General features: G+C 72.1%; 50 protein-coding genes, 1 tRNA gene and 1 pseudogene (1 of these 52 running past the window's edge). 14 read left to right on the top strand and 38 right to left on the bottom strand.

Annotated features, from left to right (window positions below):
* The 9 genes from ACI79P_RS05895 to ACI79P_RS05855 all read right to left on the bottom strand — a co-directional run.
* On the bottom strand, positions 1-1,268 hold the 5' portion of the coding sequence (locus ACI79P_RS05895; protein WP_456580097.1) for a nucleotide sugar dehydrogenase. 64 nt of this gene lie to the left of the window's left edge; 1,268 of the gene's 1,332 nt are visible here — the first part of the coding sequence; the start codon lies at positions 1,266-1,268; the stop codon falls past the left edge of the window.
* 283 nt (positions 1,269-1,551) lie between these two features.
* Positions 1,552-2,238 carry a hypothetical protein gene (locus ACI79P_RS05890; RefSeq protein ID WP_456580096.1) on the bottom strand — a complete coding sequence of 229 codons (687 nt, stop codon included), beginning with the start codon at positions 2,236-2,238 and terminating at the stop codon, positions 1,552-1,554.
* 1,925 nt (positions 2,239-4,163) lie between these two features.
* A complete protein-coding gene (locus tag ACI79P_RS05885; RefSeq protein WP_456580095.1) occupies positions 4,164-5,414 on the bottom strand; it encodes a glycosyltransferase family 4 protein in 1,251 nt (416 codons plus the stop codon).
* Between the two features lie 59 nt (positions 5,415-5,473).
* The gene (locus ACI79P_RS05880; protein ID WP_456580094.1) at positions 5,474-6,283 is read right to left on the bottom strand and encodes a glycosyltransferase family 2 protein; all 810 of its coding nucleotides are present in this window, start codon (positions 6,281-6,283) and stop codon (positions 5,474-5,476) included.
* Positions 6,284-6,406: 123 nt separating this feature from the next.
* Positions 6,407-7,060, bottom strand: coding sequence for an acetyltransferase (locus ACI79P_RS05875; RefSeq protein ID WP_456580093.1), 654 nt, complete (start codon positions 7,058-7,060; stop codon positions 6,407-6,409).
* Positions 7,057-7,686: a sugar transferase gene (locus ACI79P_RS05870; RefSeq protein WP_456580092.1), complete on the bottom strand. Its 630-nt coding sequence runs from the start codon at positions 7,684-7,686 to the stop codon at positions 7,057-7,059. Before ACI79P_RS05870 ends, ACI79P_RS05875 begins: the two co-directional genes overlap by 4 nt.
* On the bottom strand, positions 7,683-8,834 hold the full coding sequence (locus ACI79P_RS05865; RefSeq protein ID WP_456580091.1) for a DegT/DnrJ/EryC1/StrS family aminotransferase: 1,152 nt from the start codon (positions 8,832-8,834) through the stop codon (positions 7,683-7,685). Before ACI79P_RS05865 ends, ACI79P_RS05870 begins: the two co-directional genes overlap by 4 nt.
* The gene (locus ACI79P_RS05860) at positions 8,831-10,651 is read right to left on the bottom strand and encodes a polysaccharide biosynthesis protein (protein WP_456580090.1); all 1,821 of its coding nucleotides are present in this window, start codon (positions 10,649-10,651) and stop codon (positions 8,831-8,833) included. Before ACI79P_RS05860 ends, ACI79P_RS05865 begins: the two co-directional genes overlap by 4 nt.
* A 106-nt stretch (positions 10,652-10,757) precedes the next feature.
* Positions 10,758-12,233, bottom strand: a complete 1,476-nt coding sequence (locus ACI79P_RS05855; protein ID WP_456580089.1) for a polysaccharide biosynthesis tyrosine autokinase — start codon at positions 12,231-12,233, stop codon at positions 10,758-10,760.
* Positions 12,234-12,466: 233 nt separating this feature from the next.
* Here ACI79P_RS05855 and ACI79P_RS05850 point away from each other — a divergent pair, with 233 nt between their 5' ends.
* Positions 12,467-13,216 (top strand): arsenate reductase/protein-tyrosine-phosphatase family protein, encoded by a 750-nt coding sequence (locus ACI79P_RS05850; protein WP_456580088.1) that lies wholly within the window; start codon positions 12,467-12,469, stop codon positions 13,214-13,216.
* A gap of 29 nt (positions 13,217-13,245) precedes the next feature.
* Here the strand turns inward: ACI79P_RS05850 and ACI79P_RS05845 are convergent, their stop codons facing one another.
* Positions 13,246-13,818: an SGNH/GDSL hydrolase family protein gene (locus ACI79P_RS05845; protein WP_456580087.1), complete on the bottom strand. Its 573-nt coding sequence runs from the start codon at positions 13,816-13,818 to the stop codon at positions 13,246-13,248.
* Positions 13,819-14,275: 457 nt separating this feature from the next.
* Here ACI79P_RS05845 and ACI79P_RS05840 point away from each other — a divergent pair, with 457 nt between their 5' ends.
* From ACI79P_RS05840 to ACI79P_RS05830, 3 genes are all read left to right on the top strand, one after another.
* The gene (locus ACI79P_RS05840) at positions 14,276-14,491 is read left to right on the top strand and encodes a hypothetical protein (RefSeq protein ID WP_456580086.1); all 216 of its coding nucleotides are present in this window, start codon (positions 14,276-14,278) and stop codon (positions 14,489-14,491) included.
* Between the two features lie 188 nt (positions 14,492-14,679).
* The gene (locus ACI79P_RS05835; RefSeq protein WP_456580085.1) at positions 14,680-15,477 is read left to right on the top strand and encodes a hypothetical protein; all 798 of its coding nucleotides are present in this window, start codon (positions 14,680-14,682) and stop codon (positions 15,475-15,477) included.
* A gap of 46 nt (positions 15,478-15,523) precedes the next feature.
* The gene (locus ACI79P_RS05830; RefSeq protein WP_456580084.1) at positions 15,524-16,486 is read left to right on the top strand and encodes a glycosyl hydrolase family 18 protein; all 963 of its coding nucleotides are present in this window, start codon (positions 15,524-15,526) and stop codon (positions 16,484-16,486) included.
* Here the strand turns inward: ACI79P_RS05830 and ACI79P_RS05825 are convergent.
* The 5 genes from ACI79P_RS05825 to ACI79P_RS05805 form a co-directional block, all read right to left on the bottom strand.
* On the bottom strand, positions 16,444-17,310 hold the full coding sequence (locus tag ACI79P_RS05825; protein WP_456580083.1) for a polysaccharide deacetylase family protein: 867 nt from the start codon (positions 17,308-17,310) through the stop codon (positions 16,444-16,446). The genes ACI79P_RS05830 and ACI79P_RS05825 overlap by 43 nt on opposite strands.
* Complete coding sequence (locus ACI79P_RS05820) at positions 17,307-18,821, bottom strand: hypothetical protein (protein ID WP_456580082.1); 1,515 nt, start codon at positions 18,819-18,821, stop codon at positions 17,307-17,309. The genes ACI79P_RS05825 and ACI79P_RS05820 overlap by 4 nt, the downstream gene beginning before the upstream one ends.
* A complete protein-coding gene (locus tag ACI79P_RS05815) occupies positions 18,818-18,991 on the bottom strand; it encodes a hypothetical protein (protein ID WP_456580081.1) in 174 nt (57 codons plus the stop codon). Before ACI79P_RS05815 ends, ACI79P_RS05820 begins: the two co-directional genes overlap by 4 nt.
* A complete protein-coding gene (locus ACI79P_RS05810) occupies positions 18,991-20,235 on the bottom strand; it encodes a glycosyltransferase (protein WP_456580080.1) in 1,245 nt (414 codons plus the stop codon). The genes ACI79P_RS05815 and ACI79P_RS05810 overlap by 1 nt, the downstream gene beginning before the upstream one ends.
* Before the next feature lie 797 nt (positions 20,236-21,032).
* Positions 21,033-21,374 carry a hypothetical protein gene (locus ACI79P_RS05805; RefSeq protein ID WP_456580079.1) on the bottom strand — a complete coding sequence of 114 codons (342 nt, stop codon included), beginning with the start codon at positions 21,372-21,374 and terminating at the stop codon, positions 21,033-21,035.
* Between the two features lie 167 nt (positions 21,375-21,541).
* Between ACI79P_RS05805 and ACI79P_RS05800 the strand changes: the two genes are divergently transcribed.
* From ACI79P_RS05800 to ACI79P_RS05790, 3 genes are all read left to right on the top strand, one after another.
* A complete protein-coding gene (locus tag ACI79P_RS05800; protein WP_456580078.1) occupies positions 21,542-23,833 on the top strand; it encodes a putative bifunctional diguanylate cyclase/phosphodiesterase in 2,292 nt (763 codons plus the stop codon).
* Positions 23,834-24,019: 186 nt separating this feature from the next.
* Positions 24,020-24,322 (top strand): S-adenosylmethionine decarboxylase, encoded by a 303-nt coding sequence (locus ACI79P_RS05795; RefSeq protein ID WP_456580077.1) that lies wholly within the window; start codon positions 24,020-24,022, stop codon positions 24,320-24,322.
* A gap of 1 nt (position 24,323) precedes the next feature.
* The gene (locus tag ACI79P_RS05790) at positions 24,324-25,103 is read left to right on the top strand and encodes a hypothetical protein (protein ID WP_456580076.1); all 780 of its coding nucleotides are present in this window, start codon (positions 24,324-24,326) and stop codon (positions 25,101-25,103) included.
* Between the two features lie 345 nt (positions 25,104-25,448).
* Here ACI79P_RS05790 and ACI79P_RS05785 read toward each other — a convergent pair whose 3' ends face one another.
* The 7 genes and pseudogenes from ACI79P_RS05785 to ACI79P_RS05755 all read right to left on the bottom strand — a co-directional run bounded on the left by ACI79P_RS05785 (position 25,449) and on the right by ACI79P_RS05755 (position 34,680).
* Positions 25,449-27,587, bottom strand: a complete 2,139-nt coding sequence (locus ACI79P_RS05785) for an acyltransferase family protein (protein WP_456580075.1) — start codon at positions 27,585-27,587, stop codon at positions 25,449-25,451.
* A 134-nt stretch (positions 27,588-27,721) separates the two neighbouring features.
* A complete protein-coding gene (gene nrfD, locus ACI79P_RS05780; RefSeq protein ID WP_456580074.1) occupies positions 27,722-28,771 on the bottom strand; it encodes an NrfD/PsrC family molybdoenzyme membrane anchor subunit in 1,050 nt (349 codons plus the stop codon).
* Between the two features lies 1 nt (position 28,772).
* Entirely contained in the window at positions 28,773-29,834 is a 1,062-nt protein-coding gene (locus ACI79P_RS05775) for a 4Fe-4S dicluster domain-containing protein (protein WP_456580073.1), read from the bottom strand.
* A 130-nt stretch (positions 29,835-29,964) separates the two neighbouring features.
* Positions 29,965-33,255: pseudogene (gene fdh / locus ACI79P_RS05770) on the bottom strand (formate dehydrogenase).
* Positions 33,256-33,340: 85 nt separating this feature from the next.
* Positions 33,341-33,580, bottom strand: coding sequence for a hypothetical protein (locus tag ACI79P_RS05765; protein ID WP_456580072.1), 240 nt, complete (start codon positions 33,578-33,580; stop codon positions 33,341-33,343).
* 64 nt (positions 33,581-33,644) lie between these two features.
* Positions 33,645-34,382 carry a hypothetical protein gene (locus tag ACI79P_RS05760; protein WP_456580071.1) on the bottom strand — a complete coding sequence of 246 codons (738 nt, stop codon included), beginning with the start codon at positions 34,380-34,382 and terminating at the stop codon, positions 33,645-33,647.
* 37 nt (positions 34,383-34,419) lie between these two features.
* Positions 34,420-34,680 carry a hypothetical protein gene (locus ACI79P_RS05755; RefSeq protein ID WP_456580070.1) on the bottom strand — a complete coding sequence of 87 codons (261 nt, stop codon included), beginning with the start codon at positions 34,678-34,680 and terminating at the stop codon, positions 34,420-34,422.
* A 184-nt stretch (positions 34,681-34,864) separates the two neighbouring features.
* Between ACI79P_RS05755 and ACI79P_RS05750 the strand changes: the two genes are divergently transcribed.
* Both ACI79P_RS05750 and ACI79P_RS05745 read left to right on the top strand, forming a co-directional pair.
* Positions 34,865-35,830, top strand: a complete 966-nt coding sequence (locus ACI79P_RS05750; protein ID WP_456580069.1) for a glucosyl-3-phosphoglycerate synthase — start codon at positions 34,865-34,867, stop codon at positions 35,828-35,830.
* A gap of 50 nt (positions 35,831-35,880) precedes the next feature.
* Positions 35,881-36,747, top strand: a complete 867-nt coding sequence (locus ACI79P_RS05745) for a glycerophosphodiester phosphodiesterase (RefSeq protein WP_456580068.1) — start codon at positions 35,881-35,883, stop codon at positions 36,745-36,747.
* Between the two features lie 140 nt (positions 36,748-36,887).
* Here the strand turns inward: ACI79P_RS05745 and ACI79P_RS05740 are convergent, their stop codons facing one another.
* The 6 genes from ACI79P_RS05740 to ACI79P_RS05715 all read right to left on the bottom strand — a co-directional run bounded on the left by ACI79P_RS05740 (position 36,888) and on the right by ACI79P_RS05715 (position 41,429).
* On the bottom strand, positions 36,888-37,565 hold the full coding sequence (locus tag ACI79P_RS05740; RefSeq protein WP_456580067.1) for an HAD family hydrolase: 678 nt from the start codon (positions 37,563-37,565) through the stop codon (positions 36,888-36,890).
* A gap of 45 nt (positions 37,566-37,610) precedes the next feature.
* Complete coding sequence (locus ACI79P_RS05735) at positions 37,611-38,726, bottom strand: NDMA-dependent alcohol dehydrogenase (protein ID WP_456580066.1); 1,116 nt, start codon at positions 38,724-38,726, stop codon at positions 37,611-37,613.
* 205 nt (positions 38,727-38,931) lie between these two features.
* Positions 38,932-39,525 carry a TetR-like C-terminal domain-containing protein gene (locus ACI79P_RS05730; protein ID WP_456580065.1) on the bottom strand — a complete coding sequence of 198 codons (594 nt, stop codon included), beginning with the start codon at positions 39,523-39,525 and terminating at the stop codon, positions 38,932-38,934.
* A 133-nt stretch (positions 39,526-39,658) separates the two neighbouring features.
* Positions 39,659-39,991 (bottom strand): hypothetical protein, encoded by a 333-nt coding sequence (locus ACI79P_RS05725; protein WP_456580064.1) that lies wholly within the window; start codon positions 39,989-39,991, stop codon positions 39,659-39,661.
* 14 nt (positions 39,992-40,005) lie between these two features.
* On the bottom strand, positions 40,006-40,896 hold the full coding sequence (locus ACI79P_RS05720) for a 1,4-dihydroxy-2-naphthoyl-CoA synthase (protein ID WP_456580063.1): 891 nt from the start codon (positions 40,894-40,896) through the stop codon (positions 40,006-40,008).
* A gap of 56 nt (positions 40,897-40,952) precedes the next feature.
* Complete coding sequence (locus ACI79P_RS05715) at positions 40,953-41,429, bottom strand: NUDIX domain-containing protein (protein ID WP_456580062.1); 477 nt, start codon at positions 41,427-41,429, stop codon at positions 40,953-40,955.
* 160 nt (positions 41,430-41,589) lie between these two features.
* On the opposite strand from ACI79P_RS05715, the gene ACI79P_RS05710 reads away from it, so the two are divergent.
* The 4 genes from ACI79P_RS05710 to ACI79P_RS05695 are packed head-to-tail and all read left to right on the top strand — an operon-like array spanning position 41,590 to position 44,763.
* Positions 41,590-42,048, top strand: a complete 459-nt coding sequence (locus ACI79P_RS05710; protein ID WP_456580061.1) for a MaoC family dehydratase — start codon at positions 41,590-41,592, stop codon at positions 42,046-42,048.
* A 6-nt stretch (positions 42,049-42,054) separates the two neighbouring features.
* The gene (locus tag ACI79P_RS05705) at positions 42,055-42,627 is read left to right on the top strand and encodes an LOG family protein (protein WP_456580060.1); all 573 of its coding nucleotides are present in this window, start codon (positions 42,055-42,057) and stop codon (positions 42,625-42,627) included.
* A 50-nt stretch (positions 42,628-42,677) separates the two neighbouring features.
* Positions 42,678-43,613, top strand: coding sequence for an alpha/beta fold hydrolase (locus ACI79P_RS05700; protein WP_456580059.1), 936 nt, complete (start codon positions 42,678-42,680; stop codon positions 43,611-43,613).
* Positions 43,614-43,641: 28 nt separating this feature from the next.
* Positions 43,642-44,763, top strand: a complete 1,122-nt coding sequence (locus ACI79P_RS05695) for an NAD(P)/FAD-dependent oxidoreductase (protein WP_456580058.1) — start codon at positions 43,642-43,644, stop codon at positions 44,761-44,763.
* An 8-nt stretch (positions 44,764-44,771) separates the two neighbouring features.
* Here ACI79P_RS05695 and ACI79P_RS05690 read toward each other — a convergent pair whose 3' ends face one another.
* From ACI79P_RS05690 to ACI79P_RS05660, 7 genes are all read right to left on the bottom strand, one after another.
* Positions 44,772-45,623, bottom strand: coding sequence for a hypothetical protein (locus tag ACI79P_RS05690; RefSeq protein ID WP_456580221.1), 852 nt, complete (start codon positions 45,621-45,623; stop codon positions 44,772-44,774).
* A gap of 351 nt (positions 45,624-45,974) precedes the next feature.
* On the bottom strand, positions 45,975-48,239 hold the full coding sequence (locus ACI79P_RS05685) for an immune inhibitor A domain-containing protein (protein WP_456580057.1): 2,265 nt from the start codon (positions 48,237-48,239) through the stop codon (positions 45,975-45,977).
* Positions 48,240-48,609: 370 nt separating this feature from the next.
* Positions 48,610-48,697: transfer RNA gene (locus ACI79P_RS05680), tRNA-Ser, on the bottom strand.
* Positions 48,698-48,896: 199 nt separating this feature from the next.
* Positions 48,897-49,763, bottom strand: coding sequence for a F510_1955 family glycosylhydrolase (locus tag ACI79P_RS05675; protein WP_456580056.1), 867 nt, complete (start codon positions 49,761-49,763; stop codon positions 48,897-48,899).
* A gap of 148 nt (positions 49,764-49,911) precedes the next feature.
* The gene (locus tag ACI79P_RS05670; protein ID WP_456580055.1) at positions 49,912-50,562 is read right to left on the bottom strand and encodes a DUF305 domain-containing protein; all 651 of its coding nucleotides are present in this window, start codon (positions 50,560-50,562) and stop codon (positions 49,912-49,914) included.
* A gap of 103 nt (positions 50,563-50,665) precedes the next feature.
* On the bottom strand, positions 50,666-51,157 hold the full coding sequence (locus ACI79P_RS05665; protein ID WP_456580054.1) for a hypothetical protein: 492 nt from the start codon (positions 51,155-51,157) through the stop codon (positions 50,666-50,668).
* Positions 51,158-51,234: 77 nt separating this feature from the next.
* Positions 51,235-53,550: a heavy metal translocating P-type ATPase gene (locus ACI79P_RS05660; protein WP_456580053.1), complete on the bottom strand. Its 2,316-nt coding sequence runs from the start codon at positions 53,548-53,550 to the stop codon at positions 51,235-51,237.
* Between the two features lie 355 nt (positions 53,551-53,905).
* Between ACI79P_RS05660 and ACI79P_RS05655 the strand changes: the two genes are divergently transcribed.
* Positions 53,906-54,970, top strand: coding sequence for an alpha/beta hydrolase fold domain-containing protein (locus ACI79P_RS05655; RefSeq protein WP_456580052.1), 1,065 nt, complete (start codon positions 53,906-53,908; stop codon positions 54,968-54,970).
* Positions 54,971-55,136: 166 nt separating this feature from the next.
* Here the strand turns inward: ACI79P_RS05655 and ACI79P_RS05650 are convergent, their stop codons facing one another.
* Genes ACI79P_RS05650 through ACI79P_RS05640 form a run of 3 tightly spaced genes read right to left on the bottom strand, consistent with a single transcriptional unit; the run spans position 55,137 to position 57,337 of the window.
* Complete coding sequence (locus tag ACI79P_RS05650; RefSeq protein WP_456580051.1) at positions 55,137-55,988, bottom strand: ABC transporter ATP-binding protein; 852 nt, start codon at positions 55,986-55,988, stop codon at positions 55,137-55,139.
* 30 nt (positions 55,989-56,018) lie between these two features.
* Positions 56,019-56,792, bottom strand: a complete 774-nt coding sequence (locus ACI79P_RS05645) for an ABC transporter permease (protein ID WP_456580050.1) — start codon at positions 56,790-56,792, stop codon at positions 56,019-56,021.
* Entirely contained in the window at positions 56,789-57,337 is a 549-nt protein-coding gene (locus tag ACI79P_RS05640) for an ABC transporter permease (RefSeq protein WP_456580049.1), read from the bottom strand. The genes ACI79P_RS05645 and ACI79P_RS05640 overlap by 4 nt, the downstream gene beginning before the upstream one ends.
* Positions 57,338-57,671: the final 334 nt, after the last annotated feature.

Here is a 57,671-nt window from a genome sequence, read left to right as displayed (position 1 = left end):
AGGGCTCCGCCGAGGTATTCACGGTGAGCCTGCACCAAGACGACGGCGTCCGCCTCAGCGATCGCCTGGGAAAGCTCAGGCTCCCGCTTCATGGGCTCCGCCGCTTCGCCGTGCTCCGCGGCGTTCCAATTCTCCACATAAGGATCGTGAAACCGCAGGTCAGCTCCCATGGACCTGAGCTTGGCGGCGAGCGGAACTGCCGGCGACTCACGCTCGTCGGCGATGTCCGCCTTGTAGGTCACGCCGAGCAGAAGGACCCGGGAACCCCGCACCGCCTTGCCGTCGTCGTTGAGACGATCTTGGATGCGGCGTGCTACATAGGTCGGCATAGAGGCATTCACCTCTTCGGCCAGCTCCACGAAGCGGAACGGGTAACCCAGACGAGCCTGGACCGTGTGCGACAAATAGTTCGGGTCGATGGGGATGCAGTGTCCGCCTACACCAGGACCGGGGTAGAAGGCGTGAAATCCGAACGGCTTGGTCTTCGCACACTCGATGACGTTCCACAGGTCGATGCCGAGCTCGTGGGAGAACCGAGCCATCTCGTTCACCAACGCGATGTTGATGTGCCGATAAGTGTTCTCGAGCAGCTTGGCCATTTCTGCCTCGCGAGTTCCCTTGGCGGGAACGACGGTATCGATGAAGGTGGCGTAGAAGTCGACCGCACGCTGGGTGCACATCGAAGTGACACCGCCTACGACCTTGGGCGTGTTTTTGATGCCGTAGACCTTGTTGCCAGGGTCGACGCGTTCGGGCGAGAAGGCCAAGTTGAGCTCGACGCCCACCTTGAGACCACTGGCTTCGATCAGCGGCTGGAAGAGCTCTTCCGTCGTACCTGGATAGGTGGTCGACTCCAGGATGACAAGGGTGTCCCCGGTGACTCGCTCGCCGAGAATCCGCCCGACCCCCTCGACGGCGCCCAAGTCAGGTGCGCCATCCTTAGATAGCGGGGTGGGCACGCAGACAACGACGGTGTCAGCCTCGGCGATACATGCGGGGTCGGTCGTCGGGCGAAACCCGGCCGCGACGATCTCGCTGACGGTCGCCTCGGCGATGTCGTCGATGTGTGACAAGCCGCCCTGAAGGCGGGCAACGATCGCCTCGCTGCGGTCGAGCCCCACTACGTGGTGACCCGCTCGCACCATCTCCACCACAAGCGGCAGCCCAACGTAGCCGAGTCCGATGACGACTACAGTCGAACATTCACCCACTTCCCGTCGCTGCTGGGCAGATTTCTTCGGGCACGTCTCAGTAATCTTCATGGCCATCTCTCTTCGTTGGGTACCAACACAAGACGCATACGACGCGGTATAGCGTCACCGCCCGCTATGGCCAGCGCCCTAACATCGCTCGCTGCAAGGCACGGTAGCGGACAAAGGAAACGTCGTAATCCCCTGCCAGGGCAAACACCGTCGCACAGTCGGCATGTTGGGCGCAGCGATACCAAGCCACGGCCAGAGTTCCACTCCAGGAAGCGGCTGACGGACGCGGCGGAGCTGAAAGCTTCCTTCGTGCGCGACATCTGCGGCTGTGGCGACGGAACCGACCGGCTCAGGCATCATGTGCTCTCGCGACGGGGATATCGGTGTTAGGGCGCGCGCCCTCACATCGCGCGCGCCTGCCCCAAATAGCCTTCCCACGATAAGCATGAAACAGACCAATCGCCTGGGCGGCGGTCACGGCCGTCTCGCTGATGGCAAAGGCTGCCGCAGCGCCCGGAGCACCCAGGATTAACCCGAGCGCCAGCATGCTGGGCACCCCAAGGACTGCACCAGCCAAGGTGCTCACCAATACGACTCCGGTCAGACCAAGTGGCACAAGCGCATGTTTGCCAAGCGACGTGTTCAGGGAGATTGCAAGGAAGGCCAATGCAAAGTATGCGAAGACATCTCGCTCTGCCGCGAGACCGCCACCGAACAACAAAGAGGACGCCCAAGGGCCCAGCAGGACGATGCCAAGACCTCCGACGAGTCCGAGCGCCGCGTGAGAGAGTAGGGCCAGTCTGACCCGATATTGCGCTGCCTTTCCGCGCACTTCCGCCACCCAACCCTGGACCGAGTTGCTCAGGACGACGACAGGCGCCAGTGCGAACCGGTAGAGGCGTTCCGCCGATACGAATGCCGTGAGCGCTCCCAGGGGAAGGACGAGCGCAGCGATGGCAACAGGGGCCGCAGAGTAGGCGCCCGAGATACCCACTGTCACGGCCGCCCGGGCGTTGTCCACGAGCACCGAGCGCACGCGATTCAACCTTGGCCATCTAGCGCCGGGCCCACACCGGTGTCGCAGGCTGAAAAGGAGAACACCCGCAATAGCGCAGGAGCCTAGCGCCAATGGGTACCAATACAGCGTGTCCGTGGCAACCACAAGGAAGGCCGAGGCAAGCACGCCGACGAGGCGTGGCCCGGCGTCGTAAATCCCCAGCCATAGCGGCCTACCGGCACCGATACAGAACCACGCAGGGGACAGCCCCACAGTCATGATGCTCAAGGCCATTGCACTGGCCAACAGTTGAGACTCCGCCGGCACGAGAAAGCTCACCGCAACGACCGCGACAGGCAAGAACAGCAGAAAGAGGCACAACCGAACCACGAGGCTCTCTCGGTACAGCGCCGAGCGCTCTTCCGCGCTAGCCCGCGCTACTTGCGACGGTCCGACGAGATTCCATCCGTAGACCACGACAAGTGCAAGCATTCCTCCCACGGCCTGCCCGACACCAATGGCGGCCCAGTCAGTGCCACTGCTGTGACGAGCAACGACAGGGAGGATGGCCAATGGGCCTAGAGCGGAGATGAGCGAGAGACCGGAGAAGCCAAGAAGGCGTCCAACAACCGCACCACCTACTCGCCATTGCCCCACCTGGCGCCCTATCGTAGCCAACCTTGAGCCAAGGAGTCGCCAGGCATATCGGAGCCGTACTCACCGCGCACAAAGAATGCGGTCACTTCGCGCTCGAATCGCGCGTACTCGCCGAGTACGAACCGCCTATAGGCGCCTTGCCGCTCATGGTGTTCCGAGAGGTCGGAAAAGACAGATCGCAGTCTTGCAGTTGCGCCCTCTACCGGATCGACGGCGACGCCAACCTTGTGTTGCCACGGTAGGGGAACGTCCAAGGCGTTAGCCGCGGAACCCTGCCGAGCCACGATGACCAAGGCGCCGGCTAGTGCAGCCTCCCTCGGCATACGGTCCTTGCCAGGGTGATGCCCCACGTCAAGGTACACAGCGGTTCGGCGCAGCAGGTCTATAACTTGGATTCGAGACATTCTCTCGATGGGTCGAAACTCGATCGCCAAGTCTCGCTTGCGGACCTCATCTACCAGCCAACGCCCCTTCTTCGTGTTGTAAGCCACGGTGCGCCCTCTATCACTAATTGCTGGCGACTTGTGTGCGCCGGGCGCGCCGATTGAGGTGTAGTCGGTCACCAAAGAGGGCGTCACATTGAGTCGGCTATACAGGAAATGCCATGCGTAGTGTGACTGAGCAAGATGAAAAACGCCGCTAGGACCCAGCCGGCGCATTTCGACGCGATACTTCATGGCGATGGCGCTTCGCGCGAGGTTCTTCAACCGAGCAGAAGAACTCAAGGAGGGAGAGTATAGCCGCTCTCGTTCAGCGAAGAAAAGCGGAGAGTTGTCGATGCTGAGCCACCAACAGACGCGCGCTGCCTTCTTTATGCCACTCAGCAGAGCCCAATCCGTCTCTGCCACCACGACGGCGCATTCTGGCGAGTCTCGAAGAGAGCCCTCCGGCGCGTCGTAACGCTCATACTCCTGCACACGTTGGGCACCCAGCGACCGAGGATTAGGGACCAAGTAGGCCTCCTGCCCCAGTTGACGAAGCATATCCACCAACTGATGCAAGGCCTCTGGACCCCCGGTCCGCACGCCGCGGTCGTACATCACGTAGACGGTTCTAAAGGGCGGCATAAGGACTCCTGCAATTGACCCAATAAAAGGTGACGGCTTGGACGACCGCGCGCGGCAGGATAACTCGACAGTGGGACTCCTCGATACCCCAACTAACGGCGCGATCCATCCTTCCACACCGAAGAGGGCAGGACCCAAGGTCACTAGTCCTCCCGCCTATGCCTGTCGACCAGGTACCGAACAGCCAGAGCTGTGCCTCGGTCCTTGGAGCGCCGTCTGCGGCAAACCGGGTGATGATCGCTACCGCCTCCCAAGGCCTTCAGCATCACGCTTGACGCCCCGAGCTTCGGCTACTGCGTCAACAAGCACGGCTTCAAAGTGCTTGGCCAAGCGGTCACGGTCAAACTTGTCTTCTGCGAGGCGCTGAGCCGAACGCCCCGCTCGCATCAATCGCTCGGGGTCGCTCAGGAGTTGGGCTACCATATCCGCGGCCGCGGACGGATCTCCTCCCGGCAGGACGATGCCGGCTCCCGAACTCTCGAGCTCCTCTGCCAGCCAACCGCCGTGGTTGATTGCGACGGGGATACCAGCAGCGAGCGCATCAAAGAACTTGTTCGCCGAGTTGGCCGTCAGCTCTGGCACGTCGATCACTGTAGATGTAGCAATGGCACTCGCCCTGAACCATGCCGCGACCGTCTCCTTCGGCACTCGACCGAGAACAAAACAGTTGCGGTCCAGGACCCGCAGTTCAGCCGCACGTAGCCGCGTGGCTTCGAAGTCCGCCCCTCCGCCCACTAGAACAACGGCGACTTCAGGCATTACGACGGCGAGACGGGAGGCCATATCGACCAAATAACTCACACCGTTCACGCGCCCGAACGTCCCGGCATACAGGACTATTGGGCGCTTCGCTGCCCACGGGTATTCCAACAGCAAAGCCTCGTCCGCGGCTGACGGCTGCCCGAAGAGGTCCCGATCGGCCGCGTTCGGGATGACGTTGATCGGCACTCGACCGTCAACTGCGCGGATGCCGGCAGCCATGTCGGGAGAGAGGGCAATCACTTTGCTGGATCTGGCATAGGCCCACTTCTCCAACATGATGGCCAACTTGCGCATTGGCCAAGCGCGAAGTGCGCCCATGGCGATCGGAACGGTTGGCCAGAGGTCTCGGACCTCCAACACGAGCGGCACTCGATTTCTGAAGGCGGACCAAGCGCCGGGGATGGCCACTGTGAGCGGGGTGCTGGTGGCCAATACCACGTCCTGCGGCAAAGCAGCCGCCCTGCGGCTTGCTGCTAACAGGAAGTGTCCGAAGGCCAGCAATCTCCGCCACGGCGGCATCGCGTTGTCGTAGCGGACAGTTACCCAGTGGACGTCGATTCCGTCCTCTGTCGAGGTGCGCCAGCCCCGTGTATCGGGGGACTCCGACTCTGCGGTTACTATAGAAACTCGATGGCCTTGGGTTACCAGTCGCCTGGCAAACTCGTAGGATCGCGTGCCACCGGCCATGCGAGGTGTTCGGAAGTACTGGTGGATGTAGACGACGTTCACAAACTCAGCCTTCTCGACTCACTAACTAAGGTGAAGCAGATGGTTAAGGGAGGCCCGCCTTAGTCCGCCACTTCTTTCCCGGCAATGAGGCGATAGCCGTGCACGACCGCCTCTCGCTGCGCCCGGAATAGTGTACCGGTACGAACCGTTCCCGTTGCTTGGTGTTCGAGGTGACACACCTCGAGGGTGGGCTCATAGACAACACGAAGGCCTAACCTTCGCACCCTCTCTGCGATGGTAATTTCCTCCCCGAACAGGAACGTCCCATGCCGAAGCGAGCCACCGTGCTCGAAAAAGACCCGATTAAACAACATGAACGACCCGTGGGGCGCATAGATATCCCGGGGACCCAGTGGTGGCGCCACCGTTTGCTTCTTGCGCGAAGCTGCCAGCTTCGATGCAAGTCTTGCCGACCATCGGAAGGATAAGACGAGTCGCCGACTTGCCATTCGGCTAACTGTGGGTCGTTTCTTCATATAGGGGTTCTGCCTGCGAGCGCTCGGCATGGCCACTATGTCGGGCGCAAGGACGGCGGCATCCGAGCGAAGCGCCGACAAGCGACTAACGAAGGACTCGCTCAAACTGAGGTCCGTGTTGCACACGGCGGTCCATGTGGCATCGTCAGGCAGGACGCTTCTCGCCCACTCAGCAGCGTGTATGTAGCCCAGGTTGCTCGGGGCGACGAGAACCTCAGTGCGCGAGTCCGACGAACAGATGGCGCGCAATGCAGATGCCTGGTGCTCGGATTCACTGTTGTCGACGACGACCAAGTGCCAGTCACCGTGATGTTGCGCGACGAGTGAACGCAGAAGCCCTTCTACCAGGCTGGCGCCGAAGTAATTGACTGCTAGTAGACGAAGGAAAGGCATGCCCGATCCATATCATATTGCTTTCGTCTTTGGCCCTGGCCGTTATGGACTCCCAAAATATGACTCAGGAGGGAGTAGATGCGCCGGAGTAATCGTGCACTGCCTCGTGGATAGTAGCGGGCGTCATCGCGCGGGTACGCCCTTGACCTTCGTGTGGGAGTCGACATTGCGAGTTACACATGCACCCGCTCCTACGAGGCTCCATGGGCCGACCGTCAAGCCCTGAAGCACCACGGCGCCTGCACCGATGAGCGAGCCGGCGCCCACTGTGCAATCCCCCGAAATGACCGCGCCCGGATTGACAGAGGCGAAGTCGCCGATGACGGCATCGTGTCCCACTGTGGCGTTCGGGTTGAGATGGACCGATCGACCCATAATGACGTTGGTCGAAACTTGCACGCCTGCGCAAATCACAGCGCCTGGGGCGACCTGGGTCATGGAACCGATGCCAGCCCGTGGGTGCACCACGGTCGGCTGATCTAAGCCCATACCCGCCAGCTCCACGTCCAGCCGCGCCCGGACAGTCGGACTCCCGATGCCCAGCACGTAGGCGGAGCCGTCCCGCAACTCCGCCACGGCGAGGTCGAGCGGGCCAAGGTACGGAATCCCTCGTGCAGCGAGGCGTCTAAGGTTGATCTCGCTTGGGGCGTCATCGACCACGCCTTGAACGTCGAACACCGGTCGAGGGCCGACTGCGTTCACCGCCTCGACGACATCCAGGGCTTCCCTGCCGAAACCCCCGGCCCCGATGACGACCAACGGCTGGGGGACGGTCACGCGGCCCCCACTCGGCTGCCCTCGAAGACGGGCATGGTCTCCACGCCAGGCGAGGAGATGCCCGACTGGCGAATGACCGCGATTAGCGTCGCCCAGAGAATCCGGAGGTCCATGATCGGGCCGAATCCGTCGACGTACTCGGTGTCAGCCGCGAACTTCTGCTCCCACGTCAGGGCGTTGCGACCCCGCACCTGGGCCAGGCCCGTCACACCCGGACGCACCTCGTGCCGCCGTCTCTGCTCGGGGGTGTAGCGACCGAGGTACTCCATGAGCAACGGCCGAGGACCGACCAGACTCATGTTTCCCCGGAACACGTTCCACAGCGTGGGCAGCTCGTCGAGGCTCGTGCGCCTGAGCCAGCGACCGAGTGGCGTCAGACGTTCGGCGTCGTTCGCGACGCTGTCGGAGCTGCCGAGAGTCCGCATCGTGCGGAATTTGATCAGCTCGAAGGGTCGTCCGTGCAGGCCGGGTCGCTGTTGCCGGAACAAGACAGGGGATCCGAGGTCGCGCCGTACGGCGATGGCCACTGCGGCCATTACCGGGGCGCTCAGAGCCAGGCCGAGCCCCGAGACCGCGACGTCCGTCGCGCGCTTGAGTGGGAGATACGCTGAGGCGCGGGGAGTCATACCGGCTCCAGGAATCTGCTGACGGCGCTCAGGACGCGCTCGACATCGTCCGGACGCAGAGCGGAGCCGCTCGGCAGGGTGAGTCCGCGGTCGAACAACCCGTCGGCCACACCGCTCACGAGCGAGCGCGCGCCGACGAACACCGGCTGACGATGCATCGGCTTCCACAGGGGACGCGACTCGATGTCTGCCGCATCCAGGGCCTTGCGGAGGTCTTCGCTCGACCAGCCGGCCGCCTGGGGGTCGATCACGACGGCGGTGAGCCAGCAGTTGTCGGACGCATCCCCGTCACGCTGGAAGACGCGCACGCCATCCACCCCGGAGAAGATCTCGGCGTACTGCTGCCGCACGGCCCGGCGGCGGCCGATCATGCCGTCGAGCCGCTCGAGCTGGGCCAGCCCGAGTGCGGCCAGCACGTTGCTCAGCCGGTAGTTGTAGCCGATTTCCGTGTGCTCGTAGTGCACAGCGGGCTGGCGGGCCTGTGTGCTTAGGTAGCGTATGCGGGCAGCAGTCGCCGCGTCATCGGTGAGCAGCATGCCCCCGCCGCTCGTCGTCATGATCTTGTTGCCGTTGAACGACAGCGCCGCCGCAGCGCCGAATGCCCCGGCCGGGCGGCCGGCATGGGCTGAGCCGAGCGATTCGGCGGCGTCGGAAATGACCGGCACCCCGAAGCGCTCACAAATGGGCAGGATCCGCGTGTAGTCGGCGCAGCGCCCCAGCAGGTCCACCGGCACCACCGCGGCCACCTGGGCGCGTTCGCCGGCCAGCTGCTCCAGCGCCGTCTCCAGCGGCTCAGGGTCGAGGTTGCCGGTCGCCTCGTCACAGTCGACGAAGAACGGCTCGGCACCGGTGTAGACCACGGCGTTCGCCGTCGCCGCGAACGTCAACGTCGGCACGATGACGACGGTTCCGGGTCCGGCTCCGACTTCCAGCAGCGCCAGGTGCAGCGCAGCGGTTCCAGATGACAGGGCCACCGCGTGTTGCCGGCCGCATCGCTGGGCGATCGCCGCCTCGAATGCATCGACCATTGGGCCCAAGGGCGCGATCCACCCCGAACGAACGGCCTCCACAACGAGTTCTTCTTCCCGCTGGCCGACATCCGGAGACGACAACAGGATGCGGGGACGCTGCTCGGCCTCGGCGGTCACGATCGCCCCGCCGTCTGGACAAGACGTGTCTCGATGGCGTCAACGTGCAGGATGTCCTCCAGGGGCGGGAACGGCCGCTGCAGCCAGGTTTCCAGGTCCCCCTCGACCGCAGGCACCGCCACGTGGCTGATGAGGGGGTGCACCGGCCGGCTGTCAACTTCCTCCCGGCCGAACAGCTCTTCGTGCAGCTTCTCTCCCGGCCGCAATCCGGTGTACCGGATGTCGATCGATCGGCCGTCCATCGCGATGAGTTGAGCAGCGACGTCCGCGATCCGAACGGGCTGACCCATGTCGAGCACGAGAGCTTCCCCGTCGGTACCGATCGCGCCGGCCTGGATGACGAGTTCGACCGCCTCGGGGATGGTCATGAAGAAGCGTGTGACGTCAGGATCGGTGACCGTGACCGGCCCGCCGCAAGCGATCTGAGCGGCGAAGGTCTCCAGGACCGAGCCGCGACTGCCCAGCACGTTGCCGAAGCGCACCGAGAGGAATCGGCCTTCGGCGCGCTTCGCGTAGGTGGCGGTCAGCCGCTCGGCCATCCGCTTGGTGCGGCCCAGCACGTTGACCGGGTCCGCCGCCTTGTCCGTCGACACGTTGATGAAGTGGCTCACCCCGACTGCGACAGCCGCCTCGAGCACGTTTCGCGTGCCGAGGACGTTCGTCTTCCAGCCTTCACTCGGGTACTGCTCGAGCATGTTGACGTGCTTAAGCGCGGCAGCATGGAAAACCACGTCCGGCATCCGGTTGAGGAAGAGCTCACGCAGCGCCTCGCCATCCCGGATGTCTGCCAGGATCACTTCGGGAAGGTGCAGTTGGGCCTCACCGTGGATGCTGAGGCTCACGGCGTGCAGGGCCGACTCGTCGCGGTCGAGCATCATCAATTCGGCGGGGCCGAACCGATGAATCTGCCGGCACAGCTCAGAGCCGATGGAGCCGCCGGCTCCGGTGACCAGCACCCGCTTGCCCTCGAGGTAGCCGGCGATCTCGCCGACGTCGGTGTCGATCTGGTGGCGCCCGAGAAGATCGGCTATGTCGATGTCGCGGACGTCCCGGATGCCGACCCGGTTGTCGAGCAGGCCGGACAGCGGGGGCAGTACCTTGACGCCGAGGCCGGCGGCGGTCGCCCGCACGGAGATGTCCCGGATCAGGGCGGAGTCCGCCGAAGGCAACGCGATGATCAGCGAGGACGCGCCAGACTCAGCTGCAGCCTTCTCGATGTCGCCGCGACCACCGAGCATGCGCACGCCTCGGATGCGGGCGTGCCGCCAGCGCGGGTCGTCGTCCAGCAACCCGACCGGCAGATACGGGCTCTCCCGATTGGTGAGCATGGACGTCACCAGCTGGTGTCCCGCGTCGCCGACTCCGAAGACGAGCGAGAGTTCGGCTCGGCGTGGCCGGGAGGCACCTTCCCGCTGCCGCCGGATGGCCAGCCGCAGAGCAGTCATCAGGGCGACGGCCAGGACAGCGCCGACCGCCGGCGTCGAGAGCGGCACCATGCGAGGCACTCCGGCCACCGCGTTGACGACCGTCTGGACTCCCGCAACGGAAGCGACGCCGAGACCCAGAACGAGCAACTCGTCGACGCTGCCGACGGGATACCGCCCGTGGTGCAACCGAAGCAGCGGCGAGAGCGCCACGTACGTCAGGACGCCCGCCAGGCCGATGATCACGACCCCCTGCGTGTCAATCCTGCCGATGTCTCCCTCGTAGCGCGCCGCGCTGGCCAGCCAGAGGCCGACAACGAGGAACAGCCCGTCAGCCGCCAGCAGGCCCCAGCGGCGCAGTCTCCACCGCCACGTTCTCCGTCGCTCCGTCATGCCGACCCCCGTCCAGCACCGCACGCCGTTCGGGCGCGCACCGATAAGGAATTCACTGCGTGGGCGGCTGGTGCAGACACACCGGCCGCGGATACACCTGTCGCCGCTACCGCCTCGGCGGTACGGCCGGCAATGGCCCGGTCACGTCGTACCGCGGCCGGCCACGTCTCCGCGCGGCGCCGGGGCTGACCATGTTGCCGGTGTCGGCCGTCGTCTCCCGGCCAGGATCGGCCTCGTACGTGTAGCCGTAGCCGTAGCCGCGCGCGGCCCCGGCAGCCTGCGGTACCCGGTTCAGCACCACGCCGAGCAGCTTGGCGTCGATCCGCTGCAGTGCGCCCGCCGCCTCGGCGAGCTCCTCTCGGCGGGTCTTGCCGTAGCGAGCGGTGACTACGCAGCCGTCCGACAGCACCGAGAGCACCGCAGCGTCGGTGACCGGCAGCAGCGGAGGCGCATCCACGATGACGTAGTCGTTCGTCGCCTTGAGCTGGTCGAGCAGTGCGCGCATCTGCGCGGAGCCGAGCATCTCGCTGGGGTTCGGCGGCATCGGGCCGGCCCCGAGCACGGTGAGCTTCCCGTCCCCCCAGGGCTGCGCCACCTCGTGGAGGGCGGCCGTGCCGGCGAGCACGTTGGTCAGCCCGGCACCGCTGATCAGGCCCATGTAGCGCGTGATGCGCGGCCGGCGCAGGTCGGCCTCGATGAGCATGACGCGGCTGCCCTGCTGCGCCAGCGCCGTGGCCAGGTTGACGGCGAGCGTCGACTTGCCCTCACCGGGGATGGCGCTGGAGACGATGATCGCCCGCGGCGGGTGATCCACGTCGAGGAACTGCAGGTTCGTACGGATCGCGCGGTAGGCCTCCGCGCTGATCGAGTGGTCGTCCAGGTCGGCGACGAGGTGCTCCTCGGCCAGACGCGGGTCCTCCAGGACGGTGCCGATGACGCCTGCACCGGTCAGAGCCCGGATCTCCTCGGCAGTCTTGACCGTGTTGTCCAACCGGCTACGCAGCAGGGCCAGCCCGAGCCCGAGCAGCAGTCCGAGCACAGCACCGAGGGCGATGTTGCGGACCGGGTCCGGGCTGACCGGCGCCTCGTTGAGGTCAGCATCCTCCACGGTGGTGACCTTGACGGTCGAGGCCCCACCGCCGTCGGGGGTCTCCAGCTCGGTCACCTGCTGGGTGAACTGCTGCGCCAGGGAGGCGGCGATGTCCTGGGCGCGCTGCGCCGACGAGTCCGTGACGCTGACCTCGAGGATCACGGTCTCGGGAACAGCCGTGGCGGTGACCTTGTCAGCCACCTCTGTCGGCGTCAGCTCGAGGCCGAGATCAGCCACCACGCGGGAGGCGAGCTCCTCGCCGGTGAGCAACTGGGCGTAGGAGGTGACTCGCTGCTGGGAGAACAGGTTGCCCTGGTACGCGGTGGACGTGTCCGTCGTCGTCGACGTCGAGACGAACAGCTGGGTGGAGGACGAGTACAGCGGCGTCGCCTGCCACGTCAGGAAGCCAGCGACGCCGACCGCCAGCAGCACCGTGCAGACCAGGATCCACCAGCCCGAACGGATCGCCTGCAGCACGTCCTTCAGTTCCACCCAAGCCCCCGCTCACCAGGTGAGCCCCCCGTGAAGCCCCACCTCTTGCCCCGGTCGTTGCCGGGGGAAACCTCGTAGGACGGTACAGCGCCGATCCGTATTTGTTGAGCCCTCAGCAACAGGAAGTTGACGGGGTGTGACGTGTGTGACCCAGGGGTCCCCCCGGACGGGCGACACCCCGCCGGCGGCCAGCCTTCCTGGAGCGACCCACAGTCACGTGTTGACTCCGTTCTGTGCGGATCCTCTTCGTGTGCACCGGCAACATCTGCCGCTCCCCCATGGGTGAGCGACTGACCCGCGCCTTCCTCGACGACGCCCTCGGGGCGTCGGCGGCCGCCGTCGGCACGGCGAGTGCGGGGACGAATGCGGTCGTCGGCAAGGGCATGGAACCCAAGTCCGCCCTCGCACTCTCCGGCCTGGGAGGAGACCCCTCCGGGTTCGTCGCCCGCCAGCTCACGGCGGACATGGTGGACGAGGCGGATCTGACGCTGACCATGACCCGCCGGCACCGCCGCGACGCCCTGAAGCTTGCGCCCCGGGCCATGTTCCGCACCTTCACCCTGCGGGAAGCGGCCGGCCTGCTCGAGCAGGTCGACCTTCGCCGACTGCCCCGCGCCTCCTCGCTCGACGAGCGCGCCCATGCTCTCGTGGCCGCGCTGGCCGCTCAGCGAGCAACTCGCCGCCACACCGAGCGTGATGCCGACGACGTCTTCGACCCCATCGGCCGCAAGGCCGACGTCCACCAGCGGGTGGGGGAGCTGATCTTCGACTCCCTGATGCCTCTCTTGGAGGCGCTGTGCGGCGATGGAATGGGAGCACCCGCCCCGCGAGCCTCCTCGTACGCCGCACCCCCGGCGACCTCGCTCATCCCGGCCGTCGCCGTTCCGGCTGATGCGACGATGCTGCCGCCGTCAGCGAGGCGATCCCTGCCACCGGTGCCACCGCGGATGCGGGCGAACAGCCTGCCGTCGACGCGTCGATGAACTGATCGGCCCTCGATTAGAGGCGTGCGCTACGCCGGCGGGTCCGCCTGTGCGACTGCCGCCTGGATGAGCGGGGTGACCCGGTCGGCCAGATAGATGTGCCCCTGGTCGTTCGGCGACACCCCGTCCGCGGCGATCAACCCGGATCCCTGGGCGAACCAGCCGGCCGCCAGCGGGTCGACGAAGGCCACGCCCGCTGCTCGGGCAGCGGCCTGCACGGCATCGCGCACAGCGAGCAGGGCTTCCGGTGCGTTCCCGTCGTCCCACACCGGTCCGACCACCACGACTGACGTGTCCGGTGCCTGCGACTGGACCGTGGCGATGACCGCTGTCGCGTTCTCCTGGACGACGGTGAGCGGCTCGTCGAGGTCGTTCCGGCTGCCGAACAGCAGCGTGACGTCCGCGTCAGGGACCGGGTTGGACTGCACGACGTCGAGGAAGTTCTGCCCTGTGGCCCCAGCTGCCGCATAGCCCGAGCGCGACACGGCATGCAACTGCAGTTCCGCGTCCGTGCGCTCGGCGACGATGGCCGGCCAGCCGGCCGCCCCGAGTCCTCCCGACTCGTTGCCAGCGGCGTAACCGTCTCCGTAGACGGCGAGCACGGGAGGGGGCTCCTCTTCCGCAGGAGAGAGGCCGTCCGTGTTGGCGGGGGGCGTCGACGTCGGGGCCTCTGCTCCGGTCATGCGTGAGCCACCGTAGGGGTCCGCAGGCTGTCGGCTGAGCGCCATGACGCTGAACAACCCGACGTTGGCAAGCACGAGAAACACGAGCGCGATCAGGCCCCACCGAGGTGGCCGATCCAGATTCCATCCCCGCACCGCCGGAGGGTATCCGCGAGGCCGCTCATGCCGACGGAACACACGTCATTCGAGCCCCATCCGTGACCAGCGGTTCCGCACGGACCGGCACGCTCTGGGAAGAGGCGGGACCACCCCTGTGCACTGCTGCAAGCACTCTCAGTGACGACACGAGCCGTATGGCGCCTCCGCGTACCACCGGACGCGTTAACGGTCTTCCCGTGCGTTGCACGGCAGCGCACGCACGGTAATCATCGTCGACATGACACTCCGCGAACGCCACGTCCTGGGTCCGGCGAGCCGTCCGTGCTCGCTGTGCGGCAACACCGAGGTCGTGCTCGTCGAGTCGCGGAACGTCCGGCGGTTCCACAACCGCCTCAACCCGGCGTGGGACCCGCACACCCGGGTCTTCGAAGCCTGCAGCTACTGCGGCGCCCGCTCCGAGGTCTCGTTCCAGGACGTCGCACGGGCCAGCTGAGCTCTCCCCTCGGCGCACATGCGTCAGCGCCGCGGGAGACCCCTTAGTCCCGCAGCTCCCGGACTGCTGACCTGTGCTGGCGTTACCGGACCCGGCATCCAGGTGCCCATGTGACCTGGGTGCGTGCGAGTGGCGACACGTCGCCGACCTGGGCTCTGCCCCGGATCACTCGTCCTACGCTCCCCGCTATGCCTTGTCCCTCGTGTGGGGCGACGGCCACGCGCACGCAGATCCTGACCGGCTACTGGCGGTGCGATGCCGACGTCCGTGTCGATCAGCTCGTCGGTGTCCCCGCCGGCGCCGGGTCACCGGCCGTTTCGTCACAGGCGGAGACTCGTCGCTGCGGCACCGTCTACATCCAGACCTGCGACGACGACGCAGCCACCTGTCGCTGCGGCGAGCCCGCGATCGGTGAGTGCACCGAGTGCACCCGCGCCGTCTGCGCCGACCACTCCGACCTGTGGCAGGGCTGGCGGGTGTGCGACCGCGACCTGGCCAACGCCCGGCTCCGGGCCCGCGCCGCCGCGGCCGCCGAGGAGAAACGCCGCGAGGAGGAAGCCGCCGCCGCGGAGGCCGAGCGGCTGCGGCAGCGCACCACCCTGCTCGAGCTCGCCGACGAGGACGCCGTCTGGCTCCTCTACGCCCGCGACGACCGGCGCACCGAGCAGGAGGTCCGCTCAGCGGTCCACCGGCTGCGCCGGCTCTCTGCGGTGCAGTTCACCGACGTCTGCCTCTACCTGCTCCCCTACGCCCGCGAGGCCGAGCGCCGGCGCACCGGCCTCACCCGCCTGACCGGCTGGGCGTTCGAGGGGGCCGACTTCCACGGCCGCTCCTGGTTCCTGACCCGCAAGGGCGAGTGGCACCGCAGCAGCACCAAGGCGGGTGCCGACGGCCGCTGGAAGAAGGTGCGCTTCGACGACGTCGAGAAGCGCGCCGTCATCGACGAGATGGCCTGGCAGCAGTCGATCGACAGCGGACTCGTCTGACGCCTGGCAGGCTCGCCGGGTAAGGACAACTGCGGGAGGGGTGCCGGTGCCCTCTCGCGCGCGCCGGGTGGTGCTGCCCGTCGTCGTCGGCGTCCTGGCGCTGGCCGTCACGATCGGAGTGGTCACTGCTGTGCGATCGACGCTCACGCCCGACGGCGCAGAGAATGCCCTCCCCCGCGCCGTCGTCGCCGAGTACTGGCGCGCCGACGGCTCACCCCGGCTGACCACCGCCAGCGACCGGGTCACCGTCTTCTTCCTCGCCTTCGCCACCAGCGCGCAGCCCGGCACCGGCCGGCTGCAGTTCGACCCCGACCAGGGCAGCGGCGTGACGCCCGAGCAGCTGCGCACCGACATCGCGGCGGTCCAGGCCCGGGGCGCGAAAGTGCTCCTCTCCGTCGGCGGCGCGGAGGACGGCGGGATCGTCGTCCGCACCGACGAGCAGGTCGACGAGGTGGTCAGCAGCATCGAGGCCATCTGTGACGCCTACGGCTGCGACGGCGTCGACTGGGACCTCGAGCAGGGCGGCCGGGGCACCGACCTGCCGGCCCTGGTCAGCGCCAGCGCCCGGCTCAAGGCGAGCCGAGGAGCCGACTTCGCCGTCACCGTCTCCGCCGAGCCCGGCCTGCGCCTGTACGAGGACTTCGCCCTGACCGAGGGCGAGGCCACCGTCGACGGGCGCACCTGGCGGGGGCGCGTCTGCGACCTCTACGGGCCGCAGTTCTACGACTTCGCCCAGACCCCCGCGCAGCGCCGGGCCGACATCGTCGCCACGGCCCGGCGGCTGTTCGACCGCGGCCTGGAACCCTCGCGGTTCGCGATCGGCACCACCTACGCCGGCTCCGCCCTCGGCGACCCCGGGCAGATGCCGGTCGAGGACTACCTCGCCGCCTACCGCGCCCTCGCCGACGCCGGCCACCGCGTCCGGGGCGCCTACGTGTGGGACATGACCATCGAGGCCGCGAACGGCTACCCGTTCGCCGAGGCCTTCGGCGCCGAGCTCCGCACCTGAGCCGAGCCGGTGAGGTCGAGCATCCGCCCGGTGGCATCGGCCCGCACCTCGGTGGTCGTGCAGAGCCCACGCTCGTTCATGGCGTCGACCACCGCCTGCAGGGCCTCGATCGAGTTGAGCGTCGCCTGCCCGAGGCCGTCGTGCATGGTGATGATCGAACCGTCCCGCATCGGGCCGACGACGTTCGCCGCGATCTCCTCGGCGGAGATGCCCTCGGTGTCGTGCGAGTCGACCAGGTTGTCGCTCGCGTCCCGGCCGAAGGACATGACCAGGCGCAGGCCCAGCGTCTGCGCGACGTCGTCCACCTGGCGGTTGATCGCCCCGTACGGCGGCCGGTAGAGCTCCGGCACCGGCGCCCCATGGGCCACCAGCAGCTCGTTGGCCCGCGCCAGCTCGTCGCGGATCTGAGCGTCCCCCCACGGCACCACCTGCTCGCCGGAGGGCAGCTCCCCGGTGGTGAGGTCCGCGTGCGACTGGGTGTGGTTGCCCAGGACGTGCCCCTCGGCGACGGCCCGCCGGACGAGTTCGCCCCGGCCCTCGATGTTGTGCCCGCTCCAGAAGAAGACGGCGGTCAGCCTGAGGTCGCGCAGCCGGTCGAGCAGTGCACCGGTGTGCTGCCGCGGCCCGTCGTCGAAGCTGAGGACGACGTACCCGCCGGAGCAGTCGCTGGCGAGAGGGCGGAGTTCCACCGGCTCACCATCCGAGGCCGGCCCGGCCGACGTCGTCGCGCTGCCCGATACGTCGGAGACCACCCGGTAACCGGCGAAGGTGAGCCCCACCACGACCACGAGCGCGAGCAGCAGCATCCGTCGCCGGCGGCTCACCGGCCCACTTGCCGGTAGACCAGCCAGACGTCGGCGTCGGCGACGCCCGAGGCCGGGATCGCCGCCACCAGTTCGTAGTCGGTGTAGTTGTCGTGCAGCGCCGTGAGGATGACCTCCTCCATGGCGTCCTCGGCCGGCGAGCCGGTGCTGGCCGAGTGCAGGACGATCGTCTCGTACTCGAGGTCCTCGACGGCCACCCGGACGGCGTCCTCGCCGCGGGCGTAGAGGCCGTAGGTGTCGGCCCACTGCACCGCCGGCTGGTCGAAGGTGTGGAACTCGAGCGCCTCCGCGGCGGTGCCGCTGGCCAGGTAGGACCCCGCCGCGGGGTCGTCGAGGATCTCCGCGACGACGGGCCGGACGTCCGGCCAGGCTGCGTAGACCGCCCCCGACCGGGAGAACCCGAACAGCACCAGCACGGGCAGGAGCAGCAACACCGGCCCCAGCCGCCACGTGCCCCGCGACAGCCGGTTCAGCGCAAGCCCGGCCAGGGGCGCCAGGAAGAGCGCGGAGTACGCCAGGTTGCGGTCGAACGCCACCGCCGAGCCCGTCCACAGCTGCGCGGCCGGGACCACAGCGCTCCCGGCGAGCAGCGCCGCCGCCAGCACCGCGTTCGCCCTTCCCGTGGCCGCGACCAGCACCGCACCGACGCCGGCCAGCAGCACGAGGATGCCGATGTCGAGCACCAGCCAGCCGACCAGCCCCGTCCACGGGTGGGGGCTGAGCGGCACGTTGCCGAAGAGGTCGGTCCAGGCCCGCGTGCCGGCCCCTGCCCCCAGCAGGTGCACCACGGCCGTCAGGAGCACCGCCGTGCCGCCGACGAGGACCGCCCGGCGGAGCGCACCGGCGCCGGCCAGGGCCGCCCCCGCGACGAGGACGAGCGGGACGAGGAGGGCGGTGGAGTGCTGGACGACCGGCACCAGGGCGAGCAGGGCGCCGGCTCCCAGCGCCGATGCGGCGCCACCGCGCGCGGCGATCGCCCAGAGGGCGCCCGCCAGGCCGGCCAACGCCACCGCGTCCGCCGTGCCGAGCCCCGCCACGAACACCACCGGCGCGCTCAGCGCGAACGCCACCGCGGTCAGGACGCCCGCCCGGTGCGGGAAGCGCGCCGCGACCGCGCCCGACAGCAGGACCATCGCGGCGACCACGCAGGCCAGCCCGAACGCGCGGACGAGGAACAGCCCGCCGACGCTGTCGAGCCCGGCGGCCAGCACGGGGTAGAGGAAGGCAGCGCCGGGCAGCGCGTCGCCGGGCACGCCGGCCGGCGCCTGCGCGATCCACTGCCCGATGACGTCCCGGCCGGTGTTGACGGCGAGCGCCTCGTCGGCCGAGGCGCCGTTGCGCAGCCGCAGCGCCAGGACCGCGAGCACGACGGCCGTCACGACCAGCGGCAGCCGGGCGATCCACCGGCGGCTCGCCGGGCGGACCAGGCGAGGGGGGAGGGCCAGCAGCAGCGCGTCGTGCCAGTGCGGCGCCCGGTAGGCCCCCGTGGGCGCGGCGGAGGTGGTGGTCATCGTCCGCCCTGCTCGCGCGCCGGCAGGGTCTCGTCACGGTCGTTCTTCGGGAGGATGCGTCGTACCGCCAGGGAGAGCATGAGCACCGTGACCGCCGTCAGGACGGTCGTGGCGCCCATGAACCCGTCGTGGCTCACCTGCTCGAGCAGGGCGGGGAATCCGCCGTCCATCAGGTGATCCACTCGGGCTCGGCGCCGTGCAGCGCGCGGGACAGCGCCTGCCAGTTCACGATCGCCTGGGCCATGTCGTAGACGACCATCGGGAGCAGGAACGCCGCGTAGACGCGGCCCCGCCGTCCCGCCCGCCAGGAGGCCAGCACCTGGTCGAGGACGAAGACGGGGATGATCACCAGCCAGATCAGGTGCAGCGACGGCTCCTCGAGGGCCAGCGCGTAGGACCAGGCCGCGACCATGAGCAGCGGCACGAGGCTGCGGAAGTAGGTCCACGCCTGGACCAGCCAGGCCTTGCGGGTGTGCTCGACGAAGCCGTACGTCATGAGCGTCTCCAGCGTGCCCCGCTGCCACCGCAGCCGCTGGGTCCGCCATTCCGCCCAGGTCGGCATGATGTCGGTGATCACCTGGCAGTCCCGCGCGCACCGGGGGTCGTACCCGAGCCGCTGCAGCGCGACGGTCAGCTCGTAGTCCTCGGTGAGCGACGCCTCGTGGTAGACCTGCCCCGGCACGCCGGGCAGCAGGGCGGAGCCGCGGGCGCCGGCCACGGCCCGCAGCGCCTCGGCGGTGAACATGGTGGCCGCCCCGGAGAGCACGTGGATCCGGCCCGCGCGGCGGTGCACCGTCCGCAGGCCCTGGGCGTACTCGATCTTCTGCAGCAGGCCGATCCGGGACGGGTGGTCGGTGGCCTCGTAGGAGCCGCTGATCCCACCCCGCTGCCGGTAGGCCTCGAAGTAGCGCATCCCGCGCTCGATGAAGTCGGGGCTGAGCCGGCTGTCGGCGTCCATCGACAGTACGACGTCGTCGGGCTCCAGCGCCGCCAGGACCAGCGCGAGCCCCTGGTTCAGCGCGCCCGCCTTCTTGGCGGTGTTGCCGCGGGTCTCCAGCACGTCGACGCCCAGCGCCCGGGCGATCTCGACCGTGCCGTCGGTGCAGTTGTCGGCCGCGACGAGGATGCGCTCGGGCGGCATGGTCTGCCGGCGGAGGCTCGCGATCGTCTGCGCGATGCCGACCTCCTCGTTGTGCGCCGGGATGACGGCCGTGACCCGCGCCTGCCGGCGATGGGCGCCCCTGCCCGGCTTCGGGACCGTGCGCGGGATCTCGGCCGGCGCGAGCACCGCAGCGTTGGACTCGAAGCGGTACTGCCGGGGGATCGGCGGCGCGAAGGTCGTGCCTGCCTCCGCGGCGACGCGACGGCCTTCCGCAAGGCGCGTGCGAGCGCCCTCGAACCCTGCAGTTCCCACCGGATCCCCCCGATTGCCGTGAGCGCCCCGGCGAGTGCGCTCCGGGCTCACGAATTCATCCCCCACGTTCCCCCGACATCGCGGCAACGATGGGCGGGCGTCGAAAACGTATGTCGGAGAGAGCCGTCGGAGAAGGCTTTACCGGCACGATCTTTGTGCGCTCAACCGGCTACTTTGGGTAATGCCGATGCATCGACGGCAGCCGCGTGACGTGCGAGTTCGCGCCTCGCTCCGGGTCATCCGAGTGGCTGCGGCCCGGTATCGTCACTGTGAGTACTGGTCCGGCAACTGCTCACCGCACCATTTCCGCGGGTCGCCGGCACATTTGTCCGCCATTCTGCGCGCCTGCCTCTTCGCCATTCCCGGGCACCCGATCAGGCACGCCCACCCGACCCGGGCCGGCGCGCCCGCCCGGCGGAGAACTGCCTGGTGGGGGCGAGGGCAGGGGGCACGCGCCGCCTGCTCCGGCGCGGCTCGGCCGCGAGTTCGCACGGACCGCGCGAAGCCCGGGAACCGTGGTGCGAGACCGGTGCAAATGCATCGCTCGTCACACGCCCAGGTGCCGACGAATACGTTGTGCGCCACCGATCCTGTCGACGCGCGCGGGCCCCGACGACCCTCCCACCGGCGCCTCGGCACACCCTCGCGGAACACAGCGCGGCGAAGGGCGGACGGCTATCACGGAGGACGATCCGGCGGCTGTGCGACACGCAGACGTGAGGGAGGTCACGCATATGGCGGCGGGTCGTCACGCCGATCGGGCTTCTCCGGCGGCGGCCGCCGGCGCTGCTCGTGCGCTACGCCACCTTGGGGAGCAGGCGCAGGCGGGCCAGGAAGCCGGTGGCCCTCGACGTCCCCGTGTCCGCCGACCGGTCCTCGTCGGCGTGGACCCGCACCGGACGGTCGGCCGGCATCGGAGCGACCTCGTCGTCGGCTCGGGCTGCGGCCGGATCAGCGGCCGGATCAGCGGCCGGCACGGGCAGCAGCCGGTGGACGTCGGCCGGACCGTAGGCCGACGGCGGTGCGGCATGGCGGCCGTACGCCGCCGCCTCGGCGCTGCGGCGCACCAAGGTGTCGTCCGTCGGCGCGAGCTCCGGTGCCACCCGCAGCGGCTGCCCTTCTCCGTTCCCACGGTCCATGCACGTGTCATCGGCAGTCCGACGACGACTCGTGACCGGGTGCGCCGTCCGGCACCGGCCGCCGGCGCGACTGCCCCTTCCGGGTGAGCCGGGGCGCGGACGGGTCCAGCCGGGCCGATCCGCTGCCGATGTCCCCGTCCATGGACCAGCGAGATCAGGAGAGGGCCGTGCCTCGTCGTCCCAGCTCCCTGTTCCTCCTGACCGTCGGCCTGGTCGCGCTCTTCGCCACCGGCATCGGACCGCGCCCCGCCGGCGCCGCCTGGGACCGCGCCTACGACGTCGTCCTCTACAACCTGCCCTACCTCGCCGCCGCGGCCGCCTGCGTGGTCGCGGCGCGGCGCGTGCGCAGCGAGCGGCTCGCCTGGGCCGGGCTCGCCGTCGCGCTGCTCCTGGGGGCGCTCGGCAACGCGCTGCGAGTGCTCTCGTCCGGCCTGCAGGGCAACGAGCCGTCGTCGGACCTCTCCCACGCGGTCATGTTCCTGGCCTACCTGGCCATGTACGTGCCGGTCGTCGTGCTCATCCGCGCCCGGGTGCCGCGCTTCCACCCCAGCATGTGGCTGGACGGGGTCGTCGCCGCCCTGGGCAGCCTCTCCGCCGGCGTCGCCTTCCTGCTGGGGCCCTACCTCCTCACCGACCCCGGCGAGACGCCGATCGCGGCCGTCGACCTGGTCCCGCCGATCACCACGGTGCTGCTCATCGCCGTCGTCATGGCCGTCGGCGGCATCCTCGGCGTGCGCCTGGATCGCACCTTCGTCCTGCTCGGCGCCGGCCTGGGCATGATCGCCGTTTCCGACCTCGTCCTCTTCGCCCTCAAGGTGCAGGGCACCTACGTCGACGGCGGCCCGCTCGAGCTCGGCTGGCTCATCACCGTCGTCCTGTGCGCCGCGGCTGCAGAGGGCGCCGTCGAGCCGCCCCGCCACCTGGGCAGCAGCGGCTCCCGCATCGGGTGGCGGCTGCTGGCGGTGCCCCTGGCCTGCCTGGTCGCCAGCCTCCTCGTGCTCAGCCCCTGGTCGCAGCCCGTGCCGGACGTCGCCGGCTGGCTGGCCATCGGCTGCGTGCTGGCCGGCATCGTCCGCATCGCCGTGACCTTCCGCGAGGTGCGCGGCTACAACCAGGTCAAGCTCGAGTCGCGCACCGACGAGCTCACCGGCCTGGCCAACCGCCGCGCGCTGCTCGAGCAGGCGCAGCGGGTCGTCACCGCGGCGAGCCCCGAGCGGCCCGCCTCCCTGCTGCTGCTCGACCTCGACGGCTTCAAGGAGATCAACGACAGCCTCGGCCACACCGCCGGCGACGACCTGCTCCGGCAGATCGGGCCGCGGCTGCGCGGCTCCCTGCGGAGCGGCGACCTGCTGGCCCGGCTCGGCGGCGACGAGTTCGCCGTCCTGATGCCGGCCGCGGACACCGCCGACGCGCGCGCCCTGGCCGAGCGGCTGCGCGACCTGCTGCTCGTCCCCTTCACGGTCGCCGACGTGCGGCTGCACGTCGGCGTGAGCATCGGCGTCGCCACCGCGCCGACCCCCGCGGCGACCGTCCAGGAGCTGCTGCACTGCTCCGACGTCGCCATGTACAGCGCCAAGCGCGCCCGCGAGGGCGTGCACGTCTACGTGCCCGACCCCGTCACCGGCACTGCGGGCAGCGACCGGCTGCGCACCATGGAGGAGCTGCGGACGGCGCTGGCCGGCGACGAGCTGCGGGTGCACCTCCAGCCCCAGATGGACATGCACGACGGCAGCATCGTGGGCGCCGAGGCGCTGGTCCGGTGGGAGCACCCGACCCGCGGGCTGCTCTCCCCCGCCGCGCTGCTGCCGGCGGCCGAGCAGGCGGGCCTCCTGCGACCGCTGACCGACCGGGTGCTCGAGCTCGCGCTCGAGGCGGCCGCCCGGTGGTGGCCCGACCGCGAGATCCCCGTGTCGGTCAACCTCTCGGCGGCCAACGTCACCGACCTCGACCTCGCCGGGAAGGTCGCCGCCGCGCTGCACCGGCACGGCCTGCCCCCGCGGGCGCTCACCCTCGAGCTCGTCGAGGACACCCTCATGGCCGACCCCGAGCGCGGCCGCACGGTCCTCGCCGACCTGCGCCGCTCCGGCGTCCGGACGTCGATCGACGACTACGGCACCGGCTACAGCTCGCTGGCCTACCTGCGCCACCTGCCGGCCGACGAGCTCAAGCTCGATCGCAGCCTGACCGCCGACGTCGACCGCGACCCCCGGGCGGCCGCGATCGTGCAGAGCACCGTCGCGCTCGCGCACGCCCTCGGCCTGAACCTGGTCGCCGAGGGGGTCGAGACCCTCGCGACGAGCGCGGCCCTCGCCCGGCTGGGGTGCGACGTCGCCCAGGGCTACGCGATCGCCCGCCCCATGCCCGTCGACGACTTCCTGCGCTGGCTCTCCGCTTCGGATTCCGGGCTCGTCGACGCGGCGCTCATTCCCCAGCTCGGGCGGGGGGCGACCCCTCGCTGACCCCGGAGGGTCAGGACGACGCCCTGCGGGTGACGCACGACCAGGCGACACGCCGACCTGGGTGAACACCCTGCGCTACCGGGTGTGGACTATGAGCAGGTGACGCCGTCCTCCCCTGCCTCTGACCTGGTCTCTCATCCACTCGCGTGGCGGGAGCTCGCCCCGGAGATCCTTCGCCAGCGACTGGTGATCGAGGGCTACCCGGCCACGCCCGTCGACGACGCGCAGATCCGGACGTACCTCTCGGGGCTGTCCCGCGAGGTGGGCATGGTGCAGCTCCTCGAGCCCGTGACGCACCGCTCCGACCTCTACGGCTGGGCCGGCTGGATCCACTGGGAGACCTCCGGGGCGCACTTCTACGCCTGGGAGCAGCCGCGGCTGTTCTTCTCGGTGGACATCTACACCTGCAAGGCGTTCGACCCCGACGTCGCCGTCGCCTTCACCGCCGACTTCTTCGACGCCGGCACCGTCGTCGCGAAGGGCTTCTGAGATGGGGCTCCGGCTGATCGTCGCGCACTCCCCCCAGGAGCGGGAGGCCGCCCGACAGGTGGAGGCCGACGTCTTCCTCCAGGCCTTCGGCAACACCCCCGAGCTCCTGGCGCAGGAGTACGGCCCGTACGAGGCGCGGTCGCGGTTCGTCGCGGTGGTCGACGACGTCAGCGGCGTCGCGCTGGGCACCGCCCGGCTGATCACCGCCGACGCGGAGCCCGTGAAGACCCTGCTCGACGTCGCCGGCGACCCGTGGCACCTGCCCGTGGCCGACAGCCTGGGCGCCGTCGACCTCACCCCGGGCACGGTGTGGGACGTCGCGACCCTGGCCGTGGACCCCCGCTACCGCGCCGGCGCGGCGGGCGCCGAGGTCAGCGTCGCGCTCTGCCACGGGATCTGGCGGTACGCCCGCAATTGCGGCGTCCCCGGCCTGGTCACCATCCTCGACGACCGCGTGCACCGGCTGGTGCGCGCGATGGGCCTGCCCTGGTACGCCATGGCCGGCGCGACGTCGCAGCCCTACCTGGGCTCGCCCGCCAGCACCCCGTGCGTCTTCGTCGTGGCGACGGCGGAGGCCGAGGTGTACGGCGCCCGCCCCGACCTGGCGCCGGCCCTCGACCACGGTGTCTTCCGCTCCATCAGCGTCGACCCGGCCGACCTGGCGCCGAGCCGCGGGGCCCTCGTCGACTCGGCCGAGCCGGAGCTCGTGGAGGCGCCCCGCCGGGACACCACCGGCTGGCGCCCGCCGACGGCCCGCCGCGAGACCACGCCCCGCGGGTAGGCCGGCCGCGCGCCCTGGCCTGCGGGCGGCACTGCCGGTCCGCGGGCAGTAGGTCTCTGCCCCGCCCTGGTGGGCAGAGATGTACTGCGCGGACATGGCCACGACCGGGCGGCCCGCCGGCCGGACGGGCAGGCGCACAGGGTCCGTAGAGCCCGGCCGGTGGTCAGTCCCCGGAGCGCCCGCTGCCCGTCTCGCGGCGTTGCGCGTCCGCTGGGGAGTGGTCCGGGTCTGAGCAGGGCAGGACGTGTTCCCCGGCCAGTCGCTCTCTGCCCCGCCTGAGTGGGCAGAGAGCGACCACCCGGCACGGCTTTCAGCCTCCGGCAGGGCGGGCGGGAGGGCCCGCGGTCAGGACGTGACCCGCTCCGGGACCATCTCCCGGACCGCGGCCGCGACCATGTCCGCGGCGGCCGCGGTCAGGTGGGTCTCGTCCGTGCGCAGCAGCACGGAGCCCGCGAACGCGGGGCAGCGGCCGTCCGCGCAGAACAGCTCCCGGGTGTCCACGTAGGTGACGTCGGCCCCGGCCTCCTGGAGCGTCTCCACCGCGGCCCGCTCGGCCTCCGTCTTGTCCAGGAAGCCGCGGCTGATCGACCGGACGCAGTCCTGCGGGCCGCTCAGGCGTCCCCCGCACGCGCGGGGGTCGGCGCCCAGCGGCGGGTTGCCGAGGACCACCACGGACTCCACGAGCGGCGCCACCGCCTCGAGGGTCGACTCCAGGCCGCGCTGCCACTCCTCGATCGCGTCGTCGCCGGTGGCGCCGCTGACGAAGTTGCCGAAGTACCCCTGCCCCGCCGACATGACCAGCACGTCGGGGGCGGTCTCCTCGATGAACTGCAGCGTGCGCTCCCGCGCGGCCGCGCAGTCCTCCGGGAAGCCGGGTGGCTCGGCCGGCGGTGCGGCGGCGACGTCGACGAGCGGGCACGAGGCGAAGCCCAGCCCGAGCACCTGCCAGTCGTCGCCCGAGAACATGGCGTCGACCGTGGGCCCCCAGCTCATCGCCACCGAGTCGCCGACCAGGAGCGCCGTGTTGGGCGCGTCCGCCGGCCCGTCCTGGCAGACCAGCGGCCCCCCTCCCGCCGTCACCGTGTTCCGGCACCCCGGCGCCTCGGTGCCCATCTCCTCCGCCTGCTGCGCGGGCCCGAGCCCGTCCAAGGAGGGCGTGAGGTCGTCCGGCCAGGAGTCCGCGGCGAGCGCCGCCTCGATCTGCTCCGCGAGCCGGTCCGCGCTCGGCCGCTCCCCCGTGACGGAGGCCGCCGGGCCCGCGCTCACGGTGTCGCTGCCGCGCAGCCACGCCGGCCCCCAGAACTGCGCCGCACCCACCACGAGCAGCACCCCGGCGACGCCGACCGGCAGCAGGTACCCGGGGCGGCGGGGCCTGGACCACCCGGAGGTCGGGCGGAAGGCGGGGCGCATCGCCAGGACGGGCCGCTCGATCCACCGGTACGAGGCCGCGGAGAGGGCCAGCGTGAGCGCCAGGAGCGCCAGCTGCACCGGGACGGAGCTGCCGAGGATGTCCATTCCGAACACCACGACCGGGAAGTGCCACAGGTAGATGGAGTACGACCACTGGCCCAGGCGCTGCGAGACCGGGTTGGTCAGCAGGACGGTGGCCGCCGACCGCGGCGGGTCGGCCAGCAGCACCATCGCCGTCCCCAGCACGGGCGCGAGCACCCACGGGAACGGGAACGCCGAGGACGGCGAGATCACCACCGCGGAGCCGAAGATGACCGCGAGCCCGCCGACGGCGAGCCCCGCGCGGAACCGGTCGGCGACGACCGCCGGGCCCCCGACGGCGGCGACGAGCCCCCCGATCAGCAGTTCCGAGGCGCGCGCGAGGGTGTCGAAGTACGCGGCCGTCGGGGCGGTGGCCGTCCGGTAGGCCGCCCACGCCAGCGAGATCGCGATCCCGACGCCGAGGATCCAGACCAGCCGGCCCGGCCGGCGGCGGAGGCCGAAGAGGCCGTAGGCGAGGAGCAGGAGCAGCGGCCACAGCGCGTAGAACTGCTCCTCGATCGAGAGCGACCAGTAGTGCTGCACCGGCGACGGCGGCCCCTGCGCCTGCAGGTAGTCCGCCCCGACGGCCACCAGGTGCCAGTTCTCGACGAACAGCGCCGCGGCCAGCGCATCCACCGCGGTCTGGTTGGCCCGCGGCAGGAACCACAGCAGGTACCCGACGACGACGGTCACCACGAGCACGGCCATGGCCGCGGGGAGGATCCGCTTGGCGCGGCGGAGGTAGAAGTCGCGGAAGGAGACGGTGCCCGTCGACGCGAGCTCCCGGAGGAGCAGCGCGGTGATCAGGTACCCGGAGATCACGAAGAAGACGTCGACGCCGATGAAGCCGCCGTGCGGCCAGCCGAAGACGTGGTCGGCGACGACGAGCCCCACCGCCACGGCGCGCAGCCCCTGGATGTCGCTGCGGAAGCGCAGCAGGCCGACGGGCGGCCGCGGCGTGGTCCGGCTCGCGGCCTGATCAGTCCCCGACATGGCCAGGAAGGTACGCGGACCGGGGTGTGCCCGTGGTCACCGAACCGCGCGACTCCCCCGGTCGTGCGTCTGCCCGGCCCCGCCGCCGCGCGCTGACCCGGCGGCCCGCCGCCGCTGCGGGAGCCGCCTCCGCGTCAGCGCGTCGTCGTGTCGGCGTGCTCCTGCTGCCGTGCCGCCAGCCGCTGCTTCTGCGGGACGACCACGTACTTCGGGTCCTTGGTGCTGGCGATGCCGGCCTCGAAGACGCCGAAGCGGGTGAGCAGCGACCCGGCCGCCAGCAGCGTGCCCGAGGCGACCGCGCCCCATCGCCGCCGTCCGGCCACCGCCGTCAGGGTGGCGCCCGCCGCGGTGCACGCCTGCGCGGCGCGCATGAGCGTGCCGGGCCGGCCCTCGTGGAACGGCTCGCTCAGGATCCCGTGGTCGTTCTCCACCTTGTGCATCGCGGCCAGTTCGATCGCCGCGCCGGCGATCGCCATCTTCCGCGCGGGCCCGGCCTCCTCGACCGGCGTGAACATCATCGTGATGCCGCCGCCGGCCGCCATCGCCGAACCACCGAAGACGTAGGGCAGCTGGGTGTACGCCGCGTGCCACGACGGCACCGCGGTGTTGGCCAGCAGCACCCCGGTGTAGGTCGCGAGCGGGCCACCGAAGATCGCGCCCACCACGCCGCCGAAGCGCTTGAGCCGCGGGAACCAGCCCAGCAGCTCCACCGCCGCCGTCGCCGCGGCCGCCGCGCTGAACGGCGCCAGGATGTAGGAGCCGACCGACAGCGGCGAGGTCGGCTTGAACACCCGCAGCATGTGCAGGAAGCGCTCCGGGCGGCCGAGGTCGTGGATGAGGAAGACCACCGACGCCATCGACCCGGCCCCGGCGGTCAGCCGCGACACCCTCGTCAGCGTGGGTCGGTCGGTGAGGTCGGCGAGCGCGCCGAGGATCGCCGAGGAGCCGGCCGCCCCGCCCAGGAACAGGTAGAGCGGCACGTCCGGCGACTTCCACACCGGCGTCTTCACGATCTGCCGGCCGTAGTACGAGGTGAACTCGACGTCGTCCACCATCGCGACCTCGCCGCGGTGACGGCCCCGGCCGTGCTTCCGGCGTCGCTTGCTGCCGGTGCGCTGCTGGACGGCCGGGCCGCGGTCGGCCTGGCGCCACCCGGCGCCGGGGCTGGTGATACCGCCGGTCATGTCAGCGCCTCCGCGAGCCGAGGACGGCGGTGACCGCGACCCCGACCATCATCACCGCGGCCTTGCCGGCCGCCTTCCACATCGCCGGCAGGTCCCGCGTGGTCACCACCGGGTCCGGCGGCAGGCCGTAGACCTCGGGCTCGTCGAGCAGCAGGAAGAACGCCCCGTCGCCGCCGACGCCGTCGTTCTCGTCCCGCCCGTACAGCCGCGCCGTCTCCACGCCCTGCGACTTGAGCGTCGCCAGCCGGGCGTCGGCGCGCTCCTGCAGCTCGTCGAGGTCGCCGAACTGGATGGACTGCGTCGGGCACGCCGTGGCGCACGCCGGCTGGAGCCCGTCGGTGAGCCGGTCGTAGCACATCGTGCACTTGAAGACGCGGCCGTCGTCCTTGCGCTGGTCGATGACGCCGTAGGGGCACGCCGCCACGCAGTAGCCGCAGCCGTTGCAGATGTCGCCCTGCACGACCACGGTGCCGTACTCGGTGCGGAACAGCGCCCCGGTGGGGCAGACGTCGAGGCAGCCGGCGTGCGTGCAGTGCTTGCAGACGTCGGAGCTCATCAGCCAGCGGATCTGCTTGTCCGCGCCGGACTGCCCGGTCTGCGGGTCGAACTCGCTCAGCGCCTCGGCGTTCAGCACGCTCTGCTGGGCGTTGGCCAGGCTGACGTCGTCCCCGGCCACCGCCGGGGACGGGCCGCTGCCGGCGCGGTCGTCGCCGGGGCGGCCGAACGTGGGCATCGGCAGGTCGACGGCGCGGCTCTGCTCGATGAACGCCACGTGCCGCCAGGAGTTCGCGCCCAGCTGCCCGGTGTTGTCGTAGGACATGCCGGAGAGGCCCAGGGCGTCGCGGACGCCGTGGGAGTCGTCCATCGGGAGGGTGTTCCACTCCTTGCACGCCACCTCGCAGGCCTTGCAGCCGATGCAGATCGAGGTGTCGGTGAAGAAGCCCACCCGCTTGGGGTGCTCCTCCTCGTAGCCGGCCTCCGCCGTGACGTCGGGCAGCGGGCCGAACAGCCGGTTCTCCGGGTCGCGGCCGGTGAAGGCCGGGCTGGCCGAGCTGATCGTCATCTCGCTTCCCTCCTCTCGCGGTCGTGCCGACGCGGGCCGTCGACGTCCTCCCTCACCCCAGCGCGTCCACCCTCACCGCACACCCTGAGGGAGGACACGCCACGATCAGGGAACCTGATCCCAGCGGGGGTCACTGGGTGGACCCCTCGCCGGCCTCGGCGGCCACCGGGTCGCGGCCGTTCACGCCGACCTTCCCCGACGGCACCCCGGCCCGGCGGCGGTAGGACTCGACGAACTCCAGCAGCTCGGGCCCCCGCGGCCGCCGCCCCGCGACGATGTCGCAGGTGCTGACCTTGGACTCCTGGATGTGGGTGTTCGGGTCCATCACGATGCCGAGCAGGTCGTTGGCGGCGTCACCGGTGGAGATGCCGGCATAGGACCAGTGGTACGGCATGCCGATCTGGTGGACGACGGTGCCGTCGCGCAGCTTGATCGGCCGCACCCGCTCGGTCACCAGCACCTTCGCCTCCACGGCCGTGCGCGCGCTGACCAGCGTCGCGAACTCGCCGTTGCTCAGCCCCCGCAGCCGCGCCAGCTCGGGGCTCACCTCGACGAAGAACTCCGGCTGGAGCTCCGAGAGGTAGGGCAGCGTGCGGCTCATCCCGCCGGCGGTGTGGTGCTCGGTCAGCCGGTAGGTGGTGACGGCGAACGGGTAGACCTCGCTCCGCGTCGGGTTGGCCCGGTTCCACGGCCCCTCGATCATCTCGAGCGTCGGGTTGGCCTGCTGCTTGTAGAACGCGTTCTCCACCACCGACTCGGCCGGCTCGTAGTGCGTCGGCAGCGGGCCGTCGACCACGCCCGCCGGCGCGAAGAGCCACGCCTTGCCGTCGCCCTGCATGACGAACGGGTCGGTGCCGGCCAGCGCGTCCTGCGCCTTGGCGCCGTCCGGCGGCACGTAGTTCGGCCGCTTCTTCTTCTCGAAGTCGGGGACGTCGTCGCCGGTCCACTCGCCCGCGGCCTCGTCCCAGTACACGTACTTCTTGCGCTCGCTCCACGGCTTGCCGTCCGGGTCGGCCGACGCGCGGTTGTAGAGCATCCGCCGGTTCAGCGGCCAGGCCCAGCCCCACTCGGAGGCGACGGCGCCCTGCTCCTTCGCGGGCTTGCGCCGCGCGGACTGGTTCACCCCGTCGGCGTAGACGCCGCAGTAGATCCAGCAGCCGCCCGTGGTCGAGCCGTCGTCCTTCATCTGCATGTAGGAGTTCAGCAGCTGACCGTCGGGGCCGTAGCCGTTGATCTCGCGCAGCACCAGGTCCGCGCTCGGCTCCTCGTGCTCGCCCTCGGGCAGGTAGTCCCAGGTGAGGTCGAGCAGCGGGCGGTCCCGCGGGTCGGTGGAGTCCTTCAGCCGCTCGCGGAGGATCCGGCCGAGGTGGAAGTAGAACCACAGGTCGCTGCGGGCGTCGTTCGGCGGCTCGACCGCCTTGTGCCGCCACTGCAGCAGCCGCTGCGTCTGGGTGAAGGTGCCTTCCTTCTCCACGTGCGTGGCGGCCGGCATGAAGAAGACCTCGGTGCCGACCGTCTCCGGCGCGAGCTCGCCGGTCTCGTGCTCCGGGCCCTCCTTCCAGAAGGTCGCCGACTCGATCATCTGCAGGTCGCGGACGACCAGCCAGTCCAGGTTGGCCAGCCCGAACCGGTTCATCCGGCTGTTCGGGTGCCCGACCCCGGGGTTCTCGCCGACGAGGAAGTAGCCGGAGACCTTCCCCTCGATCATGTCGGCGATCGTCCGGTAGGAGCTGTGGTCGCCGTCGATCCTGGGCAGGTAGTCGAACGCGAAGTCGTTCTCCGGCGTCGCGGCGTCGCCCCACCAGGCCTTGAGCAGGCTGACCATGTAGGCGGGCTTGTTGCCCCAGAAGCCGCCCTTGCCGGCGGCGTCGGCGACGTAGTCCTCCAGCGTGTCGTGCTGGTGGGAGTGCGGCATCGGCAGGTAGCCCGGCAGCAGGTTGAACAGCGTCGGGACGTCGGTGGAGCCCTGGATGCTCGCGTGCCCGCGCAGCGCCATGATCCCGCCGCCGGGGCGGCCGATGTTGCCGAGCAGCGTCTGCAGGATCGAGCAGGTGCGGATGTACTGCGCGCCGACGCTGTGCTGCGTCCAGCCCACCGAGTACACCCACGCCGTCGTCCGGTCGCGGCCGCTGTTGCTGGTGACCCACTCGGCGACCTGCGCGAACACCTCCGGCTCGATGCCGCAGACCTCGGACACCATCTCCGGGGTGTAGCGGGCGAAGTGCCGCTTGAGCACCTGGAACACCGTGCGCGGGTGCTGCAGGGTCTCGTCCCGCTTGGGCTTCGCCGGGATCGGCGGGCCACCGCTGCCGGCCGCCTGCGCGCGGTCGGACTTCTTGACGGCGGGGTCGTCCTCGAGCCGGTCCTGCTCGGCGGCCTCGGCCGGGTCGTCGGCGCCCGAGTGCGGGGGCTCCTCGAACTCGTACTGCCAGGTGTCCTCGTCGTACACCCGGTTCTCGGGGTCGTAGCCGGAGAACAGGCCGTCGAGGTCCTCGGAGTCGACGAACTCCTCGCCCACCAGCGCCGCGGCGTTGGTGTAGGCGACGACGTACTCCTCGAAGTACAGCTCGTTGCTCAGGACGTGGTTGATCAGGCCGCCCAGGAACGCGATGTCGGTGCCGATGCGCAGCGGGACGTGCAGGTCGGCGATCGCGCTGGTGCGGGTGAACCGCGGGTCGATGTGGATGATCTTCGCGCCGCGGGCCTTGGCCTCACCCACCCACTGGAAGCCCACCGGGTGGCACTCGGCCATGTTCGAACCCTCGATGACGATGCAGTCGGAGTTCGCGAGGTCTTCCAGGAAGTTCGTGGCGCCGCCACGACCGAACGAGGCACCCAGACCGGGCACCGTCGCGGAGTGCTATATGCGCGCCTGGTTCTCGATCTGGATCGCGCCCAGGGCGCTGTAGAGCTTCTTCATGAGGTAGTTCTCCTCGTTGTCGAGGGTCGCCCCTCCGAGGCTCGCTACTCCCATGGTGCGGTTGACGCGCTTGCCGTCGTTCTCGTCCTGCCAGCCCTTGCGCCGGGCTTCCAGGACGCGGTCGGCGATCATCTCCATCGCCGTGTCGAGCTCGAGGTCCTCCCACTCCGTCGCGAACGGACGGCGGTACTTCACCGTCGTGACGCGGGTGGGGCTGGTGACCAGCTGCTTGCTCGCCGAGCCCTTGGGGCACAGCCGGCCGCGGCTGATCGGCGAGTCGGGGTCGCCCTCGATCTGGACGATCTTCTCGTCCTTCACGTAGACGTTCTGGGCGCAGCCGACGGCGCAGTACGGGCAGACGCTCTTCACGATCTTGTCGGCGGTGGCGGTGCGCGACACGGTGGCCTCGGTGGCCTTGCTGCGCGCGGCCTTGCCTCTGCCCAGTGGGTCGGAGCCGGTGAGCTGGCGGTACACCGGCCAGCTGTCGAGCCAGGTCTTCACGGGCGTCACTCTGCCACCCGGCGCCCCGCGCGGCGCGCCGACAGGCCCGCGCTCCGGGTCGGTGCCGCCCGTGAGGACGACGGCGTCAGCCGCGGATGCGTGCCTCCGCGTCCGCGACCCGGCCGGGCGGCGCGGCGAGCCCGACCAGCGCCAGGACGGCGACCGCCCACCCCGCGAGGACGAACAGGTCGCCGGCGTGCACCCCGTGGCTGCCGACCAGCGTCAGGAGCACCGGCCCCTCGTTGCTGTACTCACCGGTGATCAGCAGGAAGGCGAACCCGGACACGACGGCCCCGGCGACGGACGCGCAGAGCCAGCGGAGCATCCGGCCACGGTAACCGCGCCCGCGCGCGGGGCGCTCGTCCCCGGCGACGGCGGATGCCCTCGGCTCACCCACCGGCCGGCACCAGCGGCTCGACGAAGGGCTGCACCCGCTCGGCCACGGAGCGGTGCCCGGCCTCGGTGGGCGTCGCGCCGTCCTCGCCGACCAGCCCCTCCCCCGTCAGCCAGCCCTCCGCCAGCGGGTCGGCGAAGGCGATGCCGGTCGCCGCGGCGGCCGCGGCGACCGCGTCGCGGTCGGTCTGGATGTACCCGGGCGGCGGGAGCTCCGGCCACGCCGGGCCCACGGCCACCAGCGCGGCGTCCGGCGAGGCCGCGCGGGCCGCCTCGAAGGTCGCCTGCGCGGCGGCCTGCACGTCGGGGAAGGCGTCGTTGTCGTGGCGGGAGCCCGAGAAGACGACGACGTCCCAGTCACCGCCGGCGGCCTCGGCGTGCTGGGCGAAGGTCGCGCCCCCGGGCGGCGCGTCCAGGTAGCCGCTGCCGTCGGCCGCGGCGACGGTGAGCTCCACCGGGCGGGTGCCGCCGCCGGAGAGCCCGTCGGCGACCAGCTGCGGCCACGCGGTGACCCCCTCGGGCGCGAGGGCGGTGCCGTCGCCGACCACGAGCATCCGCAGCGGGGCGGCGGCGGGGGCGGTCTCCTCCAGGCCCAGCCCGGCCGAGGCGGGGGCGGTGAACCCGGGCGGGGGTGGCCGGTTCACGAGGAGGTAGGCCAGCGCCGAGACCGCCAGCAGGCCCAGCACCATGACGGCCCACGCCCACCGGGGCGCCGGGGGGAGTCCAGCGGCCACGCCGGGGACGGTACGCCGCGCGACCTCCCCGCGGACCTCAGTTCTGCGCGCCGCCTCCGCTGCGCGGCGGCGCACCGTCGTCCCCCCGGCGCCCGTCCGCCGGGGGCGGACCGGTGGAGGCCAGGCGGGCGGCCTGCGCCCGGCGCTGGGCGGACCGGCGCAGCAGCACCTGCGCCTGGGAGGCATCGGCGGTCCGGTGGGCCCGTTCGGCCAGGACGTCGGCGGTCTCCAGCAGGAGCGCGACCCGCCGCCGGTCCTCGCCCCCCACCTGCGGTCCGGGCAGCTGACCTGGGGTCATGCCCGCATCGTGGAGGAGGCCCGGCCGCCCCGCGACTCGGCGCCACCCCGCACCGGCACCCGATCGGGTGACCGTCCACGAGCCCCGGCCGCTGGAGGCGTCACCGGGAACGTCCGCGTGACGGGCCGGTGAACAGCGGCGCCGCTCCCTGGTGCGCTCTCCCGGCCTGACCCACAGTGTGTGGGTGAGACCCGACGCCCGCGCCTGGTTCGCCGACCGCACGTCGACCGCGACCTCCCTCGACGCGATCGACGTCGATGCGCTGCTGCGGGCGAAACGGCGCGGCGGGCACCGGGTCAGCGTCGTCCTCCCCGCCCGCAACGAGGAGGCGACGGTGGGCCGGCTCGTCGCCGACCTGCACGCCCACTGGGTGCGCGGCGTCCCCCTCGTCGACGAACTGGTCGTCGTCGACTCCGACAGCACCGACGCCACCGCCGCCGTCGCCCGGGCCGCCGGCGCCGAGGTCGTCGCCACCACCGACGTGCTGCCCGCCGCCGGCACCCGCCGCGGCAAGGGCGAGGCGCTCTGGAAATCGCTGGCCGCCACGACCGGCGACCTCGTCGTCTTCCTCGACGCCGACCTGCTGGGCGACGTCGTCCACTACGTGCCGGGCCTGCTGGGGCCGCTGCTGGCCGACCCCCAGATCGCCTACGTGAAGGGCTGCTACACCCGGCCGCTGGAGGTCGGGGACACCGTGGTGCCGGCCGGCGGGGGCCGGGTCACCGAGCTCACCGCCCGGCCGCTGCTCAACGCGCTCTGGCCCGAGCTCGCCGGGATCGTGCAGCCGCTCGGGGGCGAGTACGCCGGCCGCCGCTCCGCGCTGGAGCAGGTGCCGTTCGTCTCGGCCTACGGCGTGGAGGTGGGGCTGCTCGTCGACCTGCTGCGCCTGGGCGGGCTCTCCTCGCTGGCCCAGGTCGACCTCGGCGAGCGCCGGCACACCTCGCAGGACGTCGAGGCGCTGGGCGAGATGGCCGGGCAGGTGGTCGCCACCGTGCTGGCCCGGGCCGCCTGCGCCGGTGAGCCGAGCGGGCTGCTCACCCGGTTCCGGCGCGACGGCACGGGGTTCGTGCCCCGCAGCAGCGCCGTCGCGGTCGACGAGCGCCCGCCGATGATCACCGTCGCCGAGTACCGGGCGCGACTGGCCGTCTGACCGCGGCACCCGTCGTCGCGAGGGCCGTCCCGCACGGGGAAGATCGCTGTGTGCCGCACGACCGCTCCACGCCCCCGCACCCGGTGACCGGCCCCGAGGTCGTCGCCCACCGCGGGGCGACGGCGGAGGCGCCCGAGCACACGCTGGCCGCCTACCGGCACGCCACGGTCATCGGCGCCGATGCGGTGGAGTGCGACGTGCGGATGACCCGCGACGGCGTGCTGGTCTGCGTCCACGACCGCAGGGTCCGCCACACCTCGAACGGCCGCGGCGTCGTCTCCGCCCTGGACCTCGCCGAGCTGGAGCAGTTCCGGTTCGGTGCCCGGCGGGCGCGGCGGATCCGGGTGGAGGACGACGCGGTCGCCGCGGACGAGCCCGACGTCGAGAACGGGCGGGTGCTCACCCTCGACCGGCTGCTGGAGTACGTCTCCGCGACGCCGGGCAGCGTCCGGCTCGCCATCGAGACCAAGCACCCGACCCGGCACACCAACCGCGTGGAGCAGGAGCTGGTGCGCTCGCTGCGCCGCTACGGCCTCCTGCAGGGCGACCGGCCGGCGCAGTGGGGTGGGCGGCCGGCCTTCCGGGTGATGAGCTTCTCCCAGCTCGCGGTGCGCCGCGTCCACGCGCTGGCCCCCGGCGTCCCGACCGTGCAGCTCATCGGCAAGCGGCTGCGCGCCGTGCGGACCGAGCTACTGGCGGGCGCCGCGCACGGCGTCGGCCCCGGGGTCGCGCTGGTGCGGGCCGACCCGGGGTTCGTCGCGCAGGCGCACGCCGCGGGCAAGGAGGTCCACGTGTGGACGGCGAACACGCCCGCCGACATCGACTTCCTGGTGGGGCTCGGGGTCGACGCCCTCATCACCGACCGGCCGGACGAGGCGCTCCGCCGGCTGGGCCGCGGGACGACCCCTGCCGCCTGAGGCACCCGCCCGCCGGCACCGGGCAGGTCCACCCGGGCACGGTCAGTCTCTGCCCACCGGGCGTGGGCAGAGCGCCAGCGTCCGCCGGACCCTCGCTCACCCCGGGCGCGGGCCCGGAGGTCGCGGGCGGGCGGGCCTGATCAGGCCGGGGCGGTGGAGAGGTCGAGGCGGTCCAGCGCGGCGGCGAGGTCGCCGGGGGTGTCGAAGACGTCGAGAGCCCCCGCCCCGCGCAGCTCGTCGTCGCCGAACCCGCCGGAGCGGACCACGAGCGCGGGCATGCCGGCGTTCTTCGCGGCCTCCACGTCGTAGACCGAGTCCCCCACGACGACGGCCGGCGTCGACGCCGGCTCACCGAGCTTCCGCAGGGCCACCTGCAGGAGGTCGGGCGCGGGCTTGCTCGACTCGACGTCCTCGCTGGTCGTCCACGTCTCCGCGAGGTCCCGGGCGCCCAGCAGGTCGAGGAAGTGGTCGACGTGCTGCGCCTTGCCGGAGCTGGCCAGCACGACCCGATGACCGCGGTCGCCGAGGGCGGTGAGCAGGTCGCGGGCGCCCGGCAGGGCAGCGACCTCGTCGATGAGCCGGTCGAACTCGACCACCCAGCGGTCACGCGACTCCTGGCCGATGCGCTCCTCGACGTCGTCCCCACCCAGGGCGGCCGGCAGGCGGTCACCGCCCATGCCGATCAGCCGGTGGATGCGCCAGACGGGGAACGTCTCGTCCAGCGACCGGAAGGCCCGGTACCACGCGAGGGCGTGCTGGTAGTTGCTGTCGACGAGGGTGCCGTCGACGTCGAGGACGGCGATGCGGAGGTCGGTCACCCTCCCGGGCTGCCCACGCGCGGCACGACCGAACCCCGCCCCGCCTCAGCGCGAGTGGTCGAGCAGCCCGCGGACCGTCTCGCCGGCGGCCTGGTCGCGGTAGCCCTGGTTCACCTCGTCGAGCGCGTAGCGGCGGGTGATGAGCCCGTCCAGCTCCAGCCGGCCCTCCTCGTGCAGCCGCAGCAGCCGGGGGATGTCGGTGAACGGGTTGCACGAGCCGAACATCGAGCCCTGCACCCGGTGCTCGAACACCGTTGTGACCTGCCCGTTGAGCGTCGCCCGGCCCTCGTCGGGGCGGTCGGCGAGCGCGGTCAGCACGAGGGTGCCGCCCTTGCCCAGGCACGCCGAGGCTGCCTTGAACACCTCGCCGGTCATCTTCCCCACCGTCACGACGACGACGTCGGCGCCGGTGCCGCGGGACAGCTCGCGGGCCAGGCCCACCGCCTCACCGGCGTCGGCGACCGTGCGGGTGGCGCCCAACGACTCGGCGAACTCCCGCTTCATGGCCACCGGGTCGACGCCGATCACGTGCATCGCGCCCGCGTGCACCGCGCCCTGCACGGCGTTGACCCCCACCCCGCCGAGGCCCACCACGACCACCGTGTCACCGGGCCGGACGCCACCGGAGTAGACCGCCGAGCCCCAACCGGTGGGCACGCTGCAGGCGACCAGGGCCGCGGTGTCCAGCGGCAGCCAGGGGTCGATCCGCACGCAGGAGAACTCGCTGAGCAGCGTGTGCCGCGCGAAGGCGCCGATCATGCAGAAGCCGCCCAGCGGCTCGCCGTCGAGGCGGTAGGGGAACGTGCCGGTGGGCAGCTGACCGGTGGCGATGGTGGCGCCCTTGTCGCAGAGGTTGGACCGGCCGGAGGCGCAGAACCGGCAGTGCCCGCACGCGGGCAGGAAGCTGGTGACGACGTGGTCTCCCGGCGCCACGCCGGCGACGCCCGCGCCGACGGCCTGGACGACGCCGGAGCCCTCGTGCCCGCCGACGATCGGGTAGCGCCCGCCGGGGTTGGCGTGCCGCAGGTGCTCGTCGGAGTGGCAGAGGCCGGCGTACGCCATCTCGACCAGCACCTCGCCGGGTCCTGGGTCCAGGACCTCCAGGTCCACGACCTCGTACTCGGTCCCCGCCTCGCGCAGCACCGCAGCTCTCGTCCGCACCGGGCGGCCCCTCCTCGCAGTCGTCGTCCGGGGCGCCCCGGCCCTCCGCGGGGGTCGACCCGCGGCCATCGTGCCTGGTGGGCCCGGACGTTCGGCGCACACCCCCGGCGCGGCCGGGCCCGGGCATACCGCTCGGTCGGTCGTCCGGGCGAGACACCACGACGGTCACGGCGGCCACCTGGCTCGCTGACCCGGCGGAAGGGGCTCAGACGGCGACGGCCTCGCCGACCGGCCGCATCAGCGGCAGCAGCACCTCGTCGGCGACGAACTCGACCTGCTCGGCGGTCAGCGGCTCGGCCATCCGGTAGCGCTGCCACCAGAACGCCTCGAGCACCGAGGTGAGCAGCCGCAGCCGCTCCAGCCGCACGGGCTCCCCGCGCTGCTGGGCGCGCTCCCCGAGGGTCTGGACGGCGGCGGCGAGCGGGCGCACCAGCGCCTCGTCGAGCCCCGCGCGCAGCTCCTCGTCGTGCCGGGCCGCGCCCACGAGGCTGGCCACGGCGCGCTCCTGCCGGTCCAGCGGGCGGGTCCAGCGGTCGGTGATCAGACCCAGCAGGTCCGCGCGCAGCGAGCCGGCGTCCTCGGGGACGACCACCAGTTCGAAGCGGCTCACCGCCGCCCGGGCCATCGCCGCCATGGACGGCCAGCGGCGGTAGATGCCGGCTTTGCCGGCGCGGGCGCGGGCGGCGATGCGGTCGCTGTTCAGCCGACCCCACCCCTCGTCGGCCAGGATGTCGACGGCGACGGCGAGCAGCTGCTCGGACAGCTCCGGGCTCAGCGGACGCCCCGGCGTGCCGCTCACGACGCCGTCCCGAAACGGCTAGTCATATGCACCGGGACATACTCACCCGCGAACGGACCCACCACAACGATCTCGATCATCTGGGTGTGGCCGACTTCTCTCCGCAACCGCCGGGCGGACCCGACCGCGCTGCTCAGGCGCCCGCGGCGCTCTCGACCTGAACCTTCAGCTTCGCGCCGTCGGCGGAGAGCCGGCCCCGCGCGCGGGCGCCGGCGACCATCTCGTCCCACCGCGTGTTCCAGTCCGGCGCCGTGGCGCGCGGCTCGGCCGCGGCGCGCAGCGCGGCGACGTCCAGCACCGCCGTCTCGGCGTCCTGGAGCCGGCCCAGGCCGGACCGCTCCAGCGCCTCGGCCGCCTCCTCGTCCGTGACGGCGCCCAGGGCCAGGTGCATGCTGCCCAGGTCGTCGACGTCGACCACCCGCGCCTCGGGGCGCTCGTCGGCGCCCGTGACCACCTCGACGATCATTCGGTCCTCCTCGGTCAGACGTGCCAGGGGAAGCGGGTGAAGTCGGGATCGCGCTTCTCGAGGAAGGCGTCCCGGCCCTCGACGGCCTCCTCGGCCATGTAGGCCAGCCGGGTGGTCTCCCCGGCGAAGATCTGCTGGCCGACCAGGCCGTCGTCGATCAGGTTGAACGAGTACTTGAGCATCCGCTGGGCGGTCGGGCTCTTGGCCACGATCGTCCTGCCCCACTCGAGCGCGGTGCGCTCCAGCTCGGCGTGCGGCACGACGCGGTTGACCATGCCCATGGCGTGCGCGTCGGCGGCGGTGTACTCCTCGCCGAGGAAGAAGATCTCCCGGGCGAACTTCTGGCCGACCTGCCGCGCCAGGTAGGCCGAGCCGAAGCCGCCGTCGAAGCTGCCGACGTCGGCGTCGGTCTGCTTGAACCGGGCGTGCTCGGCGCTGGCCAGGGTCAGGTCCGAGACGACGTGCAGGCTGTGCCCGCCGCCGGCCGCCCAGCCCGGGACGACGCAGATGACCACCTTGGGCATGAAGCGGATCAGCCGCTGCGCCTCGAGGACGTGCAGCCGGCCGCTGCTGCGGCCCTTGTCGTGCTCGTAGCCGTACCTCCCGCGCACCCGCTGGTCGCCGCCGGAGCAGAACGCCCAGCCGCCGTCCTTGGGGCTGGGCCCGTTGCCGGTCAGGATCACGCAGCCGACGTCGGTGGACAGCCGGGCGTCCTCCAGCGCGGTGATCAGCTCGTCGACGGTCTGCGGCCGGAACGCGTTGCGCACCTCCGGGCGGTCGAAGGCGATGCGGACGACGCCGGCGTCGACGGCCCGGTGGTAGGTGATGTCGGTGAAGTCGAAGCCCTCGACCGGCGCCCACGCGGAGCTGTCGAAGATCTCGGAGACGTCGTCGCGGGCGCTCATGCGCCGAACCTAACCCTCGGGGACATCGGCCCGACGATGCCCCGTGACCACGGGTTCTACGCGCCGTCGCCGGCGAGGAGCGGCCGCAGCCGGTCGAGCGAGGCGGCCAGGCCCGGGTGCAGGGCCACCGCGGCCAGCCCCGCCAGCGGCACCCACGCCACGCCGTCGCTCTCGCCGTCCAGCCGCAGGTCGACCGCCTCGAACGGGCGCACCGGCCGGGCGAGCACCGTCGTGTAGGCCCAGCCCCCGTGGTCGTCGACGGACCTCTCGCCCAGGACGAGGTCGTCGGCGCTGAGCCCCAGCTCCTCACCCACCTCGCGCAGCGCGCCGTCCGCGGGCGACTCCCCGACGTGCAGCGCTCCTCCCGGCGTCCCCCACGTGCCGCCGTGGTGGGACCACCACGCCCGGTGCTGCAGCAGCAGCTCGACGCCGTCCGGTCCGTCGCGGTGGATCAGCAGGCCGGCCGCGCCGGCCCGCCCCCAGTGGCGGTGCCCCTGGCTGCAGGCGGTCCAGCCGTCGGTCGAGGAGAGCACGACGGCCAGTGAACCCGGTCGCGCGCCGCCGCGCCGCCGGGCCGGGTCAGGAGGTGTCCCGCGGGAGCTCGCGCTCTGCCCCGCCGGGGTGGGCAGAGCGCTATGTGCCCAGGACTACGTTGCGGGGAGGCACCCACGTCCGACGGAGGAGCGCACACCGATGAGCACCACGACGACCATGGCCGAGCTGAGCGGGCTCACCGGCACCGAGCTCGGCACCAGCGACTGGCACGAGGTCACCCAGGAGCACGTGGACCAGTTCGCCGAGGCGACCGGTGACCACCAGTGGATCCACGTCGACGTCGAGCGGGCGAAGAAGGAGAGCCCCTTCGGCGGCCCGATCGCGCACGGCTACCTCACGCTCTCGCTGCTCGCCTCCCTCTCGGGGCAGGTCCTCGCCGTGACCGACACGGTGATGGGCGTCAACTACGGCCTGAACAAGGTGCGCTTCCCCTCTCCGGTGCCGGTGGGCTCGCGGGTGCGGCTGACCGCGACCCTGAAGTCGGTCGAGGAGGTCACCGGCGGCCTGCAGGTGACGCTCGGCGCCGTGATCGAGCGCGAGGGCGGCGACAAGCCGGTCTGCATCGCCGAGCCGGTCTTCCGCTACTACGGCGGCTAGACCCGGGTGCGCATCGCCGTCTTCACCGGGTCGCACGCCGGCCCGCCGACCCACCAGGAGGCCGCCGCGGCCTTCGCCACCGGGCTGGCCCGGGCCGGCGTCGGCATCGTCTACGGCGGTGGCCGCGTCGGGATGATGGGCGTCGTCGCCGACGCCGCCCTCGCCGCCGGCGGGGAGGTCGTGGGCGTGATCCCGCAGCACCTCGTCGACGACGAGCTCGCCCACCCGGGGCTCCCCCGCCTCGAGGTGGTCGCGACCATGCACGAGCGCAAGGCGCTGATGGCCGACCTCGCCGACGGCTTCGTCGCCCTCCCCGGCGCCGCGGGCACCCTCGAGGAGCTGTTCGAGGCGTGGACGTGGGGGATGCTCGGCCTGCATGCCAAGCCGGCCGCGCTGCTGGACGTCGACGGCTTCTGGCAGCCGCTGCTGGCCCAGCTGCGGCGCATGGTCGACGACGGCTACCTCGACGCGGGCCGGCTCGACGCGCTCGGCGTGGTGGGCGACGCCGAGGGCCTGCTGCGGTTCACCGCGGCCTACGAGCACCCGCCGCGGAAGTGGACCGCGCCCTCGTCGTCCTGACCTGCGCAGTCGTAACCCCGTGGCAACACGGTCCGTGGTGCACTGGGCCGATGGCACCCCGCCTCGTCCGCCAGTCGCGGATCGTCCACGGGCACAAGCGGGCCTTCCTCCTCGCCGGGGAGGGCCCGCCGCTGCTGCTGCTCCACGGCATGGGGAACAACTGCCAGACCTGGGCCGGGGTCATCGACCGCCTCGCCCGGTCCCACACCGTCATCGCCCCCGACCTGCTGGGGCACGGCGACTCGGACAAGCCCCGGGGCGACTACTCCATCGCCGCCTACGCCAACGGGATGCGCGACCTGCTCTCGGTGCTCGACGTCGAGCGAGCCACCGTGGTCGGGCACTCCCTCGGCGGCGGCATCGCCCTGCAGTTCGCCTACCAGTTCCCCGAGCGGTGCCAGCGGCTGGCGCTCGTGGGCAGCGGCGGGCTCGGACCGGAGCTCTCCGCGGGGCTGCGGGCCGCCACCCTGCCCGGCGCGGAGCTCGTGGTGACCGCCCTCGCAGGCGTCTCCGGCCCACTCCGCAGCGGCCTGCGGGTGGTCGAGACGGTCGGTCGCGCCGCGGGCTGGCGCCAGGTCGGCGACCTCGCCGAGGCCGTCGACGCGCTCCTCGCGCTGCAGGACGTCGAGGCGCGGCGGGCGTTCCTGCGCACCCTGCGCGGGGTGGTCGACGTCCGCGGCCAGGCGGTCACCGCGCTCGACCGGCTCTACCTCGCCGACTCCGTGCCCATGCTGGTCATCTGGGGTGGCCGCGACCCGATCGTCCCGGCGCAGCACGCCGAGACCGTGCGCACCGCCGTCCCCTCGGCCCGGGTCGAGGTGTTCGAGGACGCGGGGCACTGGCCGCACCTGGACGAGCCCGACCGGTTCTGCGAGGTGCTGCTCGACTTCATCGCCACCACCGAGCCGGCGGACCATGACCTGAACAGCTGGCGGCGGCTGCTCTCGCAGAACTGGGACGGCGTCCCGCGCCCGGTCGCGCGCTGACCAGCGGCCCTCACCTAGCGTCGGGCGGGTGGAGCACTGGGACGTCGTCGTCGTCGGGGGTGGACCGGCCGGCGCCGCCGCCGCCCTGGCCGCCCGGCGGGCCGATCCGGGCAGCCGCGTCCTGGTGCTCGACCGCGCGGACTTCCCCCGCGACAAGGTGTGCGGCGACGGCATCGCCGCCGAGGCGCTCGACGTCCTCGCCGGGCTGGGCGTGGACCCGGCCACCGTCACCGACGGGTTCCCCGCCGTCCCGCGGCTGCGGCTGACCTCCCCGCGCGGCACCACGGTGGAGCGGGCCACCGAACGCCCCTCGCACGTGATCCCCCGCGCCGTGCTGGACGCGCGGCTCGTCGCGGCCGCCCAGGACGCCGGCGCGGTGCTGCGCCGGCACCAGGTGCGGCAGCTCCGGCTGCTCCCCGACCGCGTGGAGGTGGACGGGTCCGTCACCGCCGGGGTGCTGATCGGCGCCGACGGCGCGGAGTCGGTGGTCCGCCGGGCGGTGCGCGTGCAGCAGAACCCGCCCACCCGGCTCGCCGTCGCGCTGCGCGGCTACGCCCCCGAGCTGCCGGGGCAGGCCGGGGTCCAGGTCATCGTCACCACCGAGCAGCGCTGGCCCGCCTACGCCTGGTCCTTCCCGATCGGCGACGGGCGGGCCAACGTCGGCTACGGCGAGCTGGTCTCCGGCGGGGCGACCCGGGCGGGCCTGGAGGAGGGGCTGCGCCGGCTGCTGCCCGGCGTCGCGCCCGACGGCCTGCGCGCCCACCGGCTGCCGCTGAGCACCGGCCGCCCCCGGCAGCCCGACGGGCGGGTGCTGCTGGCCGGCGACGCCGCGTCCCTGATCAACCCGCTCACCGGCGAGGGCATCTTCTACGCGGTGCTCTCCGGCGCCCTGGCCGGAGCGGCGGCCGCGGCCGGGGCGGGAGCCGGGGCCGCCTACCGGCGGGCGCTGGGCCGCCGGCTGGGCCGGCACCTGCGGCACTCCTCGACGGCGTCCTGGCTGAGCCACCGGCCGGCCCTCGTCGACGCGGTGCTCCGCTCCGCCGGGGCGCGGCAGCCGGTCTTCGACGACGTGGTGCGCCTCGGCCTGACCGACGGCCGGCTCACCCTCCGGGCGCTCGCCGGAGCGGCGCGCCACCTGCCCGGCACCTAGGCCGCAGGTCAGCGCAGCGCGGTCACCAGAGGGATGCCGGAGGCGCCGTAGGTCTGCACGACGAAGCCCAGCTCGGCGAGGGTGTCGGCGAGGGCGGCGTCCATGACCTCCTGCACCGCCTCCAGCGCCGCGTCGCCCCGCGAGCGCTGCACGCCCATCCGGTCGTGGGTGCGCCAGCTGACCAGGACCCCGCAGGAGGCGGTCTCGGGCACCAGGCAGACCCCGCCCCCCGTCCCGGCGCCCGCGGCGTCGTGCAGCGGCAGCCCCGCCTCGACCAGCGCGGCGGCGACCTCCACGACCAGGGTGGTCAGCGGGTCGGTGTCGGTCAGCAGCGCGTCCCAGTCCTCGGGGAGCCGGTCCAGCTGGTCGCCGAGCTCGGCCAGCCAGGCGCGGTCCGCCGGAGAGGGGCGGGGGGCGATGCCGCCGTCGGCGCGCGGGGCCCCGAAGACGGAGACCGCCACCAGCCCGCCGGCCAGCGCCGCCCAGTCGGCGTCGATCCGGTCCTCGAACGGGCCGGCCAGCACCTGCGCCGCCTCGTCGACCAGCCACCAGCCGTGCCCGGCGCCCGGGGCGGCGACGGCGACGCGGGCCGGGGCGGGGGCCTCGGCGGCGCGGACGGCGACGGCGACCCCCTGGGGGCGCGGCTGCCCCTGCCCGCCGCCGGCGGGAGCGGCGGCGACGCGGCGGCCGGCCGGGTGGGTGCCCGAGGCGCGCGCCGCGGCGCGCTGGGCCTGCTCGCCGGCGACGGCACGGGCGTGCTCGTACCGGGCGGTGGAGCTGGTGCCGAGGGCGACCACCACCGCGGTGCAGAGCAGGAAGCCCAGCACCGTCGCGGCCGGCCACAGCAGCATCGTGCCCATGATCACCAGGGGACTCCTCCGTGCGCGCGTCGCGGCCGGGGAAGTGCCGCGATCACGGCAGAAGCTACGGCTGTCCCGACTCCCCGTCGGGGGGTTCGACGCCACTCCGGAAGGCCCGTCACCCGATCGTTGCGACCGGCCCCCCGATGGGGCGGTCACCCCTCGTCCGGGTCGCCGCCATGTCGACTTCGAACCCGCTGACCAGCGCGGATGCCCCCGGTGCGACCTCGGTCACCCCGATCCGGCCGCCGGTCCGGCATGTCGCCGGACAGGCCCGCGGCGCACGGCGTCCCGGGACGCGGAACGGCCCGCCGGCGGGTGCCGGCGGGCCGTTCGCGTGGTGCCAACGGGTCAGTTGACCCGGACCTGCATGAGGGCACCCGCGGCGCTCATCCCGGTGACGGTGATCGTCGTCCCGGTCTTGGGCACGTCGACGCCGGTCCAGCCGGTGGCGTCGGGCTGCTCGCCCGGCGCGACCCACCAGTCCTTGGTGTCGTCGAAGGTGCGCACGGCCGGGAGGCCGCCGACCTTCTGGCCGACACCGGTGTCCGGGTCGTGGAGGGTGATCTTGTCGGTCGCCTGGAGTCCGAAGGTGGAGTCGTAGGACTGCACCCGCGCGCGCCAGCTCTCCCCGTTCGTGCGGTCCTCGCCCTCGTCGTCGGTCGGCTCGTAGAGCAGGCCCGGGTGGGCGTCGACCGGCAGGACCAGGCCCGCACCGGGGTGGGTGCCGACGTTGTTGTCGTTGTACTGGGTGTTCCAGTAGCTGATCAGCAGACCGTCCTGGTACGGGAAGTGCTCCACCCAGTTCGGCCGGCGCGGGTCGCCGAAGTTGTACGGCCCCGTCTTCAGCCCGGTGTCGTAGCCCGTGTAGGCCCGGTTCTCCAGGATGTAGGCGTTGAAGTACGAGTTCGTCGTCGTCCCGGTGGTCACCTCGAAGCCGTCCAGCGTCCACTCGGTCACCGCGACATCGTCGACCGCCACGGCGTCGACCTGCAGGCCCGGCTCGGTCGCCGCGCCGTCGGTCCAGTAGCGGAAGCCGATCTGCGCGCCGTCGGGCACGCCCGCCAGGCTCGCCGTCAGGTCCACCCACTCGCCGTCGGTGCTGCCGGTGATGCCCTGGCCGAAGTTCTGGCCGTTGGGGTCGGTCGTCGTCGACAGGTTCGTCGGGATCGAGGTGAAGGAGTTGCCGCCGTCGGTGGAGTAGACCGCGTAGGCGTAGTCCCAGTCCTGCTCGATCTGGTACTTGACCTTGGCGGTCAGCTCACCGGCGTCGACCGGCTTGGCGGCCAGCATGCTGTGGTCGAGGTTGTCCCCCGAGCCCGAGTACCAGAAGTCCTCGCCCTCGAACGGCGTGCCGATCTCGGTGGTGATCTCCCTCTCCGGGAGGACGACGACGGCGGCCTGGTTCTCCTTCGAGTTGTAGGCCGACGGGCCGAGGCGCAGGTCGGCGCTCGCACCCGGATCCACGACCTCGTAGTTCAGCCAGCCCAGCTGCAGCTTCTCCCAGGCGCCCATGTGGATCGGCTGGGTGCCGATGCCGTCCTCGGGGCGACCGGAGTTGCCGTAGGAGCCGGAGCTCATCAGCGTCCAGAAGGCGGTGCTGTTCTCCGCGCCGCCGCTGTTGCCCGAGGTGTCGTAGAGGTCGGGCAGGCCGAGGTCGTGGCCGAACTCGTGGGCGAAGACGCCGACGCCACCGTTCTCGGGCTCGACGGTGTAGTCACCGATCCAGTACTTCGAGCCGCCGACCGGCGTGCCGCCCAGCGGGTTGACCGCACCGTTCACGGTCGGGCCGGCGGTGCCGACCCGGTTGGTCTGGTTGTACCAGCGGTGGCTCCAGATGGCGTCGTCGCCGAGGACGCCGCCGCCGACCTCCTCGCCCTCGCCGGAGTGCACGGCCTGGAAGTGGTCGATGTAGCCGTCGGCCTCGTCGAAGTTGCCGTCGCCGTCGGAGTCGTAGCGGTCCCAGACGTCGAACTGCGAGAGGTACTGGTCGATCTGCTCGGGGGTCTGCCCCGCCGCGATCTGCCGGTCGTACCAGGCGTTGACCGAGTCGTTGACGAAGGCCCAGACGGCGCTGTCGCCCAGGTCGTTGTCGCCGTAGGAGGCGCCGGTGCCCGGCACCCGCACCCAGTCCTCGACCTCACCGGTGACGGTGTAGCGGCCCGAGGAGAGCTGCTCGTAGAAGTTCGCCACCGAGTTGACGCCGGGGGCGCTGCTGTAGAGCAGGGTGTCGAAGTACCCCTGCGAGAAGTCCTCCGTCCAGATGGTGCTGTTGTCCACCGACCGGTCCGGCTGGGGGATCGAGTTGTGCGGCAGGTCGCTGAACTCGCCGAGGACGGTCCAGATCGCGTCGCTGTCCTCCTGGGCCAGCTCGACGTAGCGGCCACGGGCCACCTCGACGACCTTGTTGTCGCCACGCGGCGTGGCCTGCCCGGTGAGGACCTGCTCGAGCGCCTCGGCGCGCAGCTGCTGCTGCGTCTCGGCGAGCGGGTTGGGCAGGTCGTGGGCGCGCTGGGGGGTCGCGGGCGCGCCTTCAGCGGGGGGTGCGGCGGAAGCCGTCACGGGAACCGCCATGACCAGGGCGGCGCCGGCGACGACGGCCAGAGCTCTCTTCAAGGATGCGTCTCCTGGGTCAGAGGAAGACCGTCCAGCCGACCGGCGGGGGGCCACCGGCGGCCCTCTCGGGCGGTCGGCCGGGACGTTAGGTGAGCCTCGCAACCCTGTCCACACAGCGGTACGGACCGGTCACGCACCGGAGCGTGACCGAGCGTCAGCGACTGCCGCAGCGACCTGGCTCTTTACCCTTGCGAAACAGTTTCGGATGCGCCGGAAACGGTTCTGCGGCGTCTCACGTACTGGGACGCAGAGCGCCGGTCTGAGACGTTCGACACATCTACGGCCGGGCGGCACGGGCTCGGGAGCAAGGCACCGCCCGGACCCACGAATCGTGGGTCGGGCGTCCGGGATGTCCTGAGACATCACACTGCGGAGGGCGTGGGATTCGAACCCACGAAGAGGGGTTACCTCTTAGCGGTTTTCAAGACCGCCGCCATCGGCCACTAGGCGAGCCCTCCTCCGGGCTCCTGACCTGCGACTCTGCGCGCGGGACAGGGGATCGGCGATGTCGACGGTAGCAACGCCGGTCAGGTCACGGCCACGGAAGGCAGGACATGCACCACTGGGCCGTCACCTCCGTGCCGTCCACAGGCCAGGACCAGAGGCCCGAGGGCTCGGCGCTGCGCGACTGCCCGACCGGCTGACCGGTGCCGGGACTCAGGCCGACAGCACCGCGGTGAACGTGGCGCCGCCGTCGGTGGACTCCAGCAGGCCGTTGTCGGTCACCACGAGGACGCGCAGGTCGCCGTCGTCGGTGGTCGCCGCGACCGCCTGCGGCGTCCCGTCCAGCTGCCCCTGCTGCACCCAGTTGACCGCGCCGCCGGTGCTGGTCCACACCGCCCCGTCCGGTGTGACCCCGACCGCGGCCGTACCGTCGCCGGACCAGGTGACCACCTGCAGCAGCGGCACGTCGTCCACCGGCGCCCACGTCGCTCCGGCATCGGTGGAGCGCAGCAGCCCCGCGCCGGTGGTGGCGAGCACCTGGCCGTCGGGGGCAGCGGCGAGGGTGTGCGGCTCGGCCGGGATGGCCAGCGGCTCCCAGGTGGTGCCGTCGGTGGTGCGGCGCAGCGTCCCGTCATAGCCCAGAGCGCCGCCGCCGGGCAGAGCGGTGAGGGCGTGGAAGTCCGACTCGCCGGCGCGCGACAGCGGCGTCCAGGTCTCACCCCCATCGGTGCTCTCGATGAGCCCGACCGGGTTGGGCAGGTCGGTGCGCAGCCCGGGGTGACCCGAGGCCAGGTAGTGGTCGGGACCGACGACGGTGAACCCCATGAGGTCGATGACCGGGCCGACGGCTGCCGGCCCACCGTCGGCGTCGACGGTGATCAGCCCTTCGTGGGTGGCCAGCAGCAGTGCACCGTCGCCGGGGTCGACGGCGACGGCGTGCACGTGCGCGGTCGGCAGGGTGCCGGTGGTGTCACCGGCCGTGGGGGGCGCAGCGGGGGTGTCGGTGGCCGCGCAGCCGGTCAGCGGGGTGAGCAGGACGGCGCCGGCGAGGGCGGCACGAGCGGTGCGGCTCGTGGGCATGGTGGAACTCCAGGGTGGTGGTGCAGGGGCGGACGGGGTGGGGGTGGGGGGGGGGGGGGGGGGGGGGGGGGGGGGGGGGGGGGGGGGGGGGCGCCCGGGCCCCCCCCCCCCCCCCCCCCCCCCCCCCCCCCCCCCCCCCGCGGCCGGGTCAGCCGCCGAGCTCGGTGAGCAGTTGCTGCATCTCGGCGATCTCGGCGTTCTGGCTGTCGCGGATGGACTGGGCCAGCGCGAGCGCCTCGGCGTTGCGGCCGGCCGCGGACTGCTCGGCTGCCATCTCCACCGCGCCCTGGTGGTGGACGATCATGCCGGACAGGAAGAGACGGTCGAACTCAGCGCCGGTGGCGGACATCAGCGCGTGCATGTCGTCCGCCGACATCATCCCGCCCTCGCCGTGGGGCATGCCGCCGTCGCCGTGGTCCATGCCGTCCATGCCGTCGTCCATGTGACCGCCGCCGGCGTCCCAGTCCTGCAGCCAGCCGGTCATCGTCTGGATCTCGGGGTCCTGCGCGGCCTGGATGCGTGCGGCCAGGTCGAGCACGCGAGGGTCGGCGGCGCGCCCTTCGGCCAGCTCGGCCATGGCGATGGCCTGCCGGTGGTGGGGGATCATGCCCTCGGCGAAGGCGACGTCGGCGTCGTCGAACTCGGCCTGCTCGGCCGAGGAGCCGGCCGAGGAGGCACTGCCGTTCATCATCGAGCCGTGCCCGCCGGCGTCGGTGTCGTCGGCGCAGCCGGCGAGGACGAGTGCGCCGGTGAGCAGGGCGGCGGTGAGGCCGGTCAGGCGTGCGGCGGTGCGGGTCATGGTGGGTGTCTCCTGGAGCTGCGGATGTGGGCCGGTGGGCATGCGCGTGCACCGCCGCCGGGCCAGCACGGTCGCTGGAGGCGGGGCGGTGGCGGCGGTCGGCCTAGATCCGCAGCAGGCAGAGGGAGTGCAGGTCCGGCGGGCGCAGTGGCGCGAGGCCGGTGGAGGTGTGCGTGCGCAGCCGCGCCCACGCCGCCGGCAGCAGCGTCAGCAGGCGGGGCAGCAGCAGGGCGAGCAGCACCGCCAGCCCGGCGGCGAGCACCGCCAGGCACAGCGCCCACAGGTGCCCGCCCGCTCCGGCCGGCGCACTGCCGTGGTCGGCGGCGACCAGGCCGACCGGCGGGGCGGCGGCGACCATCGCGGCGGCGCCCTGGACGCTGCCGTGCTCACCGGCGTGGGCGCTGCTGTGCGCCTCGTGGCCGGGGCTCACCGGGCCGGTGTGCAGGCCGCCCTCGAGCAGCCCGGCGGGGGCTGCCGCGACCGGAGCGACGCCGTGACCGGCTGGGTGCTCGGTGCCGGCGGTGGTGCACTGCAGGCCGTGCATCGCGAAGACGGCGGCCAGCAGCAGCAGCGCTGTCCATCCTCGTGCCGCCATGCCCACCCCTTTCCTCCGCGAGGCTACGACGCCCGCGATGGCCGGCCGCCGGGGCGGTGCCCGGCGGCCGGCCCCGGTCAGCGCCGGCCGGCGATGGTCGGCTCCGCGGCCGCCCCGGAGCGCCGGGCCGGGGCGGCCCGGCCGGCGGCGACCTCGGCGACGCTGGCCTCCGGGCGCAGGTCCAGCCGCCGCAGCAGCTGGGCGTTGGAGGCCACCACCACGGTGGACAGGCTCATGAGCAGCGCGCCGACCTCCATCGGGAGGACGAACCCGATCGGGGCGAGCACCCCGGCGGCCAGCGGGACCGCGATCAGGTTGTAGCCGGCGCCGGCCCACAGGTTCTGCTGCATCTTGCGGTAGCTGGCCCGGGACAGCCGGATCACCGACACCACCGCGCGCGGGTCGGAGGAGGCCAGGATGATCCCGGCGGAGCCGATCGCGACGTCGGTGCCGGCCCCGATCGCGATGCCCACGTCGGCGCGGGCCAGGCTCGGGGCATCGTTCACGCCGTCGCCCACCATGGCGACCGCCCGGCCCTGCTGCTGCAGGGCGGCGACCTTCGCGGCCTTGTCCTCCGGGCGCACCCCGGCGAACACCTGGTCGATGCCCAGCTCGGTGGCCACCGCGCGGGCGACCGGCTCGGCGTCGCCGGTGATCATGACGACGTCGACGCCGAGCGCGTGCAGCGCGTCGACCGCATCCCGGGACTCCGGCCTGATCTCATCGGCCAGGGCCAGCGCGCCGGCGACGTGCCCGTCAACGAGCACGTGCAGCACCGTCGCGCCGTCGGCGGCCCACGGCCGGGTGTCGGGCAGCGGGGTCAGGCCGTGCTCGGTCAACAGGTTCGGGCCGCCGACGGCGACGGTGTGCCCGTCGACCGTGGCGGTGACCCCGACCGCGGCCGACGCGCGGAACTCCGCCGCCGGGGACACGGGCAGGTGCCGCTGCCGGGCGGCGGCGACGATCGCGCGGGCCAGCGGGTGCTCGCTGTCGGCCTCCGCCGCCGCGGCCAGCGCCAGCACCTCGTCGTCGGTCCGGCCGACCCCGGTGACGTGGGTGACCGCCGGCTCCCCCTTGGTCAGGGTGCCGGTCTTGTCGAAGAGCACGGTGTCGACGGTGCGCATCCGCTCCATCGCCCCGCGGTCCTTGACCAGCACGCCGCCCCGCGCGGCCCGCTCGGTGGAGATGGACACCACCAGGGGGATGGCCAGGCCCAGCGCGTGCGGGCACGCGATGACCAGCACCGTGATCACCCGGACCAGCGCGCTGTCCGGCGCGCCGTAGAGGCTCCACACGACAGCGGTGACCGCCGCGGCCCCGACGGCGAACCAGAACAGCCAGCCGGCCGCCCGGTCGGCCAGCAGCTGCGCGCGCGTGGTGGAGGACTGCGCATCGGCGACCAGCCGCTGGATGCCGGCCAGCGCGGTGTCCGCTCCCACCGCCGTGACCCGCACCCGGATCGCGGTGTCCGTGGCCACGGTGCCGGCCACCACGGTGTCCCCGACGCCGCGACGGACCGGCCTGGACTCACCGGTGATCATCGACTCGTCCACCTCGGCGGTGCCGTCGACGACGTCGCCGTCGGCCGGCACCCGCCCACCAGGACGGACGACCACCACGTCGCCGACGGCCAGCTCGGCCGGGGACACGGTGACCAGGTGGTCGCCGACGACCTTCTCCGCCTCGTCGGGCAGCAGCGCGGCGAGCGAGTCCAGTGCCGAGGAGGTCTGCGCCAGGGAGCGCATCTCCAGCCAGTGCCCCAGCAGCATGATGACGACGAGCAGCGCCAGCTCCCACCAGAAGTCCAGCTGGTGGGAGAGCACGCCGACCGTGGCACCCCAGGACGCGACGAACGCCACGGTGATGGCCATGCCGATGAGCAGCATCATCCCGGGCTTGCGGGCCCGGACCTCCCCGACCGCTCCGGTGAGGAACGGCCGGCCGCCCCAGACGTAGATGACCGTCCCGAGCACCGGGGACACCCACTCCCGGCCGGGGACGTCGGGCAGCGTGTAGCCGACGATGTCGGCGAACATGCCGCTGAGCAGCACCGTCGGCACCGCCAGCGCCAGCATGAGCCAGAACAGCCGGCGGAACATCGCCACGTGGTCACCGCCGTGACCGCCATGCCCGCCGTGCCCCGCGTGACCGCCGTGACCGCCATGCCCGCCGTGCCCCGCGTGCCCGCCGTGGGACGCGCCGTGGCCGTCGGGAGTCGAGCCGGCGGCGGCGCGCAACGGGTCCTCCACGTCCACGCGGTTGTCGCCGGCGGCGACCGGCAGTCCCTGTCCGTGCGTCGGCCCACCACCGTGGCCGTGGCCGTGGTGGTGGCCGGCCACTGTCGCCTTCGGCGCCGCCGCGTAACCGTCCGGGCGGCTCGTCGGATCTGACATGACCTTCTCCTCTGCCTCGCACTCCTCCACCGACCAGCCGCCGGACCCCGCCGAAGAAGTGCGGGGAGGCGGCTCGGGTGGCCTGCACCGCCACGAAGGCTATACCCCCGTGGGGTATTCCACCAGAGTCCTGCTCTCCGGGCTCGCAGCCGACGGCGAGATGCGGGAAACCGGGCGCTGCGGGCCCTGCCAGCGCCCGATCCGCCGTCTCTCGACCGGCTCCGCCACGCCCTCCGCAGGGCGTTTCCGGGCAGCGGAAGGTCTGCTTCGTCAACGCCCCGCCGTGTGTCTAGCGTCACAGCCGCTCAGTCTCCGCACCGGCGACAACGCCCCCACTGAACGGAGCTCGACACACATGCGCCCTACCGCACGCACCGCCCGGAAGGGCCTCGCGGCCGGCTGCGGCCTCGCCGCCGCGCTGGCCGTCTCCCTCGCCGCCCCGGCCCACGCGGCCCCGCCGTCCGAGCCCACCGTCGTGAGCGACCTCGCCTACGGCCCGGCGTCCCCGGGCAACCTGCTGGACCTGCACCTCCCGGACGCCCGCGGGAAGGGCGGCCTGCCGCTGGTCATCTGGCACTCGGGCTCCGCGTGGTTCAGCAACGACGTCAAGACCGGCGGGCAGGCGCTCGACGTCGTCGAGGAGTTCACCGGCCGCGGGTACGCCGTCGCGGCGATCAACGTGCGCTCCAGCGTCGACGCCCGCTTCCCGGCGCAGGGCCACGACGTCCGCGCCGCCGTCCGCTACCTGCGGGAGAACGCCGACCGGTACGGCCTCGACCCCGACCGCTTCGCCTTCATGGGCAATTCGTCGGGCGGCTGGTCGGCGGCGTTCGCGGCCACCACGAGCGACGTCCTGGAGCTGCCCGGCGAGACGGGCGTGGACGGGACCTCCAGCGCCGTCCAGGTGGCCGTGCCGTTCTTCCCGCCGACGGACTTCCTGTCCATGGACGCCTTCGCGGAAGAGAACGACCTCCCGATGCAGGAGGGCATCTACCCCCACGACGCACCGGACTCCCCGGAGAGCCGGCTGATCGAGTGCCCCGGCGAGGTCTTCCCGACCCAGCTCGTGAGCATCCAGGACTGCCCGGCGGAGACCGAGGCGGCCGACCCGAGCAGCTACATCGAGGGCGACGAGATCCCGATCTGGGTGCTCCACGGCCTGGCCGACCCGCTGCTCCCCTACAACCAGAGCCAGCTCGTCTACGACACGACGACGGCCGCGGGGAACGAGGCGCGGTTCACCCTCGTGCCGGGCGCCGGCCACTCGGTCGACGACATCATCGGCGCCCGTGAGTCGACGACGTGGCTCACGAACGCCTTCGGTCGCGAGCGGGTGGTCCACCGCGCCGGCCCGAGCTGGCACGACATCGACCGGTTCCTGCGCAGCGGCTTCGCCCAGGCGGAGCGCGCCGGCCGCTGACCCCGCGAGAGACGGCGAACGGGGCCCCGGCACAGCTGCCGGGGCCCCGTTTCGCGTGTCTCGCCCCGGGCCCGCAACCCGACTTCGGGGAAAGCGGGCGCCCGAACGCCCGCCAGGGGCCGACTTCGCGGAAGTCGGCCCCTGGAAGTCAGCCCCTGCGGAGCGGTCAGAACCCCGAGTGGTCGGGGGCGGCGGGCGCGGGGCCGGACACCGGGCCGGCGGCCACGGGCTGCGCGGCCTCCGCGGCCTCCTTCTCGTCCTTGGCCCGGTGGATCTGCTCGTAGACCCGCGCCCGCAGCTCGGCGAACCGCGGCGAGGAGCGGGTGGTGAGCTGGTCGCGCTCGTCGGGCAGGTCGATGACGAGGTCGTCGCGGATGACCGTCGGCGAGTTGGACAGGATGAGCACCCGCTGGCCGAGGTAGACCGCCTCGTCGATGTCGTGGGTGACGAACAGCGTGGTCACCTGGAAGCGGTGCCACAGGCTCCGGATGAGGTCCTCGAGGTCGGCGCGGGTCTGCGCGTCGACGGCGGCGAACGGCTCGTCCATGAGCAGCACGTGCGGCTCGTAGGCGACCGCCCGGGCGATGGCCACCCGCTGCTGCATGCCGCCCGACAGCTGCCACGGGTAGGCCGCGTGCGCCTCGGCCAGGCCGACGGCGGCCAGCGACTCCTCGACCAGCTCCGTGCGCCGGGCCGATGCCAGCTTCTTCTGCTTGAGCGGGAGCTCGACGTTGTCGCGCACGGTCATCCAGGGGAAGAGGCTGCGCCCGTACTCCTGGAAGACCACCGCCATGCCCGGCGGCGGGCCGTTCACGACCTCGCCCTCCATGCGGACCTCACCGGAGGTGGGCTCCAGCAGGCCGGACATGATCTTCAGCAGCGTCGTCTTGCCGCAGCCGGAGGGGCCGACCAGGCAGGCCAGCTCGCCCGCGGGCAGGGTGAACGTCAGGTCGCGGACGGCCTCGACCGTGCGGTCCTTGCTCTCGTAGACCTTCTTGATGCCACGGACGTCGAGCACGGGGGTTCCCCTTCCGGGAAGTCGAGGAGGTCAGGAGGAGCGCTGGGCGCGGCGCAGGCCGTGGTACCAGGCGAGCTGCCGGCTCTCGACGAGCCGGAACAGCAGCGACAGCAGGAAGCCGAGCAGGCCCAGCATGAGCATCCCCGCCCAGGTCTCCGGGATGGCGAAGCTGCGCTGCGCCTGGACGACCGCGTACCCGAGCCCGTTGCTCGCGGCGAACAGCTCGCTGATGACCATGAGGATGATGGCGACCGAGAGCCCCTGGCGGAGCCCGGCGAAGATCTGCGGGCTGGCGCTGGGCAGCACCAGGCGCCGCAGCCGCGACCAGCCGGTGAGGCCGTAGACGCGACCGGTGTCGCTGAGCACCTCGTCGACGGCGCGCACGCCCTCGACGGTGTTCAGCAGGATCGGCCACATGCAGCCGAAGGCGATGACGACGATCTTCATCCCGTCGCCGAGGCCGAACAGCAGGATGAAGATCGGCACCAGCACCGGCGGCGGGATGGCCCGGAAGAACTCGAACACCGGCTCGGTCAGCGCCCGCACCGTGCGCGAGGTGCCGATCAGGACGCCGAGGGCCAGGGACACCACGACGGCGAGCGCGTAGCCCGCGGCCAGCCGGTAGAGGCTGGGCCAGACGTCGGCGGCCAGCCGGGGGCCGAACCACTCCTCGACCAGGCTGTCGAGGATCTCCGACAGCGGCGGGAAGAAGAAGCTCGTGCTGCCGGCGCTGGCGAACCACCAGGCGGCGAGCAGGATCACCGGCAGGCCGAGGGTCATCGCGACCCGGCGGAGCACGCTCACGCCGCCACCTCCGCTCGCTGGGACGGGTGCCACGACAGCGCCCGCCGCTCGATGGCCCGGAAGACCAGGTTGACGATCACGCCGAGGATGCCCGTGGTCACGACGATCGCGTACGCGGCCACGACCGCGCCGCTGCTCTGGGCCGTGGCGAGCAGCTGGCCCAGCCCGGGCGTGCCGATGACCAGCTCGGCGGTGACCGCGAGGATCAGCGCGACCGCCGCGCCCAGGCGCAGGCCGGTCATGACGTAGGGCAGCGCGGTGGGCCAGGTGACGTGCCGGACACGGGCCCAGGGGCCGAGCCCGTAGGCGCGGGCGGTGTCCTGGGCGACGGGGTCGACGTCCTGCACCCCGTAGAGCACCTGGATGAGGATCTGCCAGAACGAGGCGTAGACGACCAGCAGCAGCTCGCTCTCCAGGTCGTTCCCGTACAGCAGGACGGCGATCGGGATCAACGCCACCGACGGGATCGGCCGCAGGAACTCGATGGTGGACGCGGAGAACTCCCGGGCGAACCGGAAGGTGCCCAGCAGCAGCCCCAGCAGCACGCCGGCGACCGCGGCGATGGCCAGGCCGATCGCCCAGCCCTTCAGGGTCTCCAGGACGGCGGTCCAGAACTCCGGGCGGCCGAACTGCTCGACCAGCTCCGCCCCGATCTCCGACGACGGCGGGAACCAGCGGCGCGGGACGAGCCCGATCCGCGGGGCGATCTCGACCAGCGCGACGAGGGCGACCAGCCCGAGCAGCCCCAGGACCCAGGCCGGGACGGGCCGGGGGGGGGGGGGGGGGGGGGGGGGGGGGGGGGGGGGGGGGGGGGGGGGGGGGGGGGGGGGGGGGGGGGGGGGGGGGGGGGGGGGGGGGGGGGGGGGGGGGGGGGGGGGG

The organism is Blastococcus sp. SYSU DS0510 (genome assembly GCF_054050835.1).
The sequence above is the reverse complement of the archived record's forward strand: the minus strand, read 5'-3'. Positions and strand labels throughout refer to the sequence as shown.

What these genes read in the sequence shown, in the direction of transcription:
- ACI79P_RS05880 (WP_456580094.1), bottom strand. Translation starts at nt 6,283, where the DNA reads ATGCCTTTCCTTCGTCTACTAGCAGTCAATTACTTCGGCGCCAGCCTG.
- ACI79P_RS05755 (WP_456580070.1), bottom strand. Translation starts at nt 34,680, where the DNA reads ATGACCCCAGGTCAGCTGCCCGGACCGCAGGTGGGGGGCGAGGACCGG.
- ACI79P_RS05840 (WP_456580086.1), top strand. Translation starts at nt 14,276, where the DNA reads ATGACACTCCGCGAACGCCACGTCCTGGGTCCGGCGAGCCGTCCGTGC.
- ACI79P_RS05870 (WP_456580092.1), bottom strand. Translation starts at nt 7,686, where the DNA reads ATGACTCCCCGCGCCTCAGCGTATCTCCCACTCAAGCGCGCGACGGAC.
- ACI79P_RS05835 (WP_456580085.1), top strand. Translation starts at nt 14,680, where the DNA reads ATGCCTTGTCCCTCGTGTGGGGCGACGGCCACGCGCACGCAGATCCTG.
- ACI79P_RS05660 (WP_456580053.1), bottom strand. Translation starts at nt 53,550, where the DNA reads ATGTCAGATCCGACGAGCCGCCCGGACGGTTACGCGGCGGCGCCGAAG.
- nrfD (WP_456580074.1), bottom strand. Translation starts at nt 28,771, where the DNA reads ATGACCGGCGGTATCACCAGCCCCGGCGCCGGGTGGCGCCAGGCCGAC.
- ACI79P_RS05725 (WP_456580064.1), bottom strand. Translation starts at nt 39,991, where the DNA reads ATGATCGTCGAGGTGGTCACGGGCGCCGACGAGCGCCCCGAGGCGCGG.
- ACI79P_RS05860 (WP_456580090.1), bottom strand. Translation starts at nt 10,651, where the DNA reads ATGACGGAGCGACGGAGAACGTGGCGGTGGAGACTGCGCCGCTGGGGC.
- ACI79P_RS05690 (WP_456580221.1), bottom strand. Translation starts at nt 45,623, where the DNA reads ATGGGCACGATGCTGCTGTGGCCGGCCGCGACGGTGCTGGGCTTCCTG.
- ACI79P_RS05805 (WP_456580079.1), bottom strand. Translation starts at nt 21,374, where the DNA reads ATGGACCGTGGGAACGGAGAAGGGCAGCCGCTGCGGGTGGCACCGGAG.
- ACI79P_RS05700 (WP_456580059.1), top strand. Translation starts at nt 42,678, where the DNA reads ATGGCACCCCGCCTCGTCCGCCAGTCGCGGATCGTCCACGGGCACAAG.
- ACI79P_RS05665 (WP_456580054.1), bottom strand. Translation starts at nt 51,157, where the DNA reads ATGGCGGCACGAGGATGGACAGCGCTGCTGCTGCTGGCCGCCGTCTTC.
- ACI79P_RS05655 (WP_456580052.1), top strand. Translation starts at nt 53,906, where the DNA reads ATGCGCCCTACCGCACGCACCGCCCGGAAGGGCCTCGCGGCCGGCTGC.
- ACI79P_RS05820 (WP_456580082.1), bottom strand. Translation starts at nt 18,821, where the DNA reads ATGACCACCACCTCCGCCGCGCCCACGGGGGCCTACCGGGCGCCGCAC.
- ACI79P_RS05815 (WP_456580081.1), bottom strand. Translation starts at nt 18,991, where the DNA reads ATGGACGGCGGATTCCCCGCCCTGCTCGAGCAGGTGAGCCACGACGGG.
- ACI79P_RS05710 (WP_456580061.1), top strand. Translation starts at nt 41,590, where the DNA reads ATGAGCACCACGACGACCATGGCCGAGCTGAGCGGGCTCACCGGCACC.
- ACI79P_RS05785 (WP_456580075.1), bottom strand. Translation starts at nt 27,587, where the DNA reads ATGTCGGGGACTGATCAGGCCGCGAGCCGGACCACGCCGCGGCCGCCC.
- ACI79P_RS05675 (WP_456580056.1), bottom strand. Translation starts at nt 49,763, where the DNA reads ATGCCCACGAGCCGCACCGCTCGTGCCGCCCTCGCCGGCGCCGTCCTG.
- ACI79P_RS05670 (WP_456580055.1), bottom strand. Translation starts at nt 50,562, where the DNA reads ATGACCCGCACCGCCGCACGCCTGACCGGCCTCACCGCCGCCCTGCTC.
- ACI79P_RS05720 (WP_456580063.1), bottom strand. Translation starts at nt 40,896, where the DNA reads ATGAGCGCCCGCGACGACGTCTCCGAGATCTTCGACAGCTCCGCGTGG.
- ACI79P_RS05775 (WP_456580073.1), bottom strand. Translation starts at nt 29,834, where the DNA reads ATGACGATCAGCTCGGCCAGCCCGGCCTTCACCGGCCGCGACCCGGAG.
- ACI79P_RS05790 (WP_456580076.1), top strand. Translation starts at nt 24,324, where the DNA reads ATGGGGCTCCGGCTGATCGTCGCGCACTCCCCCCAGGAGCGGGAGGCC.
- ACI79P_RS05765 (WP_456580072.1), bottom strand. Translation starts at nt 33,580, where the DNA reads ATGCTCCGCTGGCTCTGCGCGTCCGTCGCCGGGGCCGTCGTGTCCGGG.